A 55,435-nucleotide genomic window follows, 5' to 3' on the forward strand; every position below is an offset into this window, starting at 1 on the left:
ACCCGACCTTCCTGGGGCCACGGTGGCCCACGCTCCCTTCTTCCCGGAGGCACCTTGAAACGTTCCCTCACCCTGGCACTCCTGATAGGAACGGCGGCGTTCGGCGGCCGCCTCGCCACCACCGCGCTCGCGGGCGGGGCCGGGCCGACCCCCCCGGCAACCGCCACCCTGCGCGCGGACGGCACGGTCGTCACCACGGGCCTGCGCCTCGGCGGCCAGAACGTCACCCTTCCGGCGCAGTGCGTGGGGCTCACCAACCAGACCGCCCGGGTGGTGTGCGCGGCCAATGCCTTCCTCGCCACGCTGAGCGCCGAGCAGCGGGCCAGGGTCCTCCTGCCCGCGTCGAAAGCGAACGCGGCTCGGTGGTCTAACCTCCCCGTCGCCATCGTGCCGCGTAACGGCGTCGCGCTCGGCACCCTGAACCCCACCCAGCTCGCCGCCGCGCTCGCGGTCGTGAAGACCGTGACGGGCTCTGCGGTGGACGAGGGCTACGACGAGGTGTTGCAGCTTCGCCTCGCCGACGACGTGCTCAACATCTCGGGCAACACGAACGGCGTGGGGGGCGGAGGAGCGCCTCCTGGCCCGCCCCCGAACGGAGCGCCTGCGGGTGGGACACCTCCCGGTGGAGCGCCAGGAGGCTCGCCGCCGACCGGAGGCTTCCCGGCGGGAGGTCTCACGGGGAACGATTACGGCAGCGGCCTGTACTCCCTGGCCTTTCTGGGCACCCCCAGCACGACGGGCACGTGGCAGCTCCAGTTCGGCGGGCACCACCTCGCGGTGAACACGACCTTCAGGGCCGGACAGGTCGTGGGCGCCACGCCGAAGTTCACCGGGGTGGAACCCAGGGTCTGGACGGCGAACGGCAAGACCTACGCGCCGCTCAGGACCGAACACGACACGATGGCCGCTATGCTCGCGGGGCTCAACGGCAAGCAGCTCGCCGCCGCCCGGCTCTCCCAGACCTTCAGCGACGTGCTGCTGGGACCGGGGAAGGACGGCCAGTTCCCCGCCACGAAGGCGGGCGTGCGGGTCGGCACGCTGGGCGCCGCGCAAAGAGCCCGGGTGCTCGCCGCCATCCGGCCCTGGGTGCAGGACGCCGACGACGCCACCGCCGCCCGGCTCCTGGCCGTGTACGGGCAGGAATTGAACGATACCTACATCGCCTACTCCGGCAACCCCACGCTGACGAAGAACGCCGATTACGTCCGCATCGACGGCCCCAGCGTGTGGATCGAGTTCGCGTGCCAGAACGGCGTCGTGTACCGCTCGCAGATTCACTACCACACCATCTGGCGCGACCACACCCGCGACTACGGCGGCGAGTACAGCTTCTAGACCCCTGCCCTTCCCCTCACCGGAAAGAGGTGCCGTATGAAGAAGAGTCTGCTCGCCCTCCCCCTCAGCCTCGCCCTGCTGCTCGCCGGGTGTGGCAGCACGACGACCGGGACCGACGACAGCACGGACACGGGCACGGGCGGCGACCCGATCAGCACCGGCACGACCGCCGAGGTGGTCGCCGCCGCAAACGCCTTCCTCGCCACCCTCTCGACGAGTCAGCAGTCGAGCGTGGTGCTGACCCGCACCCAGGCCGAGGCCATCCAGTGGTCAAACCTGCCCTGTGGGTCGAACTGCCGCAACGGCATCCAGTTCAGCACCCTGAGCGCGACTCAGCTCGCCGCCGCGCAAGCGGTCGTGAAGGCCGCGATGGGCACCACCACCAATGAGGGCTACGACGAGGCCATGCAAATTCGCGCCGCCGACGACGTGTTGGGCGCAGCGGGCAGCAGTGGCGGTGGACCGGGGGGCGGCGGGTACAGTTCCGGAACCTACTTCCTCGCCTTCCTGAACACGCCTAGCACGACCGGGCAGTGGCAGCTTCAGTTCGGCGGGCATCACCTCGCCGTCAACATCACCTACAACGCCGGAGCGGTGACCGGCACCACCCCGATGTTCGAGGGCGTGGAACCCAAGTGCTGGTCGGTCACGGGGGGCACCACGACGGCCAACAACTGCACGGCGCCGGGCACGAGCGGCAGCACGACGACCTACGCGCCGCTGTACCAGGAGCAGCAGGCGATGGCCGCTATGCTCGCGGGCCTGAGCAGCACTCAGCTTGCCAGCGCCAGACTGAGCACGACCTTCAGTGACGTGCTCCTGGGCCCGGGGGAGGACGGCCAGTTCCCCGCCACCAAGCAAGGGCTCGCGGTCAGCAGCCTCAGCACGGCACAGAAAGCGCTTGTGCTCGCGGCAATGAAGCCCTGGGTGCAGGACGTGGATGACACCACCGCCGCCGCGCTCCTCCAGATCTACCAGAACGAGCTGGACAGCACCTACATCGCTTACTCGGGCAATGCGACCCTGAACAACAATGCCGATTACGTGCGGATCGACGGGCCGAGCGCGTGGATCGAGTTCGTGTGTCAGACCGGAGTGGTGTACTCTAGCCAGATTCACTACCACTCGGTCTGGCGCGACCACACCCGCGACTACGGCGCGAGCTACTCCTTCTGAAGCCTGATCCGGAGGGCGGCAAGACCGTTTGACGTGTCCGTCTTCCCGCCCCTCTCGTCTCCCCGACCCCGAGGTGCCCGCCTTGACCCTCCCCGGAACGCCCCTTTTCACCTGGCTGCTGGCCCTGCTCCTCGCCCTGCTGCCGGGGCGGGTGTCGGCGCACCCCATGCCGACCACCACCCTGCAACTCGACCTCCACCCCACGTCCGTCACGGCGGAACTCGCGCTCCCCCTGAACGAACTGCAACTGGCAACGCGCTGGAATCTGCTCGGCAATCCCTCGGCCCTGGAACAGTACGGTTCGCAACTGAGAGCCTACCTGCTGGGGCACCTCGCCGCCACCACGCCCTCCGGGCAGGCCTGGACCGTCAGCGTGGGCGAACCGACGCTGACCCAGGCCGAGCAGACGATGACCGGCCCCTACCAGGAGTTCGTGGTGCCCGTGCAACTCACGCCCCCCGCCGGGGCGAGCACCCGCACCTTCACGCTGAAGTACGACGCCATCGTGCATCAGGTGGCGACCCACAACATCCTCGTCTCTCTGCGGCGTGACTGGGAGCGCGGATTGAACAACGAGGGCGGGAACGAGAACGTGGAGGTCGGCGTCATCCGCACCGACACGCGCACCGGGCTCGTGCCGCTCCTCCCCGTGAATCAGGAACAGGGCAGCGCGTGGCGGGGCTTCGTCGGCATCTTCAAGCTCGGGGTGCGCCACATCGCCGAGGGCACCGACCACCTCCTGTTCCTGCTGACCCTGCTGCTTCCCGCCCCGCTGCTGGCCGTGATGGGGCGCCGTCCGCACTGGGAAGGCTTCGGCGACACCCGGCGCTCGCTGCTGAACATCGTCAAGATCACCACGGCCTTCACGGTCGGCCACTCCCTGACCCTGTTGCTGGGCACCCTGCGGATCGTGAACGTCCCAGACCAGCCCATCGAGGCACTGATCGCCGTCTCGATCCTGGTCTCGGCCGTCCACGCCCTGCGGCCGATCTTTCCCGGGCGGGAGTTGGTCGTGGCCGGGGGCTTCGGGCTGATTCACGGGCTGGCCTTTTCCTACACCCTGGCGGAGTTGAACCTCAGTCCGTGGCAAACGGCGCTGAGCCTGCTCGGCTTCAACCTGGGGATCGAGGCGATGCAGCTCGTGGTGATCGCGGTGACGATGCCGTGGCTGATCCTGCTGGCCCAGACGAAGCTCTACCCCCCGGTGCGCGTGACCGGGGCCTCGCTCGCCGTGCTGGCCTCGCTGGGCTGGCTGGGGCAGCGGCTGGGCGTGGAGAACCCGCTGGGCACGCTGGCGGACAACCTGGGACTCGTCGGCCCGTGGGCCCTGCTCGCGCTGGCGGCCCTGGCCGTGGTGGGGTTCGTCCTCACGCGGCCGAGGAATACGCAGACCTCCCCGTCCTGAGGAGGGAGAGCCCCGTCAGTGTCTGGATGTGGGCTCCTCCGGGCAAGGAAGGGTCGGGGCCTCGGGGGGGGGCGTCACGTCAGGCTGGGTCGAGACGGCGGCCTGCCCGGCGGCGAGGACGGCCCCACTCCTGACCTCCCTCAGCAGGCAGTCGAGGTCGGGTTTGTAATAGCGGTCGTGTTCCAGCGGCGGGGTGAGGCGCCGGATGAACCGGTACGCGCCGTCCACGCCCGCGCCCGCCCGCAGGGGCTGGAAGTCGAGGGCCTGCGAGGCGCACAGGAGTTCGATGCTCAGGACGGTGGCCGTGTTCTCGAGCACCTGCCGCAGCTTGCGCCCGGCGTGGGCGCCCATCGAGACGTGGTCCTCCTGGTTGGCGCTGGTGGGGATGGAGTCCACGCTCGCCGGGTGTGAGAGGACCTTGTTCTCGCTGACGAGCGCGGCGGCGGTGTACTGGGCGATCATCAGGCCGCTGTTCAGGCCCCCGTGCGGGGTGAGAAAGCCCGGCAGGCCGCTGAGGGCCGGGTTCAGGAGTTGCTCGCAGCGCCGCTCGGAGATGCTGGCGAGTTCCGCCACGGCCACCGTGAGCGCGTCGGCGGTCAGCGCGAGGGGCTGGCCGTGGAAGTTCCCGCCGCTGACCACCTCGCCCGTCTCCGGGAAGATCAGGGGGTTGTCGGTCACGGAGGCGAACTCGGTGGCGAGGACCCGCTCCGCGTGGGCGATCACGTCGAGGGTCGCGCCGTGGACCTGGGGAACGGCCCGCAGGCTGTAGGCGTCCTGCACCCGCCCGCAGTCCGCGTGGGAGGGCGCGATCTCGCTCCCCGCCAGGAAGGCCCGCACCTCCGAGGCGGCCTCCAGCGCGCCGGGGTGCGGGCGCAGCCTCACCACGTCGTCCCGGAAGGGCCGGTGACTTCCCCGCAGGGCCTCGACCGTCAGCGCCGCCGCGAGGTTGGCGGTGCGCGCGAGCAGCCGGGCGTCGAGGACGCTCAGGGCGAGGAGGCTGCCCATGAGCTGCGTGCCGTTGATCAGGGCGAGCCCCTCCTTGGCCTGGAGTTCGAGCGGCGCGAGGCCGAGGTCGGCGAGGACCCCGGCGGCCGGTCGCGCGGCTCCCCCGTGGTCGACGCTGCCCTGGCCGATCAGGGCCAGCGCGAGGTGGGCCAGCGGGGCGAGGTCACCGCTCGCGCCCACCGAGCCCTGGGCGGGGATGACGGGGTGCGCCCCGGCGTTCAGCAGGGCGAGCAGCAATTCCACGACCTCCTCGCGCACGCCGGAGTGCCCCAGCGCGAGCGACTGGGCGCGCAGGAGCATCATGCCGCGCACGACCTCGGTGGGCAGCGGCTCCCCCACCCCGATGGCGTGCGAGACGATCAGGTTGTGCTGGAGGTGGGCCAGTTCCTCCCGGGGAATACGGACGGTGGCGAACTTCCCGAAGCCGGTGTTCACCCCGTAGACGGCCTCGTCCCCGTCCACGATGCGCTCGATGACGGCGCGGGCCCGGCGGAGCCGCTCACGAGCACCCGGCGCCAGCGTCACCGGCTCGCCGCCGCGCACGACGCGCCCGAAGTCGGAAAGGGTCAGGTGGCGATCCAGAATCATCTTGGGACCTCAGAGGGAGATGCGCTCCCCGCCCACGAACACGTCGCGGACGGGGGAGGCGCCGAGGGTATACACGAGGTCGCGCCAGTCGGGCGAGTGCAGCGCGAGAAAGTCGGCCCGCTGTCCCGCCGCCAGGGCGCCCCGGTCGCGCAGGCCCAGCGCGGCGGCGGCGTTGACCGTGCCCGCCGTCAGCGCCTCGGCGGGCGTGAGGCCGTTCAGGCGCACGGCCAGGGCCAGGGCGAGCCCGGCGTTGAAGAGGGGCGAGCTGCCCGGGTTCAGGTCGGTGCCGACGGCCACGCAGGCTCCGGCGTCGATCAGCGCGCGGGCGGGCGCGGCGGGCAGCCCCAGGTGGAGCGTCACGCCGGGAAGCACCGTCGCCACGGTCTCCGAGGCGGCCAGCGCCACGATCTGCGCCGGGCCGCTCGCCTCCAGGTGGTCCACGCTGAGCGCCCCGAGGTCGCAGGCGAGCTCTACCCCGCCGAGCGCGTGGAACTGGTCGGCGTGCAGCTTCACGCCCAGGTCATGCCCCCGCGCGGCGCTGAGGATCGCCCGCGTCTCCCCTACCGTGAAGGCCTCCCGCTCGCAGAACACGTCCACCGCGACGGCCAGCCCCTCGCCCGCCACTTGGGGAATGAGTTCGGCACAGACCGCCTGCACGTACGCCGCGCGGCCCGTCTCGGGGGGCACGTGGATCAGCAGGGTGGGGAGCAGCGTCACGGACAGAAGCGATTGCAACTCGCGCACCGCGCGGAGCATCCGCACCTCAGCCTCGAAGTCCAGCCCGTACCCGCTCTTGACCTCGACCGTGGTCGCGCCGGAACGCGCCAGGGCCTCCAGGCGGGGCCGGGCGAGTTGAACGAGTTCCTCCATCGGGGCCGCCGCCGTCGCCCGCACCGTGGAGCGGATGCCGCCCCCGCGCGCCAGCATCTCCTCGTACGGCACCCCCGCCAGACGGGCCTCGAAGTCGGCCAGGCGGTCCCCGGCCCAGACGGCGTGCGTGTGCGGGTCCACCAGGCCGGGCACGACCGCCACGCCTCCCAGGTCCCGCGTGCTCGGCGTTCGGGGAGCGTCCCGTCGCGGCCCCACCCAGGCGACGAGCCCGCCCTGGACGAGCAGGGCGGCGTCCTCCACCACGGTCAGCTCACGCATGGCCGGGCCACGCTGGGGACCGGGGGCGGGCGTCACCAGGTGCGAGATGCCCGTGAACAACGTCTCCCAGCTCTCAGGACCGGGGCTGTCACGACGAGGCATCGAACACCTCGCACAGCGTCTCCAGGATGAGCCGCGCCGCGATCAAGGCGCTACGGCCCGAGGGATCGAGGTTCGGCGCGAGTTCCACGAGGTCGAGGCCGACCAGCGTGTGCCGCCGCACGGTCTCACGGATGACCCTCAGGGCGAGCGCGTAGGTGAAGCCGTCCGGCTCGGGGCTGCTCGTGCCCGGCAGCACGGCGGGGTCGAAGGCGTCCGCGTCCACGCTGAGGTAGACCGGACGCCCGGCGGGGAGCGCCCCCAGCACATCCCGGAAGAGGGCTTCGACCTCCTCCATCGGCACCAGCGTGTGCCCGCGTTCCCCCGCCGCCGCCACCGCCTCCGGGTCGTGTCTCAGCCCGCGCAGCCCCAGCGTGGTGATGTGAACGAGGTTGGGGAGGGCCTCCGCCGCCCGTCGGAAGGGGCTGGAGTTGCTGTAGCGCGTGTCGTTGCGCACGTCCGTGAAGTCGAGGTGCGCGTCGAGTTGGACGACGTGGAGGTCGGGCACGTCCCGAAAGGCGCACAGCAGCGGGAAGGTGACACTGTGGTCCCCACCGAGGAAGACGGGGAGGCGGCAGCGTGACCGGACCCGCCGGGCCGCCTCCATGATGCGTTCCCGCGCGAGTTCCGGCTCCAGGCTGGGGAGAACCACGTCCCCCGCGTCGGCAAAAGTTACGCCCACCAGGCGGGTCCGGCCGGACAGGTCGGTGAAGGGCGGAACGTAGCGCAGGCTGGCCTCCCGTAGCGCGCGGGGGGCGAAACGGGCCCCAGGCCGGAAACCCAGCGCGAGATCGAAGGGGATGCCCAGGACCGCCACGTCTGCACTCCACTCATCCCCCGTCTCCACGGTGGGCGCGCGGGCAAAGGAGGCGATGCCGCCGTAGGGAAGGTGGGAGGGAGTGGTCACGGAACCCTCCGGTAAATCGGGAGGACGTGGGCGGCCCCGTTTGGAGGAGTGCTCCCGCCTTGACCCCCAAACCTCCTCCCGCCCGCCTGTACCATGTCCCCATGACGGACCCCGCGTTCCAGGCCATGAGCGTGGAGGAGTACCTGCGCTCGGAGGAGACGAGTCCCTACAAGCGCGAGTACGTGGGCGGCTTCGTGTACTCGCTGCACGGGCAGGCGGGGGTGAGCCAGCCGCACTCGCTGATCAGCATGAACATTGCCGGGACGCTCTTTCCCCAGGCTCGACGGCAGGGATGCCGCCTTCACCTGGCCGACATGCGCCTGCACGTGAATTCGACCATCGTCTACCCCGACGTGATGCTCGTCTGCGGCCAGGACATCCCGCACCCGCTGTACGAGACGGCCCCCTGCCTGCTGGTGGAGGTCCTCTCGCCGAGCACCGCCGCGAACGACCGGGTGGGCAAGTACGCGATGTACACGGGGCTGCCGGGCCTGCAAACGTACCTGATCGTGGAGCAGACCCAGCGGCGCGTCTACGAGTACCAGCGGGCGGGCGACGAGTGGCGGCTGCGCGAGGTGGCGGGGGCGGGTGAGGTGGGGGTGCCCTGCCTGGACCTGAGCCTGTCCCTCGACGACGTGTACGCTGGGGTGCTGGAGCCGCAGTAACGTCATGGCCTGTCCGTGATTCCCAGGCTGGGCAGGTCGAGGCCGCGTTCACGGGCCGTGTCGAGCGCGAGGTCGTATCCGGCGTCCGCGTGGCGGACTACGCCCATGCCGGGGTCGTTGACGAGGCAACGGCTGAGCCTCTGCGCGGCCTCCGGCGTGCCGTCCGCGACCGCCACCAGCCCCGCGTGCTGCGAGAAGCCCAGGCCCACGCCGCCCCCGTGGTGGAAGCTCATCCAGGCCGCGCCCGACGCGATGCCCACCCCGAAGTTCAGGAGCGCCCAGTCGGACACCGCGTCGGAGCCGTCCTTCATCGCCTCGGTCTCGCGGTAGGGGCTGGCGACGCTGCCCGCGTCGAGGTGGTCGCGCCCGATCACGACGGGGGCCTTTAGGCGGCCGTCCGCGACCATCTCGTTGAACAGCAGCGCGGCCCGGTCGCGTTCCTTGTAGCCCAGCCAGCAGATGCGCGCGGGGAGGCCCTGGAAGGCGATCTGATCGGCGGCGTAGGTCAGCCAGGATTGCAACCGCTCGTCCCCCGGGAAGAGGTCGAGCAGTGCCCGGTCGGTCGCGCGGATGTCCCCCGGGTCACCGCTGAGGGCCACCCAGCGGAAGGGGCCACGGCCCTCGCAGAAGGAGTCGCGGATGAAGGCGGGCACGAAGCCGGGGTAGTCGAAGGCGTTCTCCACGCCCGCCTCGAAGGCCCGCTGCCGCAGGTTGTTGCCGTAGTCGAAGGCGACCGCGCCCCGTTTCTGAAGTTCGAGGATGGCGCGGACATGCCCGGCCATCGCCGCGTAGGCCCGCTCGCGGTACACCTCCGGCCGCTCGGCGCGAAGTTTGCCCGCGTCCTCGTCGGGGGCGAGAATCGGAATGTAGCCCCACATCGGGTCGTGCGCGCTCGTCTGGTCGGTCACGAGGTCGGGCGTGTAGCCGATCTCCACCAGCCGGGGGACGAGTTCGGCGGCGTTGCCGAGCAGGCCGATGGAGCGGGCGACGCCCTCCGACTTGTACCGCTCAGCCCGCGCGATGGCGTCCTCCAGGCCGTCCGCCACCTCGTCGAGATACCGGGTGTCCAGGCGCTTCTGGATGCGGGTGGGGTCCACCTCGATGGTGATGCTCACGCCGCCCGCCAGCTTCACCGCGAGGGGCTGCGCGCCGCCCATGCCGCCCAGGCCCGCCGTGACGGTGACGGTGCCCTTCAGGCTGCCGCCGAAGTGCTTTTTCCCGGCGCTGGCAAACGTCTCGTAGGTGCCCTGCACGATGCCCTGGGTGCCGATGTAGATCCAGCTTCCGGCGGTCATCTGGCCGTACATCATCAGGCCCGCCCGGTCGAGCCGGTCGAAGGTCTCCCAGTTCGCCCAGTGCGGCACGAGGTTGGAGTTGGCGATCAAGACGCGCGGCGCCCACTCGTGCGTCTTCAAGACGGCGACGGGTTTGCCCGACTGGATCAGCAGCGTCTCGTCGTTCTCCAGCCGGTCGAGGGTCTCCACGATCCGGTGAAACGCCTCCCAGTTCCGGGCCGCCTTGCCGCGCCCGCCGTACACGACCAGTTCCCCGGGGTGTTCGGCCACCTCGGGGTCGAGGTTATTCATGAGCATGCGCTTGGCGGCTTCCTGAATCCAGCCCCTGGCGGTGCGCTGGGCGCCGCGCGGGGCGCGAACGACGGGGGCCGTCTCGGAGGTCGGGGACTGAGTCATGGGCGGTTCCTTTCGGGACGGGAAGGTTCTGAACTGCGCCCATCGTCCTCCAGTGACCCGACTCCCTCAACACACTTTTCCGGATATGTCGGAAAAGAGCTAGGCTCTCCCCGTGCCCAGAACCCTCTCCACCGTGGACGGTGCCGTGCGCGTACTGGAGGCCTTCGACGCCGACCACACGGAGTGGACGCTCTCCGGGCTGGCCGCCCACCTGGGAGAGCCGACCTCCACCCTGCATGAGCAACTCACGACGCTCGCGGCGAGCGGGTTGCTCGTGCGGGTCGGGCGGGGACGCTACCGGCTGGGGTGGCGGCTGCTGAAGCTCTCCAGCGCCCTGTACGGCAGCGTGCCGTGGTACGCGCCCGCCCACGACGCGATGAACGCACTGGCGCGCGGCACGCACCTGCTGGCCTTTCTGAGCGTGCTGGAGCGGGACCGGGGGGGCGGCGCCCGCGTTCTGTGCATCGCGCGCTCGGTGCAGGGCCGCGACGGGCCCCCGGTGGCGGGCGAGACGCAGTTCGAGCTGCCGCCCCACGCCAGCGCGAGCGGCAAGCTGCTGTATGCCCTGCACGGCCTGGACCCCCCCGGGGACGCCCCCCGCTTCACGCCCTTCACCCTCGGGACCTCCTGGGAGGCGGAGGCCGAGGGAATCCGCGCGGCAGGGCTCGCCGTCACGCGGGACGAGTGGGCCCTCGGCACCGGCGGGCTGGCCGTGCCCCTGCGGGGAGCGGGGGGTGAGGTGCTGGGGGCGCTGGGCGTCAGCTTTCCCAGCACCCGGCGGCGCGACCAGGAGGGCCTGATCCGCCGCCTCCGCGACGCCGCCGACGGGGTGGCCTGGACGCTCGGGCACCGCCCCAGGGGGTGAGGCATGAAGACCCCGAAGGACTCAGTGCGGCTCCTGAACATGGCAGGACACCGGGTCCTTCACGGGAGGTGGTGCCGACGGGTTCCGCTGCTCCGGGGAGGACGGCAGGAAGCCGTGGCAAAAGCCCGACTTCACCCTGCGGACGCCTACGAGGCCTGCGGGTTGACGACCTGCTCGGCGAGTTGGGTCATCTGCTGATCCTGCTCCTTGCGTTCGGCGAGCACCTGCCCCATCTGCTCGGCGGCTTCCTGGTTGCCCAGGGCCTGCGCGTAGGAGCGCAGGGTGCCGTAGGCGGCCATGTAGTAGTGCAGGGCGATCTGCCCCGACGCGATGATCCCCGCGTCGCGCGTGTCGGCGTCGGGAGCCTCACTCATGATGCGCTGACCGGCCTCCAGGATGCCGCGCATGATGGGGTTGTCGATGCCTTCTGTGGACGCGCCCGCCTGCCCCATGGCCTGTTCCAGGCGCTGAATCTGCCCCTGCGCCCGCTGCGTCTGGTCTTGCAGGAGCTGCTGGAGCTGGGGATCCGAAGCGTTCCGCGCGATCTCCTGCGCGGCCTGGAGGCCCTGCTGCTCGGCGCTGTACACCGCCTGCAACCCCTGAACGAACAATTGCTGGAGTCCCTGCCCTTGCATCGCCATAACTCCCGCCTCTCTGCGCCCCCTCGGGGACACCCGGCGAGCTTGCCGCCGATGGTCCGGGCCGTTTGCACGCCCGCGCGCAATCTTGCTGAAGGGTAAAGCGCTGGGGACGAGGCTGTCTCGGTCCCTGCCTGAACGCTCCGCCCCGTCAACAGCCAAGGTGGCTTCACGGCTTTCCGAACGTCCGGTCACGACAAGCGAGGATGGTCAGGGGGCTGGTTGCCGCGCCACACGGCCCCGTCACGAACCCCTTCATCAGGAGGCCCACCATGACCCAGCCCCAGGAAGACGACTCTCAACTCTCCGAAACGGCCCCCGGGGAGGACCAATCTTCGACAGACGACCCGACCTCCGCCGATGCCGACGAGCAGGGGGAGGGCGGCCAGCACGGCAGACCCTCGGACGACTCCGACCCGGGGCACAGTTGAGGAAAGAGGCGCCCCGCCCGCGTGAATTCCCACTCCCGGGGAGGAGCGGAAATTGCTCGCCTCAGTCGGCGGCGACGCAGGTTTCGGCGAACGCCCGTCCGGCCTCGAGTTGGCCCAGCACGTCGAGGGCGAGGCGCCAGAGGAGTTCGGGCACCGTCTGGAAGGCGTAGGGGGCGTGGATGCGCTCCAGCCGCTGGTGGTAGTCCCGCCCCCAGGGGCCGATGTTGACGACGGGGAACTCCAGGGCGTCCTCCGGCACGGGGTCCACGTGGGCGGGGTGCGGCGTGTGGGCCGCCACGCAGTCCCGCTCGCACGGGTCCGCCGCCTGCCCCAGGAAGCTCATGTCCGAAATTCCCGCGAAGTAGCCCCGCACGCGCAGGCTCTCGCCCGTATCGCGGGAGAGCCTGGCCGTGTGTCGCTCGACGGCTTCCCAAAGCACCCCATCGGCGAGACGTTCCGACAGGTGAGAGGCCGGGTAGTGCAGCGCCCCGAAGCCCAGGATGATCGCCGGACCCTCCAGCCCCGCCAGCCCCAGCAGCGCCACTGTGATCTCGCGGCTGGCGCGCAGGGGGTCGGGGCCGGGAGGACAGGCGGCGATGACGGCCCGCGTGGCCTCCACGCCCACACGCGCCTCCGCCCGACACCGCAGCTCGCCGAAGGTCAGCACGGGGGGGATTTGACACCCCAGGGACACGGCGTTGAGGCTCCCCGCCCGGGCAGCGCGGGTCCCGAAATCACGGGCGGCCTGTTTGGCCACGTCGCGCGCCACCTCGGTGAACAGGGCGAGCACCTCGCTGGGGGTGCGGCGCAGGGTCAGGACGTTGAAGGCGCACCACACCCAGGCCGGGGTGGTCACGTCGTAGCCGCTACGGCTGTCGCGCAGTTCCAGGCAGGCGGGCGCGGCGGCCCGCTCGTCTCCCACCTCCTCGGCGAGGTCGGGCGAGGCCTCCACCCGCCGCAGGAGTTCGGCGGCGAGCAGGGAAGCGCTCACCCCGTCAAAGGGGTAGGCCGCGTGGGTGGGCCGCCCCACCACGAGCGCCGAGAGCAACACCTTGCCCACCGTCCCCAGGTACGCCGCGCGCCCCTCCTCGCCGCTCCCCACGTCGGCGGTGGCGTCGAGGTTCAGGCCCGCCACGATCTCCAGCCCCAGCTCGCGGGCGAGCCCCGGCAGGTCGTGGGCCACCGCCCGCGCCCCGCTGGAGCGGCCCTCCTCGTCCGGGGTGGCGACGAGCAGGAGGTGGCCGGGCCGCTCGCCCAGGGGCAGGCGGCTGTAGCGCTCCAGCACCGCGAGCCCGGCGGCCAGCCCGCCCTTCATGTCGAGGAGGCCCCGCCCCGGCAGGAACTCCCCACCCGCCAGGTCCGCGAGCGCGAGCCGTTCGGCGGCCCCCAGCGTCTCTCCCTCCGACAGGCTGCGGGTGATCTGCTCGGCGAGCGCCCGGGCGTCCCCCGCAAGAGGCTGCCACTCCCCGTAGTCGTCGGTGCCCACGGTGTCGTAGTGCCCGGCAAGCAAGACGGTCCGCGCGCCCTGCCCCCGCACGAGCGCGTAGAGGTTCCATGCCCCGTGCCCCGACCGCGCCGGACTCAGCCACACGTCCTCCGGGTGATCCACAAACCCCGGCCAGCTCCGCACCTCGGCCAGCAGCCGCCCCGCGAACTCCGCCTCCCCCAGTGTCCCCGTCACGCTGGGCCAGCTCGTCAGCAGGAGAGCGAGGTCGCGGGTCCGGTCAAACCAGTCGGAGTGGACGGGGGCGGATTGGGTCATGGGGGGCTCCTGAGCGAAAATGAGAGAGATTAGGAAGAGGATACGTAGGCTTCATCAAGCCTCGACCCGAGCTTAATCCCTCTGCTCAGAACTGTGTGGACGAACACTTATCTGCGGAAGAGCTGCTATGAATAAAACTGATGGCCGACGGTGGTCCCACCCTGACGCATCTGCGCGTTTTCCTCGCCGTGGTGCGGACGGGGAGCTTCAGCACCGCCGCCGTGGAGCTGGACCTCACCCAATCGGGGGTAAGCCACAACGTCAAGCAGCTTGAGCAACTTCTAGGCGTGGCGCTGCTGCACCGGGGAGCCGGGGGCGCTCGGCCCACCTCCGGGGGCCTGCGGGTGGCCGAGCTGGCGCAGCAGATGCTGGAACTCGCGGGGCAACTGCCCGCCGCCGCGCGTGCCGAGGTGCCCCTCAACGGGCTGGTGCGGATCGCCAGTTTTCCCAGCCTGGCCGGGCAACTCCTGCCGGGCGTGGTGGCCCGGATGCGCGAACTGCACCCCGGGGTCGAGGTGCAGGTGCAAGACGCGTACCTGGAGCGCGACGCGGTGGACGCGGCGGTCCTCACCCTCCAGGCGGACGTGGGGCTCACCCAGCTTCCAGCGCACCCCCGCCTGCTGCCCACCCCCATCGGCGAGGACCCCTACGACCTGCTGCTCCCCCGGGGATGGGAGGAGGCGGGTGTCTGGAACCGCCCCTACATCCACCTCGGCTCGGCCCGGGAGGACTTCGTGCTCCGGGCGCTGGGGCGGGCGGGCGTCCAACTGCGGCCCGCCCTGACCCTGACGACCGAGGGCGCGATCCTGGCGATGGTGGCGCGTGGGCTGGGCTTCTCGGTCCTGCCGCGCCTCGCGCTCGGCGAGCTGCCCCCCGGGGTCAGGCGGGCGGCCCTCCCCTTGCCTCTCGCCCGCACCCTGGGCACGGTCCACCGTCCCGGCGCCCTCACCCCCGCGACCCGGGCCGTGCTGGGGTTGCTGTGGGAGTCCCGTCTGCTCTCCCAGGGTTGATTCCCTACTTGACCGCCCCCTCCAGCCCGCGCATGAAGAACCGCTGGGCGAAGAGGAAGAGCAGCAGGATGGGCACCATCATGATCACCGCCCCCGCCGCCGTGTTGAAGATGTTGTCGTTGAAGGCCCCCTTGAGCTTGAGCATCTCGACCGCGAGCGGGAACTTGTCCTGCGCCCCGGTGAGGGCGATGGACGGCCAGAAGTAGGAGTTCCAGGTGTTCACCAGCGTGAAGATCGAGAGAGCCGCGATGCTCGGCACCGCCAGAGGCAGCATGACCCGCCGGAAGATCAGCCCCTCCCCCGCCCCGTCGATGCGCGCCGCTTCCAGCAGGCTCTGCGGAATCGCCAGGAACGCCTGCCGCATCAGGAAGATGCCGAAGGCCGTGCTCACGGTGGGCAGCACCACGCCGAGGTACGAGCCCAGGCCGAGCAGGGGACCGATCACGGGGACCTGCCGCAGGTGCGCCAGGGTGAGCATGTTCACGAGGAAGCTCGTCTCGGTGGGCAGCACCATCGTCGCCAGGATGACCCCGAAGATGAGCGCCCTGCCCCGGAACTCGTGCCGGGCGAGGGGGTAGGCGGCGAGCGCGGAGACGATCACGGTCAGGACCACGCTCAGGCCGCTGATCAGCAGGGAGTTGAGAAAGGCGCGCCCAATCGCCGGATACGTCTGCACCACGTTGAAAAAGTTTGCCAACGTGATTCGCTGCGGGAAGAGGCTCGCCGGAAAGTCGTACACGGTGCGCCCGGTCGTCACGGCGTTGCTGTCGGTCACGCTGATCACGAAGGTCCAGATCAGCGGAAAGGCCGCGAAGAGGAAGATGGCGAACAGCACGAGGTAGGTCAGGGCCTGCCGCAGGACGGGACGGCCCCGTCGCCTCGTCACGGTGCGGGTGACCGGAGGAGCTGCCGGAACGGCCCGCGTCACGCCCGCACGCTCCCTTCGCGGAAGAGGCGGAAGTTCAGCACCGACAGCACGAGCGCGATGGCGGCCACGACGAGTCCGGCGGCGCTCGCCAGCCCGTAGTTGAAGTCCAGCCCGCCGAAGGACTTCTTGTAGACGTACAGCAGCGCGGTGTAGGTGGAGTTGAGCGGCCCGCCCGTCCCGTTCGTGAAGACCAGCACCTCCTCCAGCACCCGGATCGCCGAGAGGGTGCTCAGCAGCGTGCACAGCAGGATGGTGGGCTGCATGAGGGGCACCGTGATCCGCCAGAAGCTCTGCCAGGGCGAGGCGCCGTCGAGCCGGGCGGCCTCCTCCAGCTCGCCGGGGATGTTCTGGAGCCCCGCCATGTACAGCACCATGTAGTACCCGAAGCCGCGCCAGAAGGTGACGAGCATGATCGCCCAGAAGGCCGTGTTCGGGTCGAGCAGCCAGCTCAGGTTGCTGCCTGGGCTCATCAGGTGCAGCCCCTTGAGAAGCCAGTTGAGCACCCCGTCCTTGTTGTAAATCCAGTCCCACATCACGGCGGCGAGCGAGATGGAGGTGATCACGGGGACGTAGTACGCTGCCCGGAAGAAGGCGATGCCGGGCAGTTGCCGGTTCACCAGCACGGCGACCGCCAGCGAGGCGATCTGGAGGGCCGGGACGACGAGCAGGTACTTGACGCTGTTCAGGACGCTGATGTGAAACAGCTCATCCCCGGCCAGCGTGTGGAAGTTGCCCAGGCCGATCCACTTCGGCGGCGTGCGGGTGGCGAAGTTGGCGGCGGTGTACTCGGTGAAGCCCAGGTAAGAGCCGTACAGCACCGGGTACAGGGTGAACACCACGAGGAGCAGCAGGGCGGGCAGCAGGAACAGGTACGAGACGGGTGCGCCGCGCAGGACCTTGAGCATGGGAGCCTCCTTGGGGCCAAAGGCGAGGGGCCGGGGCAGAGGCCGTGACCTCCCTCCCCGGCCCCCGCCCCCGCGTGTTCACTTCATCATGGAATTCCAGGCGGTCGCCGCGTCGTTCAGTGCCTGCTGCGCGGTCTTGCGGCCCAGGAAGGCGGCCTCGATGTTGTCGTCGAAGGCCTTGAACATGTCGGTGGGGTTTTTCAGCGGGGGGATCGCGGTCTTGAGATTCGCCCCGTTCGCGCCGATCATGCCGGTCGCGCGCTCGATGGGGTCCTTGCTCGACCGGGCCTGGGCGAAGTAGGGGTCGCGGTCGGAGCCCGCAGCCGTGGGCACCACGGGCACGATCTTGGCGAAGGCGACCTGGTTGGCGCGGTTGGTCATGAATTTGGCGAAGAGGAGCGCCTCTTTCGGGTGGGGTGCGGCCTTGGGAATCACGAGCGCCATGCCGCCGCCCGCCTGGACCTTCCCGGCCCCGAGCGGCGCCATCGTCACCTGCGACGCCGCGTAGATCGCCTTGTTGTTGTCCTTGACGCGGTTGAGTGCCTGAGGGCCGCCGATGATGGTGGCGAGCTTGCCCTGGGTGTACAGCTCCTGGCTGAGCTGGAAGGCTTCTTTCCGCAACAGGTCCTGCGGAATCACGTCGGCCTTGTACAGGTCGATGTACGACTGGAGGACTCGGGCGTGCGCCGGGGAGTTGAAGACGGCCTGATTGCCCCGAATCAAGGGCAACCCCTCGTCCACGAAGACCCCCAGGAAGGTGCCGCCCTGGGGGTCCTTGATCGCGGGCGCCCAGCCGTAGGCTCCCGTCTTCGCCTTGACCTGTTTGGCGAAGGCGATCATCTGCGCCGTGGTCTTGGGGAGAGCCGTCACGCCCGCCTTCTTCACGAGGTCGTTGTTGTAGGCCATCACGCCCGTGTTGAAGGAGGCGTACCACGGCAGACCGTACACCTTGCCGTTCACCGTGAAGTTGCTCAGCGAGTTGGGGTAATAGAGCGTCTTCAGGCTGGGCCCGACCGCCGCGCCCAGATCGGTCAGGAAACCGCTGTCCGCCGCCTTCTGGGTGGACTCGACCCAGAGGTTCACCACGTCGGGCGGGGTGCCGAGCGAGACGGCGGTGATGAATTCCTGCTCCAGCGTCCCCTGCTTGTCGATGTAGTTGACCTTGATGCCCGGGTTCTGTTTCTCGAAGGCGGCGATCACACCCTTGATGTAGTCGTCGAACTTGGGGCTGAGGTAGTACGTCCAGAAGTTGAGCTGCACCGGCTGCTGGGCCTGAGCCGGGCTGAGGGCGGCGACACCGAGCGCCAGGGTGAGCATTCGCAGGGCGTGTTTCATGGGGGCCTCCTGGGGGGAGAGGGGGAGTGGGAAAGGGCTTTTTACTCGCCGCGCCGGGGCGGCGGGATGCACCGGGCAGGCGTGGACGACCGCCTTCGTTGCGCTCCTCCGGAGGGGGTCCGGGCACCCATGACGGCACCTGCACTTGTGATTTGGTGAACACTTCGATGGTAGGCCGGGGTCCGGGGCTTGTCAACGGCAGGCCCGACTCCTTCCCCCTCGATGTCCTGCCCCCGGGGTACGCGCTGACGAATATTGGCGTGAATGGGCAGTCCAGCGAGTCGTCGGACAGACGTACCGGGCGAGTTACCCCCGTCGCTCTCAGTTCTCCACGAGGAAACGCAGGGCCGCCTGGAGCGTGCCCACGTCTTGAACATCCACCGTGCCCCACTGGCGCACGATGCGGGCCGGGTCAATCGCGCGGGCATGCATCACGAGCGCCGTGGAGTCTGCGGGTAGCCCACCCGGGCGCGCCTTGAGTTGGGGGGCCAGCGGCCCGGTGAGTTTGTTCGCCGTGGTGAGCGGCACGACGAAGGAGAGCGGGCGGGAACCGGAGGCCCGAATCGTCTTCATGTCGCTGAGCACGATGCAGGGGCGTTTCCTGCCCTGCTCACTCCCCGTCGAGGGGTCAAGGTCGACGAGGATCACGGCGCCGCGTGCGTAAGCCTGACCTCTCGTCATGCAGGCTGACCCTCGAAGGCCGCAGTCCAGGCGTCCAATTCCGCGTCGGGCGTGTCGGCTTCCAGTTCCCGCAGTTGGGCCTTCAGCTCGCCCGCTCCACCGTCGAGCAGGTGAGCCGTATCCACCTCAGGGGCCTCCGGCGCGACCTCGCTGTATTGCAGGAGATCGCCGACCGTGTACTGCTGCCCGGTCAGTGCCCTCAGCCCGTCGAGCACTGCTGACAGGGTTTCAAAGTCCACACGCTCCGTCTTACCGTTGTAAAACGCATTTACTGTCGCGTAGCGCAGGCCCCCCGCCTGCGCCAGTTCGATCTGCTTGATGCGATGACGGCCCATGATCTCGGGCAGCGCGTTCCTGATCTCCCCCATACAGACTAGTTTATACATGATATGGTACGGCACATACCCTTCGACGTACATCCTCTGTCGGGAAAGGGGCGGTTGATGGGCGCCGTACCTCTGGAGAAGCCGACTTCTGCTCCCGCCGCGTCGTCTTCAGAAGCAAAACGTCTTCGCCCGGCTTGGAGAGCCGGATGGCGCCAAGGACCAACGGTTCATCTGGCGGGGCCTCACCACGAGTGCAGCCTCCGGTAAGGTTTCCTCATGACCCAGGGCGCCCGCACCCTCATCGTCGACGTGCCCGGCCCGGACCTCACCCCGGCGCAGGGCCGGTTCCTCCGGGCGCATGACTTCGGGGGGGTGTGCCTCTTCGCGCGCAACATCCGCACGCCGGAGCAAACCGCTCGGCTGATCCGCGACCTGCGGGACGCGCTGGGCGAGGGCGCCTGGATCGCCACCGACCAGGAGGGCGGGGCGGTGCTGCGCAGGCTGGACGTGCCGCCGCCCCCCGCTCCCCTGGCGCTGGGCGTCATCGGGAGCGAGGACGCCGCGCGGGAGGCGGGGGCGGTCGCGGCGCGGGGCCTGATCGAACTGGGGATCAACTGGGACTTCGCGCCCAGCCTGGACGTCAACGTCGATCCCCGCAATCCCGTGATCGGCGAGCGGGCCTTCGGGGACGACCCGGCCCTCGTCGCGCGGCTGGGCACCGCCTGGGCGCTGGGGCTGGAGGCGCAGGGGGTGATGGCGGCCGTGAAGCACTTCCCCGGCCACGGGGACACGCACCAGGACAGCCACCTCACCCTGCCGGTGGTGGACAAGCTCCCCTCGGCGCTGGAGGCGACCGAGTGGCCCCCCTTCCGCACGGCGGTGGCGGCGGGGGTAGGCAGCGTGATGACCGCCCACATCGTCTACCCGGCACTCGACCCCCATCGGCCCGCGACCCTCTCCCCCGCCCTGCTCACCGGGCTGCTGCGGGAGCGGTGGGGCTACGGCGGGGTGGTGGTGACGGACGCGACCGACATGCGCGCCATCGCCGACCGTTTCCCGCACGGCGCGGCGGCCCCCCTCGCGCTCGCCGCCGGGGCGGACGCGGTGCTGAGTTGCGGGCACGGCGAGATGGAGACGCACGCGGAGCACGCCCAGGCGCTGGATGCCGCGCTGAGGGAGGGCTCGCTGACCGAAGCGCGGGTGGAGGAGGCACGGGCCCGGCTGGAACACGCGGCGCGGCGTTTTCCGGGAACACCCCGCCCTTACCCGGCGGAGCGGCGGTCGACGGACGAGGCCAGCGTGGAGGGGTGGGCACGGGAGGCGCTGACCCTCACCGGGGACGTGCCGCGCCTGTCCCCGGACGAACCCGTGCTCCTCTACGCCCCGCGCACCGCGCCCGTCGGCGGGCCGTACGGGGACGCCCCGAGCGGCGAGGCGCTAGCGGACGCGCTGCGCGCCCGGCTTCCCCGCCTCCAGGTGGCCCTGCACGAGGAGGAGGCGCGGGAACCCGACTGGGCGCTGCTCCGGGCTTTCCCCGACGCACCCGTCATCCTCGCCACCCTCGACCGTTGGACGCCCCCCGGCTGGCAGGCCCGACTCGCGCGGGCCCTGCCAGGCCGAACAGCCGTCCATCTGGCCCTGTGGACGGTCCACGCCTTCGAGGGCGCCGCACTGCCCACGCTCGCCACCCACGGGTTCCGGGAGGTCAACCTGAGGGCGGCGGCGGCGGCGCTGATGCGGGGCTGAGGAAGAGGGGCTCGGAGAAGCCCCGAAACGCGGGCGCCCTGACCCCGCCGAATCCCGCACCCGGTTCTCCTGCGCGTGGCCGAACAGCCGTGCTAGGGTCGGCGCGGAGTGACGAGACGGCGGCGGCGACGGTTCGCGTTCGGGTGGTTCAGCGTCTTCCTGCGGGTGACGCTGCTCGTCCTGCTCGTGCTGTGGGGGCTGATCGTCTGGCAGTGGTTGGCCCGCTCGTGTGGAACGGGGTCAGGCGCTCACCTCGCTCAGCAGTTCCTCGGCACGCTCCCCCAGCCGCTGCATCCTGGGCTCGGCCTGGGTGGGGGCGAGCTTGCCCGACTGGGCCGCGCCCCGCACCTGAAGGAAGTCGTCGCGCAGCCGCTGGACGGCCCTCACGCGCTCGGGGGTGGGGCGGCGGGCGACCGCCGTGAGGGCCTGGGCGATGAGTTCTCGCGTCCGCTCCGTGGTATCGGCTTGGGCTTCCATCGTCAAGCTCCACAGTAGGACACGGCGCGGGCCATGTCAGCCCTCCCCCCCGGGTGGGCCGGGCCCGATGCTGAGGACGCCCTCCATCCGGCGTTGAGCATTGGCCGCGCCTTTCTTGAGGAAAAGGTTGCGCCTGCGGGGTGGCGGGTAGAGTGGGAGGGCCATGACGCGCCCCCTGCGCCTGCTGCTGATCGACGACAGCCTGGTGGATCGCCAGCTCGCCGAGGAGGTCTTCGCCGAGTACGGCGGGCTGTGCACCGTCACCACCTGCGCGAGCGGGGCCGCCGCCCTCGAACACCTGGGGGAGGCGAGGACCACCCTGCCCGACGTGATCCTGCTCGACATCAACATGCCCGGCATGAACGGCTTCGAGGTGCTGGCCGCCCTCAAGGCGCACCCGCGACTCGCCCAGATTCCGGTCGTCATGCTCACGACGTCGAGCCACGAGTCGGACGTCACCCGGGCGTACACCCTGCACGCGAGTTCCTACCTCGTCAAGTCGGTGAATTTCCGGGACTTCGTGACCCAGATCGAGAGCTTTCTGGAGTTCTGGAGGACCGCCCGCCTCACCACCTGGCCGGAGATGATCGCTCGCTGAAGGCCACGCCGGGGCTCCTCGGCTACCCTGGGGTGCATGGTCCTCAAGCGCGACAGCACCGGCCCGCGTCCCGAGGCGGCGCGTTCGGCGGTACGGCGCGTCCTGGTGATCGAGGACTCCGCCCAGGACGCCCTGCTGCTCGAACTCGCCTTCGAGGAGCTGGCGCCCTCCGTGCAGGTCCACCTCGCACACGACGGAGAGGAGGCGCTGCACGCCCTCGGCACGCTGCCCGCCCCCGACTTCGTCCTGCTGGACCTGCACCTGCCGGGCCGGGACGGGCTGGAACTCCTGGGCCTGGTGCGCGACCGGGTGGGAGAGGGCGTGCGGGTGGTGTGCTGGAGCAGCCGCGCCCAGCCCCGCGAGGTCGAGGCCACCTCCGCCCTGGGAGCCGCCTACGTGGAAAAGCCGCTCGGACACGACGACCTGCTCGTTCTCGTCGAGAGCTGGCTCGGCGGCTGAGAGCGCCGGACCATCCCCTCAGAAGGGGGGCGGGCCTGTTGCTGTCGCCGCAACCGCTCGGTCAGCGCCGCCACCTCGTTCAGGATGTGATCTTGCCGGAAAAGCGGCAGGGCCAGCGACTGGCGCCGCAACTCGGCCAACTGGTCTTGCGCCCCGGCGTCGTTCAGGTCGTCCGCCAGCGTCCAAGCCCGGGCGAAGACCTCGGAGATGAGCAGGGACATGGACATGCCCTCAGGCTACGGGAGGTCCGACGCCGCCCGACGAGGAAGCGTTTACTGTCCTGTTTGTAGTTTTCGGTACTCCTCTTCGATTTGGATGAAGGTCATTTGGTCTGATTCTTCCCCGGACCGCTCCCTCGTTCGAGGTCGATCCGGGCGTGTGCTGGAACAGCGGAGGTTTTCTGCGGGCGGTTGCCGAGAGGGCGGGTGGACCCCTAGAGTGCCCGGGCGGGCGCCCTCGGGAGAGGGGCTCGTGGGGAGGAGACCAACCATGAGGACCTTGAAGCTCGGCACCAGCGGCCTCGACGTACCGGTGATCGCGGTGGGCTGCATGCGGCTCGACACCCTGGAGAAGCCGGAGGCGGAGCGGTTCCTGCGGAGCGCGCTGGACGCGGGAGCGAACTTCTTCGACCACGCGGACATCTACGGCAGGGGCAGGTGCGAGGAAATCTTCGCGGACGCGCTGGGGATGAATCCTTCGGTCCGCGAGGGGCTGATCCTGCAATCCAAGTGCGGCATCCGGCAGGACAGGGGCACGTTCGACTTCTCCAGGGAGCACATCCTGGCTTCCGTGGACGGGATTCTCAGGCGCCTGAGGACCGACTACCTCGACGTCCTGCTGCTCCACCGCCCGGACGCCCTGGTCGAGCCGGAGGAGGTCGCCGAGGCCTTCGATCAGCTCGAAAGCTCGGGCAGGGTCCGTCATTTCGGCGTCTCCAACCAGCACCCGCGCCAGATCGAACTCCTGAAACGGTACGTGCGGCAGCCCATCGTGGCGAACCAGCTTCAGCTCAGCATCACGAACGCCACCATGATCAAGAGCGGGATCAACGTGAACATGGAAAACGACGCGGCGGTGGACCGCGACGGGTACGTCCTCGACTACTGCCGCCTGCACGACATCACCGTCCAGCCGTGGTCGCCCTTTCAGTACGGCTTTTTCGAGGGCGTGTTCCTCGACAACCCGAAGTTCCCGGAACTCAACGCGCAGATCGACGAGGTGGCGGCGGCGCATGGGGTGAGCAACACGACGGTCGCCATCGCGTGGCTGCTGCGTCACCCGGCGCGAATGCAGCCCGTCACCGGCACGATGAACGTGGAGCGCCTGAGGGACTGCATCCGGGCGAGCGAGGTCACCCTCACGCGCGAGGAGTGGTACGCCATCTACCGGGCGGCGGGCAACGTCCTGCCCTGAGCGGGGGTCGGCGGGCGTGAACGGCCCGGCTTCCCCGTCCCGCGTTCACGCGGAGGCGGGCGCCGGGAAGTCCTCCTCCCAGAATTCGAGGTCCCCGCGCACGCCGCTCTCCACCCCCTGCCTGGCATGCGCGCACAGCTCGACCCGGCGAATCTTGCCGCTGATCGTCTTCGGCAGCGGGGCGAACTCCAGGCGGCGAATCCGCAGGTGGGGCGAGAGACCCTCCCGCGCGAAGGCCAGCAGCTCGCGCGCCACCTCCGCCGACGGCTCGACGCCGGGCGCGAGCACCACGTAGGCCTTGGGGACGCACAGCCGCTCGGGGTGGGGGCTGGGCACCACGCCCGCCTCCGCGACCAGCGGGTGCGTGACGAGAAAGGACTCCAGCTCGAAGGGTGAGACCCGGTAGTCCGCGCTCTTGAACACGTCGTCCGAGCGGCCCACGTAGAAGAGGTAGCCGTCCTCGTCCCGGCGCACGATGTCCCCGGTGGGGTAGGTCGCGCCGCCCAGCACCGCCGCCGTGCGCTCCGGGTCGCCGTCGTAGCCCACCATCAGGCCCAGGGGCCGCGCCTCCCCCAGGCGCAGGTTCAGCTCGCCCTCGTCCGCCTCCCGGCCGTGCTCGTCGAGCAGGACCACCTCGTAGCCGGGCAGGGGGCGGCCCATGCTGCCGGGCTTGACGGGGGCGCCCGGGGGGTTGCCGACCTGGGCGGTCGTCTCGGTCTGCCCGTACCCGTCGCGGATGGTGACCCCCCAGGCCCGCCGGACCCGCTCGATCACCTCGGGGTTGAGGGGCTCGCCCGCGCCCACCGCCTCGCGAAGCCGCACGGGGTAGGGCGCGAGGTCCTGCTGGATCAGCATCCGCCACACCGTCGGCGGGGCGCAGAGGGTGGTGATGCGCTGCCGGACGAGCTTTTCGAGGGTGGCCCCCGGGTCGAAGCGGGCGTTGTCGAGGTACACGGCCGCGCCGCTCGTGAGGGGCACGAAGAAGCTGCTCCAGGCGTGCTTGGCCCAGCCCGGCGAGGAGACGTTCCAGTGACGGTCGCCCTCCCGCAGCCCGAGGTAATACCCGGTGGAGAGGTGCCCGGCCGGGTACGAGGCGTGCGTGTGGACGACGAGCTTCGGGCGGCTGGTGGTCCCGGAGGTGAAGTACAGCAGCACCGGGTCGCTGGCCCGCGTCTCCCCGTCCGGCACGAAGTCGGCGGGCGCCCGCCAAGCCTCATTGAGGGAATGCCAGCCCGGCCCCGCGCCATCGTCCACGCTCACCCGCAGAATCCCGTCCGGCAGCCCGGCGAGCTTCTCCGCGTTCGCGCCGTCGGTGAGGGCCGCGCGGACCCGGCCGCGCTCCACCCGGTCGGCCACGTCCGCCGGGGTCAGGAGCGTGGCGGCGGGCAGGATGGGGGCGCCCAGCTTGATGCAGGCGATCAGGACCGCCCACAGCTCGGGAACGTTCCCGAGCATCACCAACACCCGGTCCCCGCGCCCCACCCCGAGATGCCGCAGGTGGTTGGCAACCTGATTGGCGCGGGCGTCGAGACTGGCGTAGGACCACTCCCCCCCGTCCCAGAAGAGGGCGGGCGCTTCCCCGAGGCGGGCGGCCAGCGGCGCGAACACGTCGAGCGCCCAGTTGAAGGTGGTGAAGCTGGGCCAGCGGAAGGCGACGTGGGCGGCCCGGGGGTCGTGCGCGTGGTCGAGCAGCACCCGCCGCGCCGCCTGGAAGGCCCGGGCGCCGGGGCTCTGTGCGCCGTGCTGCGCTGCTGAACTGGTCATCTCACCCTCCTGGGAGCGGAATACGTTCTGATACCGGCTGATTCGTGGGGACTTCCCCGCCACCTTACCCGACGGAGCTTCCGGCCGTGTGGAGGACCACCCCCCCATTTCATGAAGGCGACCCCACCGCACGGCCCGGTACGCCCGGTGGACAAGACGACGTTCTGGACGACTTCATGCCCCGCCGAAGCCAGCCGGTCAGAAACGCGGAAAAACGTAAAGATTAAGAGAAACCCTCTTGTTAAAGTGACCTTCGCATGCAGACTCCCTCCCCCCGTGTCCAGAGCGCGGACCAGATCGACCTCCGGCAGGTGTTCGGCACGCTGCGGCGTTTCGCCCCCCTGCTGCTCCTGGCTCCGGCGCTGGTCGCCGGGGGCACCTACGCCCTGACGAAGCGCCAGCCGCCGACCTACGAGGCGAGCGCGAGCGTGATCGCCGTGGACAACGACGCCCAGAACTCCCTGATCAACAACACCCTGGTGACGGCGCCGCCGCTGCCCCAGGGCGCGGTCGAGCAGGTGATGCGCAGCCGGAGCCTGCTGGGCGACGTGGTGGGGCGCCTGGAAAAGACGGACCTCAGCCCCGCGCTCGTGGGCACCATCCGCCGGGACCTGGCGAACGAACTCGCCGAGCGCGACTTCACCCGCTTCAAGGTCAAGGCCCGCCTCGACCCCCAGCAGCGCGGGGTGTACGAGTTGCGGGCGCAGGCGGAGACGCCGGAAGCCGCCCAACTGCTCGCCGACGCGGGCGTGCGGGCCCTGATCGCCTGGGACAACAGCCGGGCCAAGCAGGGGGTGATCCGCTCCCGGCAGAGCCTCCAGGAGCAGCTCCGCAGCCTGACAGCGCGAATTGCGGCGACCCCGCCGGGCGACCTGGAGCGCCAGAGCCTCGTCGCGGCGCGCGGGCAACTCCTGCAAAACCTCTCGCAGATCGCGGTGCTGGAGACGGCGGCGAGCGGCACGCTCGTGCTCGTGTCGGAGCCGGTCGCACCCCTCACGCCGGTCTCGCCCCGGCCGCTGCGCAACGCCGCCCTGGCGGGGCTGCTCGCCCTCTTCCTGAGCGCGGCGGGGGCCCTGCTGAGTGACAGCCTGCGCCGCCGGGTGGAGGGCCCCGAGGACCTGCTCCCCCTCGGGCTGCCGCTGCTCGGGCAGTTGCCGCTGCTGCGCCGCCGGAGCCTGGGGGAGGGCTTTATCCAGGCCAGCCGCAGCGGACCGCTTTACGAGAGCGTGGGCTTCTTGCGGATCAACGTCCTGTCCCTGCTCCCGGAGGGGGGCCAGCGCCGTCTGGTCGTCTCCAGCGCCTACCCCAGCGAGGGCAAGAGTTCGGTCACGGCGGCCCTGGCGGAGAGCCTGGGGGCGAGCGGGTTGAGAGTCCTCGTGATCGACGCCGACCTGCGCCGCCCCACCCAGCTCAAGGTCTGGTCCCCCGACCGCCTCGCCACCCACCCCCTGCCGGGCACCCAGCCGGGGCTGCCCCCTGCCACGACGGTCCCCGACATGTTCCTGCACCCCGAGGCCGCCTTTGTGACCCGGGTGTCGCCGAACGTGGACCTGTTGCCCGCAGGCACGCCCCAGAGCGGCGGGGGCGGGACCGGCCTGCTCAGCCAGCCCGGCTTCCGCACCCACCTCGACCGCTGGTCACAGGGGTACGATTACGTTCTGATCGACACACCGCCCATGCTCTCCCTGTCCGACACGCTGGCGGTCGCCCCGTACACCGACGGCGTGCTCCTCGTCGTGGAGGGCGGCAAGACCCGCCTCGCCGACGTGGAGCGCACCCTGCAAAACGCCCGGGTGGCGAAGGTCAGGGTGCTGGGCCTCGTCCTGAACAAGCTCGCGCGGACGGGCGGCACCTACTACAGCTACGGCTACGACGCCGACAGCACCGAGTCACCCGTGCGCTCCTCCCGCAGCCCGGTGACCCAGATGTGAGCGGGCGGGGGCGCCGTGGCCCCCGGACCCCAGACCTCGGACCAGGCGGAGCTGGACGCGCGGGAGAACCGCCCCAGCTCCGCCGCCTTTTTCCCCGGCCTCCACACGCCACACGAACGCGCGGTCTTCCAGGCTGGGGGCGCGGACGCGCTCCGGGAAGCGGGGGGCGAACAGCGCGGCCGTCGCGGCGCCCGGGGAATGCCCGACCTGAGGGGCGTGGCCGAGCCCCGGCCCCTCAACCAGAGGCTGCCCTGCCGGAGAACCGTCATGCCGCCCCTTTCACGCCATTCCAGCCGCGTTCACCGTCGCGCTGGTCCGCCCCTGGTCGGGCAGGATTGCCGAGAACGTGTACTCGCCACTCCCGAAGGTCACGAACACCTCTCCCCCGCGTGTCTCGACGCCGGACACCCCTCGCCGGATTTCAGGGGTCGGCCGTCCGGCCTCACGCGCTCGGCGGGGCCGGGCAGGTGGACGGTGGCGCGGGTGCCGACGGGAACGCGGGACCACCGGATCGCCGCCGGGCCGTACCCGGTGTCGTGACTCGTCCGCACCGAGGTCAGCCCGCAGCCGAAGGCGTAATGGTTGTACGAGACGGGCTGAACCCGGCCGTCCGGCATGATCGCCCGCCAGTTTTCCCAGATCGTCGTCGCGCCGCGCTCCACCTCGTACAGCCACGGGGGGCACTCGGTCCGGAAGAGCAGCCGGTACGCCACGTCCGGGCAGCCGCCCTCGCAGGGCACGTCGAGCAGGAAGGGCACCGGGGCGAGCCGGGCGGCCACCTCGCGGAGGCTCCGATCACCCACCGGGGGCCCTTGGGGTGCAGTCGCCTGAACGCGGGTCGCCCTCACACCGCCACCGCATTTGCCCGCCGTCCGGGAAAGTGCTTTTGCTACGGTACAGGTCGTGAGTGCCCCGCCGAAGCCCTGGAAACTCATCGCCCGCGCCCACGTCCTCCCCTCCGGGAGGGCCCGAGCATGACCGGCTCTTTCGGTGCCCGGCACATCCGCCTGAGCACGGAGCCCCGCTTCCACACCCTGATGCGGGTGCTCATGCGGGAGCTGGGCTACGAGGGCCGCGTCCTGACGTTCCGCCGGGACGGCCACACCTACACCCTGCCGCTCTCCCCGGAGGCCTACACCTTCCAGGATCACGGCAGCGGCGGCCATCATGACTGCGTCGCCTGCCGGGTGGACCGCCCCCGCCGCTTCGCGCTCTTTGTCCACACCGCTCAGGGCGTGGTCGGGCCGCTGGGCAGCACCTGCCTCTTCGAGCGCGTCCTGGGGCTGCGCTCGCGTGAGGCCCAGCGCCTCTCCCGCGTTCTGGAGCAGATCGCGCGGGAAGCGTCACACCGCGAGGCCCACGCCCCGCTGCTGCGCGAGTCTGGCTCGCACCCCCTCTACCTGCGTGCGCTGGGGTTCGAATGGACCCGGGACGCCCGATTGCTGGCACGGGCACCCCTCACCCCTCCCCAGCGGGAAGCCCTGCGTCGCCCCGCTGGCACCGCTGCCGCTGCGGCTCTACGAGGCGCTGAGGGTCGCCACGCCCCCGGACACCCTTCCCCCTCCTCCCCTTCCGCCCTCGCCCCCTGCCTCCCCGGCCCCTCCCGTCCACCTCTCCAGGGGGCTGCGCTCGCGCGCCGAGCGGACCCGGCTCAGCGGCGAGCGGGAGCGGGAGAAGAAACAGGATCAGGCCCGGCGGCCGCGCCCCGGTGTTCAGGGGCCCGAGGAGTGCGTCCGTCTCAGCCGGGGTGACCGGGCGATTCTGGCGTTCGTGCTCGGGCAGCGGGAGCGGTTGGATGACGTCACCTCCGACACCTGCCAGGACGTCCTGGAGGCGGGGAGCACCACCGACGCCCAGTGGCAGGTGGTGCTGGAGGCGCAGCGCGTGCTGCTCGGCGGGCCGGACACCGGGCAGACGGGCGGGGAGCGCCTGCTGGCGGAACTCGGGGAGGTTCTGCCTCCCGCCTGGCATGCCCAGGTCGCCCGCCTGCGTGATCCCGGGGCCCCGGGGCTGAATCCCCGCCTGAAAGCTGGCCTGGACCTCGCGCGGTCCGTTCGGGCCGGGCAGCTTCCCCCGGTGGCAGACGAGGACCTTCCCCGGCGTGCGCGGCAACTCGCCGTCCTGGAACTGGGCTGGACCGACCCCGCGCCGATGCTGGAGTGCTGGCGCGAGTACCTCGAAGGCCACCTGCTCCGCGCGCCGCTCCCCCCGGCCGCTGCCGAACTGACGGGGCTGGACGGGGAAGCCCAGGCGTACTTCGGCCAGGACGCCGCCCGCCGTGACACTCTCCTCGTCCTCACCTTCAAATGGGCGTACCGGCTGCTCGGCCAGCCGCAGATGGAACGCTGGCTGATGTCGGACCCCGAGGGCGCCCTCTCCCGCTCGGTGTTCATCACCGAACGCTACCAGCGGACGGGAGAGCTTCACCCCCGCGCGTGGGCCTGGTTGCAAACCCTCGCCGAGCGGGACGAGGAGTAGCGGCGTGGCCACCCGGGCCAGCCGGAGGAGTCGTCACAGGTTCCGGGAGCGGCAGCCCTGGGGGTCCGGGGGGAGTGGAGGCGCGCCCGCAGCCCGACGGGCTGAAGAGTCCTGTCCTCGGGGTGCGGCTCCCGCTGGTCGTGACCTCCGTCGGCGAACTGATGGTCCGGGGCGCCCAGGTCAACCGGTTCACGGTCACCGGGCCCTTCGTGGGGCTGCTGTCCAGCGAGCCGGGGCGCCTGTCCGGGAGGCTCATCCGGTTCCTCTCCGAGCGGTACATGACGCACCTGCCTGGGGCGGGCCGGGACCCACGATCATCCCTGCCGATCCACGGCGGCCGTACCTCGCCGACCTGGAGTGACGTGACCTCCACTCCAGGGGCACGGGGCGCCCAGGCCGGGAAGGCGGCCTCCCTGCTTCTGGCCGGCTCCCCTCCAGCCGGGCCCGTCACCCGAACACCCGCGCGGGAAGGTCAGACCTGGATGTCATGGGCGGGCTGCACCCCGCCCGCAAAGCGCTCGTACCGCAGGGGGGCGATATCCACGAAGGGCACCTCGAAGCAGGCTTCCTGCGCGATCACCCGGGCGGTCGCGGCCGCCTGCATCACCCCGTGGCCCGAGAAGCCGCACGCGTTGAGCCAACCCTCCACCCCCGGCATCCGGCCCACGACCGGCTGGTGGTCCGGGGTGATCTCGTAGTACCCCCACCAACTCGCGCGGCGGTCCAGGGAGGCCGTCTCCAGCCAGGGAAAGCGTTCCAGCGCGCGCTCCAGGGTCGGCTCCAGCCACGCCCAGTCCATCCCTTCCCGCCACCCCACGTCCGCCTCGTCCGCGCGGCCGAGGATCAGGCGTTCCCCCTCGGACCGCAGCCACACGCCGCTCTCCAGATCGAACACCATCGGCAATCGGTGCGGCAGGCTCAGGGGGCCCGTGGTGAACACCATGCGCCGGGCGGGCCGAACAGGCACGTCCAGCCCGGCGAGCGCGGCCACCTCTCCCGACCATGCCCCGGCGGTGTTGAGCACCTGCTCTCCCTCGACGGCTCCGGCGGGCGTCGTCACGCGCCAGCGTCCCCCCCGGCGGGAGACCGCCGTCACGGGCGTGCCCAGGGAGAAGCGGACCCCGGCCTCCCGGGCGAGGCGGACGTACTCGAAGGTCAGCTCGTGCGGGTCCACGACCCCGTCCGTCGGGCAGAAGGTGCAGCCGCCCAACCCGCCCGTCTCGAAAGGTGCGTGCCGCTGGGCCTGGGCGGGCGTGAGGACCTCCGTGGGCACCCCGTGGACGTGCTGCCGCTCCACTCCGGCGAGATGCACTCCCCACTGCCTTTCCGGCACCAGCATCAGGTACCCGGCGGGCCGGTAACCGGAGGCGGGCATGCGGGCGTACTCCCCGATGCTGTGCTTCGAGAGCAGGATGTTGGTGTCGGACGTGAACTGCGCGCGCACCCCGGCGGCACTCTTGCCGCTGGAGCCGCCCGCAGGGTGGTCGCGTTCCAGCACCCGCACCCGCAGGCCGCGCTCCGCGAGCCGCCACGCGCACGCCGCGCCGATGATCCCCGCGCCGATCACCACGACGTCCCACCCGGCCTCCGCGCTCACGGCAGGTCCGCCTCGACCCGGGGAAAGCCCTCGACGGGGAACGTGTCGACATTGGCCGAGCGTTGCTGGACGAGCACCCCGCCGTCCACCACGATGAACTGCCCGGTGATGTACGCCGCGTCGTCGGACGCGAGGAACAGCGCCGCCCCGGTCATGTCCCCCGCCACCCCGTAGCGCCCCAGCGGCACCGTCTTCTCGCGCACGCGAAGCTGCTCCCCCGTCAGGCCGTAGGTGTTGATGAACCCCGGCACCACCCCGTTCACCCGCACCCCGTACGGCGCGAGGTCGAGGGCCATCGCGCGGGTCATCGCCTCGATGCCGCCCTTGGTCGCGTCGTAGGCGACATTGCCCCGGTGGGCCCGCGTCGCGCCGCCCGACGACGTGCTGATGATCACGCCGCGACGGCGCCGCACCATCACCCGCGCCGCCCGGTGCGAGCACAGGAACACGCTTTTCAGGTTCACCCGCACGATGCGGTCCCACCAGGCCTCGTCGGCCTCCAGGAAGTGCCGGGCCGTGTCGATCAGGCCCGCGTTGTTGTACAGCACGTCCACGTCTCCGAGTTCCGCCTCCACGCGGCCGAACATGGCGTCCACCTGCGCGGCGTCCGAGACGTCGGCGGGGACCGCCAGGGCCGTGCCGCCCGCCGAGGTGATGCCCTCCGCGACCGCCCGCGCGGCCCCCTCCTCCACGTCGTTCACGGCGACCCGCGCGCCCTCCCGGACGAAACGTTCGGCGACGGCGCGGCCGATGCCTCCGCCCGCGCCCGTCACGAGCACCACTCGGCCTTCGAATCGTCTGGACACAGGGTTCGTCATGGGGTCCTCCCTGAGGGTCTGGTGGGCATGAACCGGCGGCGGGGACGTGTCACTCGCCGGGGTCGGGCAGGGTCGAGATCAGGAACCCGTGCCCGTTGAGTTTGGCATCCGGGACTGCTGCCCCCATGAACCGGCGATTGCCCCGGACGCGGGCGGAGAGGTCGCGTCGGTCCGCGAGGAAGTTCTCTCTCCACCCGTTGCGGAAGGCATCGGTCAGGCGGGCTCCGAGCAGGCCAACCGTCACCAGGAGCGTCACCACCGCAGGATAAGCCGGGAGAGGCTCGTTCGGCATAGTTCGGGTCCCGCAGCACACCACCTTGATTCTTCCGGGAACATCCGCCGGCGCCTGGCGCGGGCAACGGCGATGAGGACCGCGCCGAGTTGCGCTCGCCCATCACGTCGCCTGTGGCGAACGTCGAGTGACAGGCACGTTCGCGCCCCGTGGGGGACACAGGAAGTCGAGACAGGGCCGGGTTCCGTTTCCGCTCAGCCTGTCGCTGGGGGCCCGTCAGCCCTCGTCCGGTCCCTTCCCGGTGCCCCCGGTGTGCTTGAATGGCCCGACCTCGTGCGACCCCTGCCGCTCACCGCTCTCGCCGCCGGAATGATCGCCGTCCTCGTCAGCGCGTCGAGCAACCTCCCGCTGTTCGTGCAGATGTTCCTCGCCCTGCGCCTCACCCCCGAGCAGGCGGTGAGCAGCCTCACCAGCATGTACCTCGCCCTCGCCGTCCTGGGGGCCGCGCTGTGCCTGGTCTACCGCGCTCCGATCATCCTGGGCTGGAACACCGCCGGTCTCGCCGTCCTCATCGCGGAGGGTCCCCGCTTCACCCCGGGCGAGGCCGTGGGCGCCCTGCTGCTCGCCGCCCTGACCCTGACCCTCCTCGGCCTGACCGGCCTGTTCGACCTCATCGCCCGTCACCTCCCCCCGCCGCTGGCCGCCGCGCTGCTGGCGGGCGTGCTCCTGCCCTTCGTCCTGCGCGGCATGACGGCCATCCCCGCCGCGCCCGTCCTGCTGCTCCCGATGCTCGGGGCGTACCTGCTGGGGCGCGCCCTCGTTCCCCGCTGGGCCGTGCCGCTGGCCCTGCTCGCGGGCCTGGGCGCGGCGGCCCTCACCGGCGCGCTGCACCCCGGCTCTCCCCAGCCGGCCGGGCACCTGAGTCTCATCCGCCCCACCTTCGGCGCGCCGGCCATCCTCGCCATCACCGTGCCCAGCGTGTTGCTGGCCGTCGCGTCCCAGCATCTGCCGGGGCTCGCCATCCTGAGCGCGAGCGGATACCGGCACGTGCCGCCCCGGCCCCTGGTCGCCCTGACCGGGCTGGCCGGCCTGCTCGCCGCGCCGTTCGGGAGCGTCACGCTGAACCTGGGCGCGATCACCGCCGCCCTCTGCACCGGGCCGGACGCCCACCCCGACCCCCGGAAGCGGTACATCGCCGGTCTGAGTTGCGCCGCCGGATACCTGGGATTGGGGCTCAACGCGGGCGCCCTCCTCGGGCTGGCGAGCGTCTTCCCGGCGCCGCTGCTTCAGGGCTTGGCCGGGCTCGCGCTGCTGGGGCCACTCCTGGTGGGGCGCGAGGGGACGCTGGTCGCAGAACCCCGCTGGCGCGAGGCGGCGCTGCTGACCCTGGTGCTCACCGCCTCCGGCTTCACCTGGCTGGGGTTGAGCGCGCCGCTGTGGGGGCTGGGGCTGGGGTGGGGTCTGGCATGGCTGCGCGGCTGGCGCGAACGCCCGGCCGGGTAAGGCGGGCCCCGGCTGGTGGTCGGCGTCGATGAGGCTCTGGAACCTGTCTCGCACCTCCCAGGGGTGAGGTCGGCTTCGTGAAGCGGGTGGCCTTGCCCGGCTTCCTGAACATGCCGCCCGAGCTGCGGGTGGTGGGCGGGCGAACTCGTCACGTTACCCCGCCGGAATGGTCCAGCAGGCGGAGGCGGGGCAGGCCAGGGTGAGGGGCTGCCCCACCGTGACCGCCTCGTGGGGCGGGGCGTGCCACACGAGACGCTGGAGTCCGGCCCTGAGCGTCACGCGCCGGTGGGTTCCCGCGAACTCGGAGGCGACCACCTCTCCGCGCACAGCATTCTCCTCGTCCGCCAGCCGCAGGGCTTCCGGCCTCACGGTGAGCGTGACCCGGCCCTCGCGCCGAACCGGCACCCGGAACACGCCCAGTTCGGTGCGCACCTCCCCGCCGCGCTGCTCGCCCGGGATGAAGTTCACACCGCCGAAAAAGGCCGCGACGGTCACGGACGCCGGGCGGGTGTAGAACGCCTGCCCCTCGCCGACCTGCGCGAGAGTGCCGTCCAGCAGTAGCCCGATCCGCTGCCCGACGTTCAGGGCCTCCTCCTGGTCGTGCGTGACGAACAGCATCGTCGTGCCGGTGGCCTCCTGGAGCGCCGTGAGCCATCCGCGCAGTTCGCGCCGCAGGGGCGTGTCGAGGGCGCTGAAGGGCTCGTCCAGCAGCAGCACCCGGGGCCGTGTGACCAGAGCACGGGCGAGCGCGACCCGCTGGGCCTGTCCCCCCGAGAGCCCGTGCGGTCGCCGCGCCGCATAGCCGCTCAGGCCGACCTGTTCCAGGACCTCCTCCACCCGTGCCCGCAGCGCCCGGCCCCGTTCCCCGCGCAGCCGCAGCGAGAAGCCCACGTTCTCCCCGACGGTGAGGTGCGGGAACAGCAGCGGGTCCTGAAAGACGACGCCCAGCCCCCGGCGCTCGGCGGGCACGCCCGCCAGAGACACCCCGCCGATCTGCACCTCGCCCGCGTCCGGGTGGTCGAGCCCGGCGACGATCCGCAGCAGGGTCGTCTTGCCGCTCCCGGAGGGACCCAGCAGCGCGAAGCGTTCCCCGGCCGGCACGTCGAGGCTGACCCCCCGCAGGACCGCCCGCCCGGCGTACCCCTTGCACAGGCCCCGCACCGAGAGGCCGTTCATGCCCGCCACCCCCGCAGCCTCCCCGCAACGAGCGTGAAGATCAGCAGGGCTGGGAGGACGTACACCAGGCTGAGGGCCGCCGTGAGCGCGTAGTCCCCGCCCTGCGCGGAGGCGAAGAGCAGCAGTGGCAGGGTGGACACCTGCCCGCCGCCCACGATCAGCGTCAGCAGGTACTCGCTCCAGGAGACCAGGAACGCGAGGAGGGCCGCGACGAGAACCCCGGGCAGCAGCAGGGGCAGCGTCACGCGCGTGAACACCTGGGCACGCCGGGCGCCCAGCGTGCGGGCCACCTCCTCGAACCGCGCGTCATACACCTCGAAGGTGCCGGTGAGCAGCACGGCGGCGTAAGGCGTCGCGGGGATCAGGTGCGCCGCGACCACTCCGGCGGGGGTATCCGCCAGCCCCAGCCGGATGAACGCCACCTGCACGCCCATCACGCCCGCGAAGGCGGGAAGGACGAGCGGCGCGAGGATCACTCCGCCCAGGACCGCGCGGGTCAGCGGGCGCTCCCGGGCGAGTTGCCGCGCGGCGGGAAGTGCAATGAGGGTCGCCAGCAGCGCCGTGACGCCCGCCACCCAGGTGCTTCCCCGCAGGGCGGGCGAGACCTGCCCGGACGGCGCGAGCAGTGCCTCCCAGGCCCTAGTGCTGAACTCCTGCGGCAGGAGCGCCGGGTAGTACCAGCGCAGGCTGAAGGACCAGACCAGCAGCAGCGCCAGCGGCAAGGCGGCACCCAGTATCAGGGCGGCGGTCAGCGTCCGGCGGGCCGCCCTCACCCGCGCTCCCGGCCGCGTAGACTCAGGAACGCCCAGGCCGCCACCACCAGGCCCGCCAGCCCCGCAGTGACCACGCTGAGCGCCATCGCCTCCTGCCGGGCGGCGAGGTCCGCGTCGGTAAAGGCCCGGTACGCGAGGACGGGCAGCGTGGCCGGGGAAGTGGGTCCCAGCAGGTACGGCACCTCGAAGGATGCGAAGGCGAAGGCGAACACCAGCACGCACGCGGAGAGGAGCGCCGGGCGCACCCCCGGCAGCACCACGTGCCAGAATCGGGTCCAGCGGGAGGCGCCCAGGCTGCGCGCCACCTCCAGCAGTCGCCCGTCAAAGCGCGCCAGCGCCGCGAGGACGGCCAGGCCCACGAAGGGCACCTCCTTCCAGGCGAGTTCCAGCAGCACCCCCAGCGCGAGCGGGTCGTTCACCAGGGCCGGGAAGTCCCCGGGGTTGCGGGAGAGGCCCGGGACATGCGCCAGGCGCGACCACAGCCCGCTCTGGGAGAACAGCAGCAGCGTCACCCAGGCGGCGACCACATGCGGCACGGGCAGGTTCCACGCGAACAGGAAGCGCAGCCCGGCCCCCGCCCGCAGCCGCCACAGGGCCAGGGCGGCGAGCGTCCCCAGGGCCGCCGCAATCAGCGTGCCCGCCCCCGCCACCCAGGCGCTCATGCCGAGGGCGGACCAGAAGGAGCGCGAGCTGAACAGTTCCCGGTACGCCGCCACGCCCCAGTCGGCTTTCCCAGTCACCGGCAACCCGCCCAGGCTCTGCACCCCGGCCAGCAGCAGCCCTGCCCCGAACAGCCCCACCGTGACGAGCAGCACCGGCAGGTACGCGAGCCGCCGCGTCACTTCAGGAAGCGTTCCTTGAAGCCCGCCTGCACCTGCCGGTCGTACTCGGCGGCCACGTCCCCCACGGCGTTTTTCGCCAGGAACGTCTGATCGAGCGTGTACGGCCCCGGGCGCAGCGCCTGCCCCACCCTCGCCTCGAACGCCTTGCCGACCCGAGCCGGATTCACTGCCAGCCCGTCGCCCCACACGTCCCCGGAGAGCTTCTTCAATTGCAGCTCCAGGTCGAGCAGCAGGTTGGCGAGGACCATCGCGCCCGCCTGGTGCGCGGCGTTGTAGGGGATGCCGACGTAGTGGGAGTCGGCGATGGTGCCCCCGCCAAACAGGTACACCCGCGCGGTCTTCGGCAGTTGCCCGCTCTTCACCTCCGCCGCGATCCCGGCCTTGTTCTGCACGAAGGCGAAGTCCACCTCTCCGTTCGCCAGGAGCTGATACTGCTGCGCGATGTCGGTCGGGAAGGTCTGCCCCCGCCGCCACAGGTTGGGCTGGAGGTCTTTCAGGTAATTCCACAGCAGCGGCGACCTGGCCTGCCAGACCTGTTCGTCGAAGCCCCCGGCGAAGGGTTCACGGCCCCCGCTCAACTCGAACAGCGCCATCCGCAGGAAGCGGTTGCCGTAGAAGGCGGGCGGCGCGGGGAAGGTGAAGCGCCCTGGGTGGGCCTTCGCCCAGGCGGCGAGCTGCCTGAAATTGCGCGGCAGGTCCTCCGGCTTCACCCGGGCGCTGTCGTACACGTACTGCCACTGGGTGCTGCCCCAGGGGGACTCGGCGCCGTTCACCGGGTAGCCGAAGTCGTTGCGGACCGCCGGGTTTTGCCAGTCGACATACTTCGCGTTCGGCAGCCGCTCGGCCCAGCCCTCCAGCAGCAGGTTCGCCTGCCGGGCGGTGCGGAAGTTCTCCCCGTTGATCCAGATGAGGTCCACGCTGCCCCCCTGGTTCTTCCCAGCCTGCTTCTCGCCCAGCACCTTGTTCACGGCCTGCACGGTGTCGGTGACCGGCACCCGGCGCAGCGTGACTCCGAGCTTTTGCAGGGCGGGCGCGACGACCGTATCCACGTAGGTGTTGATGTTGTCGGACCCACCCCACATGTAGAAGTTGACGGTCTGCCCGCGCGCTTGTTTGAGCACCTGGGGCCAGTTCGCAGGGTCGGGGGCGGCGAGGGACGTGCCCACGAGGGCGAGGGTCAGGGTCAGGATTGTTTTCATGCGGTCTCTCCAGGGAGGGCGTGGCGGTGGGCCGTGATGGGGGCGTCCACGTGGGGGAAGTCCGGATCGGTGGCGACGTGGAAGCTGGCTCCAGACCCTCCCGCCTCCCGCACCGCCTGCCGCAGCAGGGCGCCGCCCCACCCGTGAGGCGCAGCCAGTTCGCCGCCGAGCAGGGCCGGAAGTGGAGGGGGTGGGGGCGACGGGGTGGGATCAGAACACAACGGTGACCTCGAACGGCCCCCAGCATGCCGCATCCCCGACGGGCCATGCGTCAAATGGGCGACAGAGTGGGCGGGCTGGGGCCAGCCCTGCGACCGTCAGGAACAGGCCGCCGAAGATCAGCCCGCCCAGGGTAGCGACATCCGTGGTAAGGACCGCCAGGGGTCACGGGCCGGACCCGGCGTCACGTCGATTCGTCCCTGACCGATGCGAACCTCGAACGCCCCGCGCTCCAGTTGGAGGGCGAGGGTAGCGTCCAGGTCCCCGGCCCGCCCAGGGTCGAACATGGTCTTCAGCACCGTGACCAACGTGGCGAGGCTGATGGGGGCGCCGGCGGGCCGGGCGAGGTGCTCGCACCGCACCGGCCTCTTCCAGATCCTTGAGGCGTTGCGACAGCACGTTGGGGCCGATGTCGGGCAGATCGGCCTGCAGGTCGCCGAAGCGCCGGGGACCCAGCAGCAACTCCCGCACGACCAGCAGCGCCCAGCGTTCCCCGACCAGATCGAGGGCATGGCAGCGGCGCAAACGTCGTCGTGGACGGGCCTGGGCGGCAGTCCATCCTCAGCGCACTCAGTCCAATATTTACAACTGGGCTGAAGGTTGCAATTTGGGATCATTACGTTGTAGGCTAAACGAGCAAGGAGAAGTACGTATAGGCGCGGCTCGTCCAGAGACCCCATTTCACCGGAGGAGGACACCATGAGACAGAGCGTCGCGTTCATCGGCCTGGACCGCTTGACTTCACAGCTGCGCCGGTGAGCCGGGTCTTTCTCGACCTCGCCGTTTCGCTCGACGGCTTCGTCGCCGGGCCAGACGGGGAGGACGGCGGCCTGCACGACTGGTACTTCGCCGAGCAAGGAGCCGCCGAGGGCATCAAGCGGGAGTTGCTCGGCCGCATGGGGGCGATGGTCCTGGGCCGAACGGCCTTCGGCACGGCACCGGACGGGTTCGACACCGAGTACCGGGTGCCCCATTTCATCCTGACCCACCGGCCACAGCCGACGGTGGAACGGGGCGGTGCCACCTTCATTTTCGTGACAGACGGCCCCGAGCGTGCCCTGGCACGGGCCCGGGAGGCGGCCGGAGCCCGCGACGTGTGCGTGGCGGGCGGTGCCCAGACGGCTCAGCAATTTCTGAACGCCGGGCTGCTGGACGAGCTGCAACTCCATGTCGCGCCGGTGCTGCTGGGCGGCGGCCTCCGACTCTTTCCTGCTGGCGGCCCGCGACTCCCCTTGGAACGCCTGCGGACGGTGGAATCCGCGCACGCCACACACCTGACCTACCAGGTGGGGAGGAACGGACGGCGCCAGCCTCGTCGTGTCTGAACTCCTCTTCTCCGCGCCCGTCCCGAAGTGAACCCACTCATCCCGTCATCCCAGGAGGAGTTATGGCTCAGATTCAGGTGTATCTCGGCTTCACGGACAACTGCAAGGAAGCGATGACGTTCTACCAGCGGTGCCCGGGCGGCACGCTGGAGGTGCAGACCGTGGGCGAGTCCCCGGTGGCCGCCGACCTGCCGCCGGAGGCACAGGAGCGGGTGCTGCACTCGGTCCTCACGCTGGGCGACCTCACGCTGATGAGCTCGGACCTGGGGACGGACGTGCGCCCGAACGGGGCCGTCTCGCTGATGCTGGGCTGTACCAGCCGCGAGGAGACCGAGACGTACTTCCAGAGGCTCTCGGAGGGCGGACAGGTGACGCACCCCCTCAGCCCCTCGTTCTGGGGCTCGACCTTCGGGCACCTGACCGACCGCTACGGCTTCCAGTGGATGCTGAACTACACGCACTGACCTCCTCACCCGGCGACTTGCAGGAGCCCTCATGGTTCATCTCCAGGCGTCTTCCAGCCCCACCGGGAGCGGTGACCTCCCCCGACTCGGCGCCCCCGCTCAGCGTGCCCTCTCCCGTGCCGGGATCACCACGCTGGCGGACCTCGCCCGGCACACCGAGGCCGAGGTGGCACGGCTCCATGGCATGGGTCCGAAGGCGCTGGGGGTCTTGCGGGCGGCACTGGCCGACCGGGGCCTGGCGTTCATCAGCCCACCACCGTGACCGTCCACCCGCCTCTCCCCTGCGACATGACGCGAGGCCCCAAGACCGCGCGCTGGACCCCACCTGCCCTCACCCCGAACTCCGCTCGCGAGAGGACGTGTTATGACCGACATGGATACCGGGCCACTGAGCCCGCCACTGGGCTCCACGCAGAACCCCGACCTCCGCACGCTGGCGCGGCTGGTGGGCACCTGGCAGGTGTCCGGGGAGGCCACCGGGCAGGTCAGGTACGAGTGGACGGAGGGCGGCTTCTTCCTGATCCAGCAGTTCGACCTGCTCCACGGCGACCGAGCCATCCGGGGAATCGAGGTCATCGGACACCTCCACCCCTTCGGCGGGGAGCCGAGCGCGGACATCCACACCCGGGTCTACTCCTTCACCGACGGTCTGACACTTGATTACGTCTATGACCTGACGGGCGACACGCTGACGATCTGGGCCGGGCACCGGGGCTCTCCCAGCTTCTACCGGGGAACGTTCGGCGAGGGCGATCAGACCGTGACGGGCGGCTGGACGTGGCCCGGCGGCGGCTACCGGACGGACATGACCCGCGTGGAGTCACCGTGACAGGGGGTGGGGGCGGCCCCACCCACGCCGGAACCCGGGCCCCTCGTCCCCGTTTTGTTTTCCCGACCTTGGAGGTCCGCCCATGAGTCCCCCCGCCGAACCCCTCGCCCCGCGCGACCGCGCCGTCATCGTCATCCTGTTGATCGCCAGTTTCGTGGTCATCCTCAACGAGACGATCATGAACGTCGCCCTGCCCCGCCTGATGGCCGACCTGGGGATCACCGCGAGCACGGCGCAGTGGCTCTCGACCGCGTTCATGCTGACGATGGCGGTCGTGATTCCCGTGACCGGCTTCCTACTCCAACGCCTGAGCACCCGTGCGGTGTTCCTGACCGCCATGACGCTGTTCAGCGCGGGCACCCTGCTCGCGGCCATCTCCCCGGATTTCGTGCCGCTGCTGCTGGCGCGGGTCGTGCAGGCGAGCGGTACGGCGATCATGTTGCCGCTGCTGATCACCACCGTGCTGACCCTGGTGCCTGAACGAATGCGCGGGGCCGTGATGGGTCAGATCAGCATCGTGATTTCGGTGGCGCCCGCCGTCGGTCCGACGATCTCCGGGCTGATCCTCCAGGCACTGTCGTGGCGCTTTATGTTCCTGTTCGTGCTGCCCATCGCGCTCGCCGCGCTGGTCTACGGGACGCGCACCCTGAGGAACGTGGGCACCCCGCAGCGTCTGGCCCTGGACGTGATCTCGGTGCCCCTGTCCGCGCTGGGCTTCGGCGGTCTGGTCTATGCCCTGAGCCGTTTTGGGGAGACGCCCGGCGGCCTGGGGAACCCCGCCGTGAGCGTGCCGCTGCTGGTGGGCGGCGTGTCGCTGGCCGCCTTCCTGTGGCGCCAGGTGGTGCTGGGACGGCGGGGGGCCCCGCTGCTCGACCTGCGGGCCTTCCGCTTCCCGATGTTCACGCTGGGCGTGGGCCTGATGGTGATCGCCATGATGGCCCTGTTCGGCGGCGCGATCCTGCTGCCGCTGTACCTCCAGAATCTGCGGGGCCTGAACACCCTGCAGACCGGCCTGCTGCTGCTGCCCGGCGGCCTGCTGATGGGCCTGCTCGCTCCCTGGGTCGGCCGGCTGTATGACCGCGTGGGACCGCGCCCGCTGGTGTTGCCCGGCACGCTCCTGATGGCGCTGGTGCTGTTCGGGCTGGGGCGAATCGACACATCCACGTCCGTCTGGACGCTGCTGGGCCTGCACCTGACCCTCAGCGTGGGGCTGGCGCTGCTGTTCACGCCGGTGTTCACCTCCGCCCTGGGGCCGCTGCCGCCGCAGCTCTACTCGCACGGCAGCGCCATCCTCAGCACCCTGCAACAGGTCGCGGGCGCGGCGGGAACGGCCCTGCTGGTCACGCTGATGGCGGGCCGCGCGGGCCGTCTGGTGCAGGAGGGAACCGCCCCGACACTGGCCCAGGTGGAGGGCCTGCATCTGGCCTTTGGTGTCTCGGCCGCCATCGCCGTGCTGGCGGTGCTGCTGGCGCTGTTCCTGAAGCGGGCCCCGCAACCACAGCACGCCCCCGAACCCGACGGGGAGGCGGTTCTGGCCCAGCCTGGAGACTGAACTCCCCACCGCACGGAAGACGATCTAAACCCGGCCCTGCCATACGGTCAGGGCCATTTCACCGCCGATGAGAGGTGGTGTGCCGAGGGGCCCGGGCCTGGGCACCCCGGACGGGAGGCGGTCGGCCAGATTGCAGCAGGTATGGCCGCTCAGAGACATGACGGTGGCGCTCCCCCGACCCCATGCGTTTACTCACGCCTGAGCCCGTGTAAGGCGGAAAGACAGAACTTATTGCCGGCAGTTGCAAACGAAAGACGTTGTGCTGTTCTCCTCACCTCCCGTACGGTCCGCCTTCCTGACCCATTTGTGACGTGTAAAAAATTTGTGAGCGGCGTGAGGCGAGACTTCATAGGATAAGTGAGGGCGCCCCTCGCTTTTCCCAAGGAGTCGCATGAAAAAGCTTTCCCTCTTCACCGCCGTCTTCATCCTCGCCACCTCCGCCGCCGCCCAGACCTCCCAGGTGAGCGGGTACGCCACCCTGATCGCCATCGGCCAGGTCCGGGGCATCCAGCCGCCCCTCACCGTCGCCCGGTTGCAGAAGGTGCAGCCGAACTCCGCCGCCGCCAGGGCCATCAGCGAGAAGCTGCGGGTTTCCCCGGCCGCCCTCGCGAGCCTGCTGAAGTACGGCAACACCCTCGCCCCCACCTCGCTCGTCACCCAGGCCGTGCTGGAGTCGGCGACGGGCAAGACCCTCTTCCAGAATGCCGTCGCCGGGCTGATTCAGCAAAACCCCACCCTCGCCGTCAACACCCAGCAGAGCCTCAGCAGCCTCCTGAGTGACCCGGCGGCCCTCGCGGCGGCCAACCAGGCGGCGGCGGCTGCCGGGCAGCCCGTCACCCCGCGCGGCGGTGGGAACTGACCCTCACGGTCACCGGACAGCCAGCAAGCAGCGGGGAGGGGACGCAGCCGACGCGTCCCCTCCCCCGTTGAGGTCCGGCGTTACTTCGCCAGTGCGCGCTCCAGCACGGCCCGCACTTCACCGCCCGGCGCGACCCTCTGCGCGCCCAGGGCGCGGCCCTGCGCCAATCCCTGCGCGGTGAGCATGGCCTGCGCCCGGGCCGCCTGGGTGCCCAGCTTGGACTCGGTGCTCACCTGCACGAACGCGAAGACGGCCGTCTGCGCGTTGCCCGCCGCATCGACCCAGCTCCCCTGGCCCTTGATCGTCGCGTGATCCTGTTCCTTCTCCACCCGGCCGTCCACGTCGGCCATTTCGAAGCGGGTCGTCTTGGTGCCCTTGGGCACCATGCCGATGACAAGCTGCACGCTCCCCGAGATGCTCGCCGAACCGATCAGGCCGTTCCCCTGCTCGTCGTACTGCTTGCAGTCCAACTGCACACACCAGGACATGAAGCCGCCGCCCGCGTTCTTCAGGTCGTTGTCCGAGTACTTGGTGGTGATGCTCGCCAAGCCGTACCGCTGGCTGCCGTCGGCGAGTTTCGCCACGAACACCCAGTCACCCCGGTAGGGAACGCGGGCGTCGCTCGACTGCGTCACGCTGGCACTGGGGTTGTAGGGGTAGGACGTGTCGGGCGTGACGGTTCCGCCCCCACCGCCACAGGCCGTCAAACCCAGCAGCAGGGTTCCCAGCAGAAGAACTCTTTTCATCTCTTTTCCTCCTCAAGCAAAACGTGGGCCTGATAAGCAAAGCGGGGCGCCCTCACATCCGTCTCGAGCCGAGACAGAGCGTGAGTGGACGGAGTTAGGTTCTGAAACGTCGTCCGTCTTGGAGGCCAGAGGGCGTGCGCTACCTCATAAATATCATCGTCGAGACTCAGCCTTTTCTCCGTCAAAAATTTCTCTCTGCCTTTTGACTCCGCTCTTTACAATGACGGCACGCTGACCGCCTCTCTCGATCATGCGTCTTCATTTATGACCAGAACCTTACGCTTTCCCTGGTATCTCTGCGTACCTCTGCTGCTACCGCTCGCCTTTCCCATCCGGGGGGCCGTCACCGACCTGCGGGCCTGGCAGCTCTCCCGCCAGGCGGAGACGCGTCAGAACCTCGCGCTGTTCGACGAGGCGCTGGCGTTGCGGCGGCAGGCAGTCCTCGCCCGGCCCGGGGACGCGAGGGCGCAACTGGCGCTGGCCGAGCGGGCGCGGGGCCTGTGGTACTTCCGCGACACAGAGACGCTGCGGCGGGAGGCCGACGTCGCCTTCGGACGAGCCACCGAGTTGAGTCCCCACTGGCCGGTGCCCCACTACGAGCACGCCCGCATGTACGCCTTCAAGGCCCAGCACGCCCGCGCCCTGAGCCTGCTGGCCCCGGCCCTCGACCTCGACCCGAACAATGCCGGGTACTGGCTGGAGCGGGCGCGGCTCCTGGGGGCGCTCGGCCGGGCCACGGAGGCGCGGGCGGCCTACGGGCGGTGCCTCGGGCTGAAGTGGAGCCGCGAGTGCGAGCGGGGGGCGCGATGACGACGGCGAGCCGCGTCCTCTCCCCCACCGCCCGCCCGGCGCGGCTTCTGGAGCGCGCCGCGCTCGGCACGGCCCTGGTCACGCTCCTGTGGGGTCCCCTGGCCCAGGGCAGCACCTTCGGGTGGGGCTTTTCCGGGCTCACGCTGCTCGGCGGCCTGACGTGCCTCCTGACCCTGCTCGCCGTCGCCGCGCGAGGGCGAGTTCAGGTGGCCCAGCCCCTCTGGGTGGTGTCCGCCCTGGCGCTGCTGGCCTGGATCTGGGCCAGCGTCACCTGGGCGCCGTACACCCTGGAGGCGCAGCGGTGGGCGGGCGTGTGGACCGCCGTCCTGGGCGCGAGCCTGAGCCTGCACCTGCTGTGCCGGACGCGGGCGCGGCAGACGGCCGCCGTCGCCACGCTGCTGCTCGGCGGCGGCGCGGCCGTGGTCGTGGCCGTCTTGCAGGCACGCGGCTTCACGCTGCCGGGCTACGAGGCCCTCCCCGGCACCCCCCGGGAGTACCTCACCGGGCCGTACTTCCACCCCAGCCACTTCAGCGGCTACCTCATCCCGGTCGCGGCGCTCACCTCGACGGCGCTGCTGTGTTCGCGCCCGTCGTGGTCCACCCCCGCGCTCCTCCTGTTGCAGGTCGGGGTGCAGGTGATGAACCTGAGGACGGACGGCAGCAGCATCCCCGCCGTCATCCTCGCCGGGGTGCTGCCCATCGTGGTCTGGGCCTGGACGAAGCGCGCGTGGCTCGGCGCCGCGCTCACGGTCCTGGCGCTGGGGGGGGTGGGGGCGGCGCTGTTCGTCACGACCACCCCCACGGGCACGGCCCTCTTCAACGCCCACAAGGCCGAACTCGGCATCCACAGCCAGGACATGGAGGGCTTTCTGGCGGTCCGGCGCTCCATCCACCACTTCGGCGGGCAGATGTGGGCGGAGCACCCGGCGACGGGTGTCGGCGTCGGCCAGTTCGTCACCGAGTTTCAGAAGTACCGCCTCCCCGCCTCCGACACGCCGGGCAGTGTGGACCAGGCCTTCGTCAACTACGCCCACAGCGACTACCTCCAGATGCTCTCGGAACTGGGCACGCCCGGTCTCGCCCTCTTCCTGCTCTTCCTGCTCACCAGCGTCCTGCGCAAGCCGCGCGGTCTGGCGCCCCTGGCGTGGATCAGCGCCCTCGCCACCCTGCTGCTCACCGGCCTGTACGACAGCCACCTCACCGCGATTCCGGGGACGATGCTCGTCGCCTTCGCCCTCGCGGGCCTGCCGTCCGTGCCGGTGGAAGAGGAGACTCCAGGGGGCGGCTGAGCCGTGCCCTCCACCCGCCCGCCCCGAGCCTTTCTCGGGGTCTTTCGTGTTTCCCATTCGCTTGAGCGGGCCCCCTCCGCCTCCTGCCGTGACGATGGGCGGTCCGCCGGACAACTCCCGAACCCGTCGCCGGACCGGCGCAAGCTCCCCCAAAAGCCGCCTCACCCCGGGCATGCCGATGGGCAGTCCGGGGTGAGGCGCAGGGTCAATGTGGAAGTTGGCGGGGATGAGCGGGAACGAGAGGGTGAGGCGATCTTCCCTCCCCCTCAGTACGCCCCGGAACCCAGCAGCACGACCCGCACGGTGCGCATCAGGATCACGAGGTCGAGCCACACGCTCCAGTTGCGCACGTAGTAGGCGTCCCAGCGCTCCATCCCCGCCGTCCCGCTGTCGGAGCGGCCCGACACTTGCCACAGGCCGGTCATTCCGGGGCGGGCCGCCCAGCGCAGGTCGCGCACAAGCTGAGGCAGCTTCTGCTCGTGGTAGGCGGGCAGCGGCCGTGGGCCCACCAGGCTCATCTCGCCGCGCAGCACGTTCACGAGTTGCGGCAACTCGTCGAGGCTGGTCTTGCGCAGCAGGGCGCCGATGCGGGTGATGCGCGGGTCGCGCCGCAGCTTGAAGTGCGCCTCCCACTCCTCGCGCAGGGCGGGGTCCTCGGCCAGCTTGCGTTGCAGGACTTCCTCGGCGTTCGGGAGCATGGTGCGGAACTTCCAGGTGCGGAAGGGCCGCTCGCCCTCGCCCACGCGCTCCTGCAAGAAGAGCGGGCTGGCCCGGTCCTCCAGCCAGATCAGGAGGCCCAGCAGCAGGCACACGGGCACCCAGACCACGCTCGTCAGGCCCACCGCGAGCACGTCGAGGGCCCGCTTGGTCGCGCGCGCGAGCGGGTCGCTCAGGTTGCGCGACAGTTCCAGGCCCAGCACGCCGCCCAGGTCCCGCGTCTGGGCCCACAGCGACTGCACCCCGAAGAGGTCCGGCACGATCACCACCCGCCGGTACGAGCGCAGCAACTGCTCCAGCAGGGTGATGAGTTCCGAGCGCGACAATCCGGGCAGCGCGACAATCGCCAGGGGGGCCGAGGGCGTCACGTCCCGCCGACCGCCCCACACCGGCACCCCCAGAATCTCCCGCTCCTGCGAGAAGGCGCCGTCGTCGAACACCCCGACTGGCAGGTAGCCGAAGCTCGGGTTGGTCTTGAGGGTCTCGACGAGCATACGGCTGGTCGTCGCGTCGCCGTAGACGACGGCGGGCAGCCCCCAGGCTTTGAAATGCAGCAACAGGTGTTTCGTCAGGGACCGGGCCAGCGGGATGAGCACCGCCGCCGCCAGGAAGCCCAGCAGATGCGCGGGCAGTTCGGCCCACGAGCCTCCCTCCACGAGGTCCACCGCCAGGCCGCGCGCCGTGAACAGCAGGGCCAGGAGGGTCACGGTCAGCCGCAGCTCCTCGGGTGTGCCCAGGCCCCAACTGGGCAGCAGGCGCCGCGAAAGCGCCCCGAGCGGCCACAGGAGCAGCATGAACATGTCCCAGTGCGGGTGGGGTGGCAGATGCAGCACGCCCACGCGCAGCCACGTCACGAACCACAGGGCGAGCATGAGTGCCCCCAGGTCGCCCAGCAGCATTAAGAAACCGTTGAGAAGGCGGCAGCGCAGGTAAGGGAAGTAGGACAGCTCTCGCTTGGATGTTCTCTGGAAAGATGCGGCAATACTCATAACAGCACCTTTCTTCGCTCAGCCAATCTCACGTTATAAGCACAGGAGCGCAGCACTGGACTTACCCAAAGCTCTCTATGGGTTCGTACCCATCAGGCATAAACGGAGTGAAGGATCGTACTCGTGATCGCTGCAACCCGATGTTGCAAAGATACTTAGGGTTCAAGACGATATAACGCTGCCAAAGCCGTTTTGGTTCTTGCACAAGACGAAACAACCATTCAAGCCCGCGATCTTGCATCCAACGTGGTGCTTGCGGGAGCGTTCCGGCATGAAAGTCAAATGCAGCACCCACGGCTAGCACTGGAATGCTCAACGCTTCGCGGTACTCGTACGCCCATACCTCTTGGCGCGGGCAACCCAACCCCACAAATACTACGCCAGCCCCCGATTCATGGATACGTTGCACGATCTGCGCCTTCTCTTCCGCATTGATGCGGCGGAACTTCGATGGCTCCATACCAGCGATACGCAAACCGGGATACTTCCTTTGAAGGTTGTGTGCAAATTTCTGCAACACGTCGGTCTTGCTACCATAGAGGTAGACCGAAATACCCTCGTGGGCACATGCCTCCGCCGAGCGAAGCGTCAGTTCTGGACCATACACGCGGTCAGGAAGCTTTACGTCATGCAACCATCCCAAAGCCCAACGAACGGGTTGTCCATCGGGCACCACCAAGTCCAGTCCGTTGAGACGCCGTTGATGAATTGGGTCCAGCACACCCGTCATCACCCCGTGTACGGCGAGGGCACTTACTGCAAGGGGCAAGCGTAGCTTCGCGTTGCGCACTATACGTGCGACAGCAGTTTCATAGTCCACACCGTGAACATTGATGCCCAGCACGGAGTGTTTACCGAAGTCAAGCATGCGCTGCCCACCGCTCCAGGTTGTACTCGTACATCTCGCGCAGAATGCGCGGTACATCGTATGTAATGCTCCACTCCGGGTAATGCTGCTCAAACTTCGCCAAATCGCTGATGTACCAGATATGGTCACCGCTACGGTTGTCGTCGGTGTAGGTATACTTCAAATCGCGGCCCGTGATCTCTTGGGACATTTGAATGGCCTCTAACATAGAACAATTGCTTTCGCGTCCACCACCAATATTGTACACCTCTGCTATGCGTGGGTTCTGGGAAAAGTGGTAGAACGCTTGAATCAAATCGTGCGAATGAATGTTGTCCCTCACTTGCTTGCCCCTGTAACCGAACACCGTGTAAGGCGTACCAGTCATAGTACATTTCATTAAGTAAGCCAGGAAGCCGTGAAGCTGCGTGCCAGAATGGTTGGGCCCAGTCAGGCAGCCGCCACGAAAGATGCCCGTGTGCATGCCAAAGTACCGCCCGTACTCTTGCACCAGCACGTCTGCCGCCACCTTGGAAGCGCCGAACAGCGAGTGCTTGCTCTGGTCGATAGTCATGTCCTCGGCGATGCCCGACCAGTAGCGGTGACTCGGGTCGATTTCCCAACGCGTTTCCAGTTCTAGCAGCGGCAGGAAGTTGGGCGTATCGCCGTACACCTTATTGGTGGATGTGAAAATGAACGTTGCATCCGGTGCATAGCGACGAGTCGCCTCCAACATGTTGAGCGTTCCGTTCGCATTCACGCTGAAATCTAAGAAGGGATCGCGTGCAGCCCAATCATGCGACGGCTGAGCCGCCGTATGAATGATCAGAGTGATATCCGAGCCGTACGCCTTGTATATCTTCTCGATTGCCTCAAAATCACGGATGTCCACGTTATAATGCCTATAACTAGGTATTTCCAATTCCAAGCGGCGGCGGTTCCATTCTGTGGAAGCTTCGTCACCAAAGAAGAATTTGCGCATGTCATTGTCGAGCCCAACAACGTTCATCCCGATGGATGCAAAAAAGCGGACGGCTTCAGAACCGATAAGGCCAGCGGAACCAGTGATGATGACAGTACTCATATACTCCTCCTCTGTGTCGTTACTTGAACGACGGATTGTGATGTTTCTTGAAGGCTGATGTCGTAGGTCTTGTGGCAAAGTGATGCTGGGGCACTATTTTCTACGCTCCTTGTTGCGCTCAATGGCCAGTTGGTAGATGTCCATCAGCATTTGGTAATTCCGTTCGGCGGTGTACTTGGCTTCGTACTCTCGTCGTGCTTCGTAACGCATGGCGGCAAGAGATTCTGGATGATTGCACAGCCACTCTACCTGCTGCACCAGTGCTGCGGCATCACCAGGGGGGTACAGTAGGCCAGTACGTCCATGCTCTACTAATTCGGTAATACCGCCTGTAGATGTCGCAATCACAGGTGTTCCTTTGGCAAAAGCTTCCACCACAACACGTCCGAACGGTTCGTACCACTCAGACGGCACGACGACGACGCTCGCTTGGCCCATCAGGTCATACACTTCTTGAGGGGATTTGCGTCCTAACCACTCAATGGATGACTGCTTGGTTGCTTCTTGAACTGCTGGCTCTAAAGGACCATCACCAACGATCCGAAGCGGCAAATGTCGACCAACTGTTGCCCAAGCACGAAGAAGCGTTGCCACTCCCTTTTCCTCAGACAGCCGTCCTACAAACAATGCGTATTGCCCAGACCCCTGTCCCATGCCAGGGTCCGGCGTCACGAAGTTTGGTTTTACAACGATTTGTTCAGGGTTGAAGCCTGCCTGCACGTACTTCTGCTTCACAAACTCCGAAACAGCGATATAGATGTCCACCTGCTGCTGGTAAGTACCAAGCAAACGGTGCGAGCTTAGCATTGTTCCAACAACAGCGGAGCCGGCACGGCTACCCCGGTAACAAGCTTTTTGAATACCTGCCCACGGCACGGCACGTCCAACACAAGATTCACAAATCTGACCCTGCCGAAACAGCAAGGCATTGGCACAAATAAGGCGGTAGTTTCGAAGCGATTGAATCACAGTCGCCCCCTTTCGTTGTGCGGCATAGTAAGCCGCAGGCGAAATTAAGGGGAAAGTGTTTTGGAAGTGGGCAATATTTACTTTGTTGCGTTCAATCAGCCGAGCTATTGTGCGAGCCGAAGAGCTGTTCCAAACTGTAAACATTGCTGCTTGTGCCGACCCGATCCGCTCAATCACCTCATTGTGCACAGTGTGACGGATAACTTGGTGACCATTTGACTCTATTACGCCTGCCTCAGCACCAAAGCTTTGGTCCTCACCGCCCGGCTGCTGGTAAAAATTATGTGCCATCAGTATATTCACTTAGTAACTCCATACCCTAATGGGCGAGCACCAAGCAACCCGGTAATCATTCCTGCACCACGAGCCAAAGAAAAGAGCGCGTGTGTTGTGTAACGTGTACCAAGAGCAGCGTCTATAATGGTTGCAGCAGGAAGTAGTGCACTGCTTATGGTAATACGGGAGGTAGCATTTGCTAAGCGGCGTGGCATAGCGGGAAAAATAGGAAGAAGGTCACGTTCAACGCGCGCGATTATACTGCCGCTGCGAAATGCGCGCCGTAGTAACCAGCGTAAGGTTAGACGATCATTATTCATGTGTTCATGAATCACAGCTTCGTCCGCCCAAATCATCTTCAATCCTGCTAGGTAACAGCGAGTAGAGAAATCCGTATCCTCCCCACCTGTGCGAGAATAACGTTCATCGAAAAGGCCAACTTTTTGAAATACTTCGCGCCGCAATAACACATTGCCCGCTCCGAAAGCCTTAATGACTGTTCCTGTCGTATGTCGTTTCCTTGAGAAGAACGGTGCAATTGCCTGTACGGCTTGATCTTCCTGTGGAATGATGGCGATTACGGGACCAGCAACAGCATCCGCATTGAAGATGCGTTGTGTCTCCAGCAGAACATGCAACCACTGAGATTCAGGCACTTCGTCATCATCAATAAAAGCAATATATTCAACGTCTGCATCGATTTCCTGAATTGCTCGGTTGCGAGCTTGTGCTAAACCTGGCTGTGGCTCGTGGACATAGCGTAAGGGAAGGTGCTTTGAGTACTCCACGCACACGTCTTTAGCGCTCGCACTCGGGTCATTATCAACAACAAGAAATGTTACTCGCGCAGAAGCAGGCGCATTCAATTCTAGAAGTCCTTTAAGTAGTTTGACTAACATACTTGGACGGCGGAACGTGCATACACAAACGGCAACATATCTCATGCGGCAACTCTCGCTAAACGGAGGTGTGATGGGACTTGTCTCGAAACGAGCTTAGTTAGGCTCAAAACAAATAGAACGTGCAATATAGAATTACCAAGTACTATAGAGGATTCTGTGAGGTTATATAGTGCAAAGATAAAGGTGTACAGAAGTGGCCATAATACGTCGTTGTAACCCTCGCGCCAACTACGCAGACCCTCCGTTAAAGGTAAGCTCACACAGATTACAAATAACAGAACGCCAATGTATCCAAGGGCAAGCCATATATCAAGAAAGCCATTATGAGCATGAGGTACGGTCCAGCCAACCAAGCTCCATACTTCCGGTGCCCAGCCATCCTTCGCAGTCCAAAAGGCAGCATATCCATAGCCAATCCAGGGTTGTCGAAGAGCGTATTCTACAACTGCCGTCCAGAGCGGGAATCGACCTGTTAATGTTACATCACGACCGAACGCATCCAATAACAATTCATAGTTTTCGCTTAACCAAATTAAGGCGCCACCCCCACAAGAGATTAGCAGCACAAGTGTGAGGGAAAGCAACTGAAGGCGCTGCCGTAATAAGCGTAAAATGATCCACCAGAAGATTGTGGCTCCCAGTACAAATAAACCGGTTGCTGATGATGCCATACCTAACAATCCGAGGCTCAGCAACACCGCAAGCCACCAGTGCCGGGAGTTTTGAAGAGAGAGCAGGGCAAAAGTTATGGTTGAAATGACCGAGATACGTCCCAACATATTCTTATGCCAATAGATACCTCGCCACGCACTTCCCCTTCCATCAGGTGTGTGAGTTCCGAGTTCAGGTATAAATATAACGAATATTACACTAAGGATGGCGCCGAGTAGCAATGTTCGGCCTAACAAAATCAAAAAAGCAGACATACTAAAACGATCAGCAAGGTAGAGGCCGAAAATCGTTGTGCCAAGCAAAGCAAAGACACGTCTTATGGAAAGACTAGGGTCAATAGACCATGCACAAGATAGTAAGACCCAAACGAAGAGAGGCCAAAACCAACGTCCAGCATATAAAATTTTTGATATAGCGCTGCGTCTTAGTATTAGTAGTAGCGCAGTGATTACGTAAATACCCATTGAAATACCTTGTTGAAGGCTATCCCCACCGCCAGGTCCATCTGCTCCAGCGCTGTTGCGTAGGAGTGTTATGATTCCTCCCGACAAAAAGAGTAGAGACAGCATCACAAAAAGGTATTCACACGATTGCGCTAGCTTGCGCATCCGCTTCCTCCTTTGCAATAACGAGAACTGTGCTCCAAAGTGCAACCACTAGCACACCATCAGATGCTAGTGATGCCCAGGCAGCGCCAAGCCAACCGAAGCCGGGAAGCAGCCACAGGTTCAAGCAAATGTTCAAAGCCGCAACTCCTAATTGAATGCGACTTCGTGCACTTTGAAGACCCGCTCCGGTAAGGGTGTCGGCGGCAAAGTAATGCAATGCTTTAAGCAAGATCAGTGGGGCGAGCCACTGCAAGGTAGTTCCTGTTTCACGGAAGCTCTCCCCGAACACCAGTGACATCAACGGCGCAACCAGCCATAACCCCGCAGCAGTCAGTAAGCCATAGGCGGCAGTCCAGGGCACAAGCTTGACCGCCCATTGCAAACTGCCCCGGACGCCAATCTGCCCGCTCTTGAAAAAGCGGGCGTACGCGGCGAACAGCAGCGCACGAACAGGGGAGAAAGCAGCATCTACGATGCGGTACGCAGCGGCGTAAATCCCGGCGGCTTCCAGGCCAACGAAGCGCGAAAGCATGGTTTTGTCGATGTCGTTGTAGACCGACTGGGAACCCAAGCTGAGGGCGAAGTGAAAGCCTTCGCGCAGCTCTGAGCGCAGGGGCCTTGGGTCCAGCTTGCCCCACCCGAGTTCCCGGCGTACCCAGAACAGGGCGACGAGCGCGGTAATGACGGTGGTCAGCAAGTACAGGGTAGACCACGTAAGGGCGCTGGCGGTAATGGGGGCGACGAACAACAGCGCGGCAGCCACCAAGCGAATCACACTGAGGAGGGCTTGAATTTGCGCGGTGCGCGAAAGCTTCTCGACGGCCTGAAACGCTTGGCTGCTCACGTCCGCGAAGCGGGCAAATATCAAATCCGCCACCGCGACGGCCAGCACGAGCAGCAGCGGCAAGGTGGCGGGCAGAAACAGGCGGTACACGCCCAGCACGAGCAGCGTGAGCAGCGAGCCGGAAATCGACATCATGGCAAGGGCAGCGCCCCAGTACGTGCTGAACGCTTCACGTCGACGGGCGACGTGCTTAATCAGCAGGTTGCCGCTGCCCCAACTGGCGAACGGGGCGAGAATGGCAACCAGGGCGGTGACGGCAACAAACGCCCCGTACTCGCTGGCGCCCAGGCTGCGGGCGATGAGCAGAAAGTACAGGGCTTGCAGAACGGTACGGGCACTGAAACCGCCCATCATCCAGATCGTGTTCTTGATGAGGGGATGTTGGAAGTTCATGCGCTTAACGGGTTAACGAGGGCTGAAAGTAGGCGATGGTGGCGGTGATACCCGTGCTCAAGTCGGTTTGAGGCTGCCATTCCAACAATTCCCGTGCAATGGTAATGTCCGGCTTTCTTTGCTTGGGGTCGTCTTGCGGCATGGGCTCGAACACGATGTTCAGCGTGGGGTTAATACGGTCACGGATGATCTGGGCGAATTGCAGAATGCTGTACTCGTCAGGGTTGCCCAGATTCACCGGCTGGTGGTACGTCACCTGCATCAGACGCACGATGCCTTCCACGAGGTCGTCCACGAATTGAAAGCTGCGCGTTTGGCTGCCGTCGCCGTACACCGTGAGCGGTTTGCCCTCCAGCGCTTGATTAATGAAGTTCGTCACCACGCGCCCGTCGTCGGCGCGCATCCTCGGACCGTACGTGTTGAAAATGCGGATGATGCGGGTGTCGAGGCCCTTGTGGTGGTGGTACGCCATCGTGATGGCCTCCGCGTAGCGTTTGGCCTCGTCGTAGCAGGAGCGCGGGCCGTTGGGGTTCACATTTCCCCAGTACGTCTCAGGCTGCGGGTGGACGTGCGGGTCGCCGTACACCTCGCTGGTGCTGGCGAGCATGAACTTCGCGCCGTGCCGGTGGGCGAGGTCCAGCGCGTGCTGGGTGCCCTGCGCGCCCACCATCAGGGTTTCGATGGGGTGCTGCTGGTAGTGGGGCGGGCTGGCGGGCGAGGCGAAGTGCAGCACCCAGTCGAGCCCCGGTCCCCCGTAGGGAAGGCCGTGGCTCACGTCCGCCTGGATGAAGCGGAAGCCGGGGTGCGCCAGGAACAGTTCGGTGTTGCGCCTCTGCCCGCTGATGTAATTGTCGACGCCGACGAGTGTGTGCCCCTCCGCCAGGAAACGCTCGACGAGGTGGCTGCCGATAAAGCCCGCGCTACCCGTGATCAGGAGATTCAAACCAGCACCGCTTCCTTCTGAACCTGGACAGACTCACGGCCGATCTGCTCGACCTGGGCGGGCAGGGTCTCCCGCAGCATGTTGCGGGCGTCCACGACGAGGGGCTGCCGCATGGTGCCCACGAGGTCGCGCCAGTTGAGCAGGGCGTACTCCTCCCACTCGGTGGCGATGATGGCCGCGTCCGCACGGCG

56 protein-coding genes and 1 pseudogene (1 of these 57 only partly in view) are annotated in these 55,435 nt (G+C 68.4%); 23 read left to right on the plus strand and 34 right to left on the minus strand.

Annotated features, from left to right (window positions below; genetic code table 11):
- Positions 1-54: 54 nt before the first annotated feature.
- From DAETH_RS20385 to DAETH_RS20395, 3 genes are all read left to right on the plus strand, one after another.
- The gene (locus DAETH_RS20385) at positions 55-1,335 is read left to right on the plus strand and encodes a DUF3500 domain-containing protein (RefSeq protein ID WP_264778454.1); all 1,281 of its coding nucleotides are present in this window, start codon (positions 55-57) and stop codon (positions 1,333-1,335) included.
- A gap of 36 nt (positions 1,336-1,371) precedes the next feature.
- Entirely contained in the window at positions 1,372-2,511 is a 1,140-nt protein-coding gene (locus DAETH_RS20390; protein ID WP_264778455.1) for a DUF3500 domain-containing protein, read from the plus strand.
- An 82-nt stretch (positions 2,512-2,593) separates the two neighbouring features.
- On the plus strand, positions 2,594-3,916 hold the full coding sequence (locus DAETH_RS20395; RefSeq protein WP_264778456.1) for a HupE/UreJ family protein: 1,323 nt from the start codon (positions 2,594-2,596) through the stop codon (positions 3,914-3,916).
- A 15-nt stretch (positions 3,917-3,931) separates the two neighbouring features.
- On the opposite strand, the gene hutH is transcribed toward DAETH_RS20395, so the two are convergent.
- The 3 genes from hutH to DAETH_RS20410 are packed head-to-tail and all read right to left on the minus strand — an operon-like array spanning position 3,932 to position 7,664.
- Complete coding sequence (gene hutH, locus DAETH_RS20400) at positions 3,932-5,509, minus strand: histidine ammonia-lyase (protein WP_264778457.1); 1,578 nt, start codon at positions 5,507-5,509, stop codon at positions 3,932-3,934.
- Between the two features lie 9 nt (positions 5,510-5,518).
- Entirely contained in the window at positions 5,519-6,760 is a 1,242-nt protein-coding gene (hutI, locus tag DAETH_RS20405) for an imidazolonepropionase (RefSeq protein WP_264778458.1), read from the minus strand.
- Positions 6,747-7,664 carry an arginase family protein gene (locus DAETH_RS20410; RefSeq protein ID WP_264778459.1) on the minus strand — a complete coding sequence of 306 codons (918 nt, stop codon included), beginning with the start codon at positions 7,662-7,664 and terminating at the stop codon, positions 6,747-6,749. Before DAETH_RS20410 ends, hutI begins: the two co-directional genes overlap by 14 nt.
- Before the next feature lie 101 nt (positions 7,665-7,765).
- Here DAETH_RS20410 and DAETH_RS20415 point away from each other — a divergent pair, with 101 nt between their 5' ends.
- Positions 7,766-8,329 (plus strand): Uma2 family endonuclease, encoded by a 564-nt coding sequence (locus DAETH_RS20415; RefSeq protein ID WP_264778460.1) that lies wholly within the window; start codon positions 7,766-7,768, stop codon positions 8,327-8,329.
- Between the two features lie 2 nt (positions 8,330-8,331).
- Here the strand turns inward: DAETH_RS20415 and hutU are convergent, their stop codons facing one another.
- Complete coding sequence (gene hutU / locus DAETH_RS20420; RefSeq protein WP_264778461.1) at positions 8,332-10,020, minus strand: urocanate hydratase; 1,689 nt, start codon at positions 10,018-10,020, stop codon at positions 8,332-8,334.
- Between the two features lie 112 nt (positions 10,021-10,132).
- Between hutU and DAETH_RS20425 the strand changes: the two genes are divergently transcribed.
- The gene (locus DAETH_RS20425) at positions 10,133-10,885 is read left to right on the plus strand and encodes an IclR family transcriptional regulator (RefSeq protein ID WP_264778462.1); all 753 of its coding nucleotides are present in this window, start codon (positions 10,133-10,135) and stop codon (positions 10,883-10,885) included.
- Between the two features lie 146 nt (positions 10,886-11,031).
- Here DAETH_RS20425 and DAETH_RS20430 read toward each other — a convergent pair whose 3' ends face one another.
- Positions 11,032-11,526 carry a DUF892 family protein gene (locus tag DAETH_RS20430; RefSeq protein WP_264778463.1) on the minus strand — a complete coding sequence of 165 codons (495 nt, stop codon included), beginning with the start codon at positions 11,524-11,526 and terminating at the stop codon, positions 11,032-11,034.
- A gap of 269 nt (positions 11,527-11,795) precedes the next feature.
- On the opposite strand from DAETH_RS20430, the gene DAETH_RS20435 reads away from it, so the two are divergent.
- Positions 11,796-11,954 (plus strand): hypothetical protein, encoded by a 159-nt coding sequence (locus tag DAETH_RS20435; RefSeq protein WP_264778464.1) that lies wholly within the window; start codon positions 11,796-11,798, stop codon positions 11,952-11,954.
- A 61-nt stretch (positions 11,955-12,015) separates the two neighbouring features.
- On the opposite strand, the gene DAETH_RS20440 is transcribed toward DAETH_RS20435, so the two are convergent.
- Complete coding sequence (locus tag DAETH_RS20440; RefSeq protein ID WP_264778465.1) at positions 12,016-13,716, minus strand: M20/M25/M40 family metallo-hydrolase; 1,701 nt, start codon at positions 13,714-13,716, stop codon at positions 12,016-12,018.
- 140 nt (positions 13,717-13,856) lie between these two features.
- On the opposite strand from DAETH_RS20440, the gene DAETH_RS20450 reads away from it, so the two are divergent.
- Positions 13,857-14,726, plus strand: a complete 870-nt coding sequence (locus DAETH_RS20450) for a LysR family transcriptional regulator (RefSeq protein WP_319993763.1) — start codon at positions 13,857-13,859, stop codon at positions 14,724-14,726.
- Positions 14,727-14,730: 4 nt separating this feature from the next.
- On the opposite strand, the gene DAETH_RS20455 is transcribed toward DAETH_RS20450, so the two are convergent.
- The 5 genes from DAETH_RS20455 to DAETH_RS20475 form a co-directional block, all read right to left on the minus strand.
- Entirely contained in the window at positions 14,731-15,654 is a 924-nt protein-coding gene (locus tag DAETH_RS20455) for a carbohydrate ABC transporter permease (protein WP_264778466.1), read from the minus strand.
- The gene (locus DAETH_RS20460; protein ID WP_264778467.1) at positions 15,651-16,559 is read right to left on the minus strand and encodes a carbohydrate ABC transporter permease; all 909 of its coding nucleotides are present in this window, start codon (positions 16,557-16,559) and stop codon (positions 15,651-15,653) included. Before DAETH_RS20460 ends, DAETH_RS20455 begins: the two co-directional genes overlap by 4 nt.
- Positions 16,560-16,637: 78 nt before the next feature.
- The gene (locus DAETH_RS20465) at positions 16,638-17,894 is read right to left on the minus strand and encodes an ABC transporter substrate-binding protein (RefSeq protein ID WP_264778468.1); all 1,257 of its coding nucleotides are present in this window, start codon (positions 17,892-17,894) and stop codon (positions 16,638-16,640) included.
- Positions 17,895-18,215: 321 nt separating this feature from the next.
- Positions 18,216-18,575 (minus strand): type II toxin-antitoxin system PemK/MazF family toxin, encoded by a 360-nt coding sequence (locus DAETH_RS20470; protein WP_264778469.1) that lies wholly within the window; start codon positions 18,573-18,575, stop codon positions 18,216-18,218.
- Entirely contained in the window at positions 18,572-18,943 is a 372-nt protein-coding gene (locus tag DAETH_RS20475) for a helix-turn-helix domain-containing protein (protein ID WP_264778470.1), read from the minus strand. Before DAETH_RS20475 ends, DAETH_RS20470 begins: the two co-directional genes overlap by 4 nt.
- Before the next feature lie 234 nt (positions 18,944-19,177).
- Between DAETH_RS20475 and DAETH_RS20480 the strand changes: the two genes are divergently transcribed.
- Positions 19,178-20,647 carry a glycoside hydrolase family 3 N-terminal domain-containing protein gene (locus tag DAETH_RS20480; RefSeq protein ID WP_264778471.1) on the plus strand — a complete coding sequence of 490 codons (1,470 nt, stop codon included), beginning with the start codon at positions 19,178-19,180 and terminating at the stop codon, positions 20,645-20,647.
- A 240-nt stretch (positions 20,648-20,887) separates the two neighbouring features.
- On the opposite strand, the gene DAETH_RS20485 is transcribed toward DAETH_RS20480, so the two are convergent.
- The gene (locus tag DAETH_RS20485; RefSeq protein ID WP_264778472.1) at positions 20,888-21,124 is read right to left on the minus strand and encodes a hypothetical protein; all 237 of its coding nucleotides are present in this window, start codon (positions 21,122-21,124) and stop codon (positions 20,888-20,890) included.
- Positions 21,125-21,287: 163 nt separating this feature from the next.
- Between DAETH_RS20485 and DAETH_RS20490 the strand changes: the two genes are divergently transcribed.
- On the plus strand, positions 21,288-21,722 hold the full coding sequence (locus DAETH_RS20490) for a response regulator (protein ID WP_264778473.1): 435 nt from the start codon (positions 21,288-21,290) through the stop codon (positions 21,720-21,722).
- A 36-nt stretch (positions 21,723-21,758) separates the two neighbouring features.
- Positions 21,759-22,181 (plus strand): response regulator, encoded by a 423-nt coding sequence (locus tag DAETH_RS20495; protein WP_264778474.1) that lies wholly within the window; start codon positions 21,759-21,761, stop codon positions 22,179-22,181.
- Here DAETH_RS20495 and DAETH_RS20500 read toward each other — a convergent pair.
- Positions 22,115-22,408 carry a hypothetical protein gene (locus DAETH_RS20500; RefSeq protein ID WP_264778475.1) on the minus strand — a complete coding sequence of 98 codons (294 nt, stop codon included), beginning with the start codon at positions 22,406-22,408 and terminating at the stop codon, positions 22,115-22,117. The two genes, DAETH_RS20495 and DAETH_RS20500, sit on opposite strands and share 67 nt — an antisense overlap.
- Before the next feature lie 262 nt (positions 22,409-22,670).
- Here DAETH_RS20500 and DAETH_RS20505 point away from each other — a divergent pair, with 262 nt between their 5' ends.
- Positions 22,671-23,594: an aldo/keto reductase gene (locus DAETH_RS20505; protein WP_264778476.1), complete on the plus strand. Its 924-nt coding sequence runs from the start codon at positions 22,671-22,673 to the stop codon at positions 23,592-23,594.
- Positions 23,595-23,639: 45 nt separating this feature from the next.
- Here DAETH_RS20505 and DAETH_RS20510 read toward each other — a convergent pair whose 3' ends face one another.
- The gene (locus tag DAETH_RS20510; RefSeq protein ID WP_264778477.1) at positions 23,640-25,358 is read right to left on the minus strand and encodes an AMP-binding protein; all 1,719 of its coding nucleotides are present in this window, start codon (positions 25,356-25,358) and stop codon (positions 23,640-23,642) included.
- A gap of 257 nt (positions 25,359-25,615) precedes the next feature.
- Between DAETH_RS20510 and DAETH_RS20515 the strand changes: the two genes are divergently transcribed.
- Positions 25,616-27,289 (plus strand): tyrosine-protein kinase domain-containing protein, encoded by a 1,674-nt coding sequence (locus DAETH_RS20515; RefSeq protein WP_264778478.1) that lies wholly within the window; start codon positions 25,616-25,618, stop codon positions 27,287-27,289.
- Positions 27,290-27,657: 368 nt separating this feature from the next.
- Here DAETH_RS20515 and DAETH_RS20520 read toward each other — a convergent pair whose 3' ends face one another.
- The gene (locus DAETH_RS20520; RefSeq protein ID WP_264778479.1) at positions 27,658-28,068 is read right to left on the minus strand and encodes an alpha-L-rhamnosidase-related protein; all 411 of its coding nucleotides are present in this window, start codon (positions 28,066-28,068) and stop codon (positions 27,658-27,660) included.
- 195 nt (positions 28,069-28,263) lie between these two features.
- On the opposite strand from DAETH_RS20520, the gene DAETH_RS20525 reads away from it, so the two are divergent.
- On the plus strand, positions 28,264-29,040 hold the full coding sequence (locus tag DAETH_RS20525; protein WP_264778480.1) for a hypothetical protein: 777 nt from the start codon (positions 28,264-28,266) through the stop codon (positions 29,038-29,040).
- Positions 29,041-29,059: 19 nt separating this feature from the next.
- On the plus strand, positions 29,060-29,767 hold the full coding sequence (locus tag DAETH_RS20530; RefSeq protein ID WP_264778481.1) for a hypothetical protein: 708 nt from the start codon (positions 29,060-29,062) through the stop codon (positions 29,765-29,767).
- Between the two features lie 472 nt (positions 29,768-30,239).
- Here the strand turns inward: DAETH_RS20530 and DAETH_RS20535 are convergent, their stop codons facing one another.
- From DAETH_RS20535 to DAETH_RS20545, 3 genes are read right to left on the minus strand one after another with little or no spacing between them, the layout of a single operon-like run.
- Positions 30,240-31,364 carry an NAD(P)/FAD-dependent oxidoreductase gene (locus DAETH_RS20535; RefSeq protein ID WP_264778482.1) on the minus strand — a complete coding sequence of 375 codons (1,125 nt, stop codon included), beginning with the start codon at positions 31,362-31,364 and terminating at the stop codon, positions 30,240-30,242.
- A complete protein-coding gene (locus tag DAETH_RS20540) occupies positions 31,361-32,182 on the minus strand; it encodes an SDR family NAD(P)-dependent oxidoreductase (RefSeq protein ID WP_264778483.1) in 822 nt (273 codons plus the stop codon). The genes DAETH_RS20535 and DAETH_RS20540 overlap by 4 nt, the downstream gene beginning before the upstream one ends.
- Positions 32,183-32,231: 49 nt before the next feature.
- Positions 32,232-32,438 carry a hypothetical protein gene (locus DAETH_RS20545; RefSeq protein ID WP_264778484.1) on the minus strand — a complete coding sequence of 69 codons (207 nt, stop codon included), beginning with the start codon at positions 32,436-32,438 and terminating at the stop codon, positions 32,232-32,234.
- Positions 32,439-32,726: 288 nt separating this feature from the next.
- Between DAETH_RS20545 and DAETH_RS20550 the strand changes: the two genes are divergently transcribed.
- Positions 32,727-33,917, plus strand: a complete 1,191-nt coding sequence (locus DAETH_RS20550; protein WP_264778485.1) for a benzoate/H(+) symporter BenE family transporter — start codon at positions 32,727-32,729, stop codon at positions 33,915-33,917.
- Between the two features lie 153 nt (positions 33,918-34,070).
- On the opposite strand, the gene DAETH_RS20555 is transcribed toward DAETH_RS20550, so the two are convergent.
- The 6 genes and pseudogenes from DAETH_RS20555 to DAETH_RS20580 all read right to left on the minus strand — a co-directional run.
- Positions 34,071-35,093 (minus strand): ABC transporter ATP-binding protein, encoded by a 1,023-nt coding sequence (locus DAETH_RS20555; protein WP_264778486.1) that lies wholly within the window; start codon positions 35,091-35,093, stop codon positions 34,071-34,073.
- On the minus strand, positions 35,090-35,866 hold the full coding sequence (locus DAETH_RS20560) for an ABC transporter permease (RefSeq protein WP_264778487.1): 777 nt from the start codon (positions 35,864-35,866) through the stop codon (positions 35,090-35,092). The genes DAETH_RS20555 and DAETH_RS20560 overlap by 4 nt, the downstream gene beginning before the upstream one ends.
- Positions 35,863-36,708, minus strand: coding sequence for an ABC transporter permease (locus tag DAETH_RS20565; RefSeq protein ID WP_264778488.1), 846 nt, complete (start codon positions 36,706-36,708; stop codon positions 35,863-35,865). Before DAETH_RS20565 ends, DAETH_RS20560 begins: the two co-directional genes overlap by 4 nt.
- Positions 36,705-37,907, minus strand: coding sequence for an ABC transporter substrate-binding protein (locus tag DAETH_RS20570; protein WP_264778489.1), 1,203 nt, complete (start codon positions 37,905-37,907; stop codon positions 36,705-36,707). The genes DAETH_RS20565 and DAETH_RS20570 overlap by 4 nt, the downstream gene beginning before the upstream one ends.
- A gap of 338 nt (positions 37,908-38,245) precedes the next feature.
- Positions 38,246-38,488, minus strand: coding sequence for a hypothetical protein (locus tag DAETH_RS20575; protein WP_264778581.1), 243 nt, complete (start codon positions 38,486-38,488; stop codon positions 38,246-38,248).
- Positions 38,483-38,680, minus strand: a pseudogene (locus tag DAETH_RS20580) (winged helix-turn-helix transcriptional regulator); the annotation flags it as partial. The pseudogene DAETH_RS20580 and the gene DAETH_RS20575, both read right to left, overlap by 6 nt.
- A gap of 201 nt (positions 38,681-38,881) precedes the next feature.
- Between DAETH_RS20580 and DAETH_RS20585 the strand changes: the two are divergent.
- From DAETH_RS20585 to DAETH_RS20610, 6 genes are all read left to right on the plus strand, one after another.
- On the plus strand, positions 38,882-39,451 hold the full coding sequence (locus DAETH_RS20585; protein WP_264778490.1) for a dihydrofolate reductase family protein: 570 nt from the start codon (positions 38,882-38,884) through the stop codon (positions 39,449-39,451).
- A 62-nt stretch (positions 39,452-39,513) separates the two neighbouring features.
- Entirely contained in the window at positions 39,514-39,915 is a 402-nt protein-coding gene (locus DAETH_RS20590) for a VOC family protein (protein WP_264778491.1), read from the plus strand.
- 31 nt (positions 39,916-39,946) lie between these two features.
- Positions 39,947-40,177: a helix-hairpin-helix domain-containing protein gene (locus DAETH_RS20595; RefSeq protein ID WP_264778492.1), complete on the plus strand. Its 231-nt coding sequence runs from the start codon at positions 39,947-39,949 to the stop codon at positions 40,175-40,177.
- A gap of 102 nt (positions 40,178-40,279) precedes the next feature.
- Positions 40,280-40,744 (plus strand): hypothetical protein, encoded by a 465-nt coding sequence (locus tag DAETH_RS20600; RefSeq protein ID WP_264778493.1) that lies wholly within the window; start codon positions 40,280-40,282, stop codon positions 40,742-40,744.
- Between the two features lie 82 nt (positions 40,745-40,826).
- Positions 40,827-42,296: an MDR family MFS transporter gene (locus tag DAETH_RS20605; protein WP_264778494.1), complete on the plus strand. Its 1,470-nt coding sequence runs from the start codon at positions 40,827-40,829 to the stop codon at positions 42,294-42,296.
- Positions 42,297-42,687: 391 nt separating this feature from the next.
- The gene (locus DAETH_RS20610; protein ID WP_264778495.1) at positions 42,688-43,155 is read left to right on the plus strand and encodes a hypothetical protein; all 468 of its coding nucleotides are present in this window, start codon (positions 42,688-42,690) and stop codon (positions 43,153-43,155) included.
- Positions 43,156-43,235: 80 nt separating this feature from the next.
- On the opposite strand, the gene DAETH_RS20615 is transcribed toward DAETH_RS20610, so the two are convergent.
- A complete protein-coding gene (locus DAETH_RS20615) occupies positions 43,236-43,901 on the minus strand; it encodes a hypothetical protein (RefSeq protein ID WP_264778496.1) in 666 nt (221 codons plus the stop codon).
- 264 nt (positions 43,902-44,165) lie between these two features.
- Here DAETH_RS20615 and DAETH_RS20620 point away from each other — a divergent pair, with 264 nt between their 5' ends.
- On the plus strand, positions 44,166-44,711 hold the full coding sequence (locus DAETH_RS20620; RefSeq protein ID WP_264778497.1) for a tetratricopeptide repeat protein: 546 nt from the start codon (positions 44,166-44,168) through the stop codon (positions 44,709-44,711).
- Positions 44,708-46,000, plus strand: coding sequence for an O-antigen ligase family protein (locus DAETH_RS20625; RefSeq protein WP_264778498.1), 1,293 nt, complete (start codon positions 44,708-44,710; stop codon positions 45,998-46,000). The genes DAETH_RS20620 and DAETH_RS20625 overlap by 4 nt, the downstream gene beginning before the upstream one ends.
- A gap of 266 nt (positions 46,001-46,266) precedes the next feature.
- Here the strand turns inward: DAETH_RS20625 and DAETH_RS20630 are convergent, their stop codons facing one another.
- The 9 genes from DAETH_RS20630 to DAETH_RS20670 all read right to left on the minus strand — a co-directional run.
- Positions 46,267-47,616, minus strand: coding sequence for an exopolysaccharide biosynthesis polyprenyl glycosylphosphotransferase (locus tag DAETH_RS20630; RefSeq protein WP_264778499.1), 1,350 nt, complete (start codon positions 47,614-47,616; stop codon positions 46,267-46,269).
- A gap of 151 nt (positions 47,617-47,767) precedes the next feature.
- Positions 47,768-48,574, minus strand: coding sequence for a WecB/TagA/CpsF family glycosyltransferase (locus tag DAETH_RS20635; protein WP_264778500.1), 807 nt, complete (start codon positions 48,572-48,574; stop codon positions 47,768-47,770).
- Entirely contained in the window at positions 48,567-49,637 is a 1,071-nt protein-coding gene (locus tag DAETH_RS20640) for an NAD-dependent epimerase/dehydratase family protein (RefSeq protein ID WP_264778501.1), read from the minus strand. Before DAETH_RS20640 ends, DAETH_RS20635 begins: the two co-directional genes overlap by 8 nt.
- 93 nt (positions 49,638-49,730) lie before the next feature.
- Positions 49,731-50,909, minus strand: coding sequence for a glycosyltransferase (locus DAETH_RS20645; RefSeq protein WP_264778502.1), 1,179 nt, complete (start codon positions 50,907-50,909; stop codon positions 49,731-49,733).
- Positions 50,906-51,826, minus strand: a complete 921-nt coding sequence (locus DAETH_RS20650; protein ID WP_264778503.1) for a glycosyltransferase family 2 protein — start codon at positions 51,824-51,826, stop codon at positions 50,906-50,908. The genes DAETH_RS20645 and DAETH_RS20650 overlap by 4 nt, the downstream gene beginning before the upstream one ends.
- On the minus strand, positions 51,823-53,064 hold the full coding sequence (locus DAETH_RS20655) for an O-antigen ligase family protein (protein ID WP_264778504.1): 1,242 nt from the start codon (positions 53,062-53,064) through the stop codon (positions 51,823-51,825). Before DAETH_RS20655 ends, DAETH_RS20650 begins: the two co-directional genes overlap by 4 nt.
- The gene (locus DAETH_RS20660) at positions 53,039-54,301 is read right to left on the minus strand and encodes a flippase (protein ID WP_264778505.1); all 1,263 of its coding nucleotides are present in this window, start codon (positions 54,299-54,301) and stop codon (positions 53,039-53,041) included. Before DAETH_RS20660 ends, DAETH_RS20655 begins: the two co-directional genes overlap by 26 nt.
- A gap of 4 nt (positions 54,302-54,305) precedes the next feature.
- Positions 54,306-55,244, minus strand: coding sequence for a UDP-glucuronic acid decarboxylase family protein (locus DAETH_RS20665; RefSeq protein WP_264778506.1), 939 nt, complete (start codon positions 55,242-55,244; stop codon positions 54,306-54,308).
- Positions 55,241-55,435, minus strand: partial view of a UDP-glucose dehydrogenase family protein gene (locus DAETH_RS20670; RefSeq protein WP_264778507.1) — the 3' portion only. 1,194 nt of this gene lie beyond the right edge of the window; only the last 195 of its 1,389 coding nucleotides appear in the window; the start codon falls outside the window, past its right edge; its stop codon occupies positions 55,241-55,243. The genes DAETH_RS20665 and DAETH_RS20670 overlap by 4 nt, the downstream gene beginning before the upstream one ends.

This window comes from Deinococcus aetherius (assembly GCF_025997855.1).
In the GTDB taxonomy this organism is placed as follows: domain Bacteria; phylum Deinococcota; class Deinococci; order Deinococcales; family Deinococcaceae; genus Deinococcus; species Deinococcus aetherius.

Coding starts and splice junctions, on each gene's coding strand:
- DAETH_RS20525 (WP_264778480.1), top strand. CDS start 28,264: ATGACCGGCTCTTTCGGTGCCCGGCACATCCGCCTGAGCACGGAGCCC.
- DAETH_RS20460 (WP_264778467.1), bottom strand. CDS start 16,559: ATGCTCAAGGTCCTGCGCGGCGCACCCGTCTCGTACCTGTTCCTGCTG.
- DAETH_RS20605 (WP_264778494.1), top strand. CDS start 40,827: ATGAGTCCCCCCGCCGAACCCCTCGCCCCGCGCGACCGCGCCGTCATC.
- DAETH_RS20415 (WP_264778460.1), top strand. CDS start 7,766: ATGACGGACCCCGCGTTCCAGGCCATGAGCGTGGAGGAGTACCTGCGC.
- DAETH_RS20600 (WP_264778493.1), top strand. CDS start 40,280: ATGACCGACATGGATACCGGGCCACTGAGCCCGCCACTGGGCTCCACG.
- DAETH_RS20505 (WP_264778476.1), top strand. CDS start 22,671: ATGAGGACCTTGAAGCTCGGCACCAGCGGCCTCGACGTACCGGTGATC.
- DAETH_RS20640 (WP_264778501.1), bottom strand. CDS start 49,637: ATGAGTACTGTCATCATCACTGGTTCCGCTGGCCTTATCGGTTCTGAA.
- DAETH_RS20540 (WP_264778483.1), bottom strand. CDS start 32,182: ATGACGAACCCTGTGTCCAGACGATTCGAAGGCCGAGTGGTGCTCGTG.
- DAETH_RS20440 (WP_264778465.1), bottom strand. CDS start 13,716: ATGACCCAATCCGCCCCCGTCCACTCCGACTGGTTTGACCGGACCCGC.
- DAETH_RS20635 (WP_264778500.1), bottom strand. CDS start 48,574: ATGCTTGACTTCGGTAAACACTCCGTGCTGGGCATCAATGTTCACGGT.
- DAETH_RS20475 (WP_264778470.1), bottom strand. CDS start 18,943: ATGGGGGAGATCAGGAACGCGCTGCCCGAGATCATGGGCCGTCATCGC.
- DAETH_RS20470 (WP_264778469.1), bottom strand. CDS start 18,575: ATGACGAGAGGTCAGGCTTACGCACGCGGCGCCGTGATCCTCGTCGAC.
- DAETH_RS20595 (WP_264778492.1), top strand. CDS start 39,947: ATGGTTCATCTCCAGGCGTCTTCCAGCCCCACCGGGAGCGGTGACCTC.
- hutU (WP_264778461.1), bottom strand. CDS start 10,020: ATGACTCAGTCCCCGACCTCCGAGACGGCCCCCGTCGTTCGCGCCCCG.
- DAETH_RS20625 (WP_264778498.1), top strand. CDS start 44,708: ATGACGACGGCGAGCCGCGTCCTCTCCCCCACCGCCCGCCCGGCGCGG.
- DAETH_RS20610 (WP_264778495.1), top strand. CDS start 42,688: ATGAAAAAGCTTTCCCTCTTCACCGCCGTCTTCATCCTCGCCACCTCC.
- hutH (WP_264778457.1), bottom strand. CDS start 5,509: ATGATTCTGGATCGCCACCTGACCCTTTCCGACTTCGGGCGCGTCGTG.
- DAETH_RS20655 (WP_264778504.1), bottom strand. CDS start 53,064: ATGCGCAAGCTAGCGCAATCGTGTGAATACCTTTTTGTGATGCTGTCT.
- DAETH_RS20570 (WP_264778489.1), bottom strand. CDS start 37,907: ATGAAAACAATCCTGACCCTGACCCTCGCCCTCGTGGGCACGTCCCTC.
- DAETH_RS20485 (WP_264778472.1), bottom strand. CDS start 21,124: ATGGAAGCCCAAGCCGATACCACGGAGCGGACGCGAGAACTCATCGCC.
- DAETH_RS20660 (WP_264778505.1), bottom strand. CDS start 54,301: ATGAACTTCCAACATCCCCTCATCAAGAACACGATCTGGATGATGGGC.
- DAETH_RS20430 (WP_264778463.1), bottom strand. CDS start 11,526: ATGGCGATGCAAGGGCAGGGACTCCAGCAATTGTTCGTTCAGGGGTTG.
- DAETH_RS20490 (WP_264778473.1), top strand. CDS start 21,288: ATGACGCGCCCCCTGCGCCTGCTGCTGATCGACGACAGCCTGGTGGAT.
- DAETH_RS20480 (WP_264778471.1), top strand. CDS start 19,178: ATGACCCAGGGCGCCCGCACCCTCATCGTCGACGTGCCCGGCCCGGAC.
- DAETH_RS20555 (WP_264778486.1), bottom strand. CDS start 35,093: ATGAACGGCCTCTCGGTGCGGGGCCTGTGCAAGGGGTACGCCGGGCGG.
- DAETH_RS20615 (WP_264778496.1), bottom strand. CDS start 43,901: ATGAAAAGAGTTCTTCTGCTGGGAACCCTGCTGCTGGGTTTGACGGCC.
- DAETH_RS20435 (WP_264778464.1), top strand. CDS start 11,796: ATGACCCAGCCCCAGGAAGACGACTCTCAACTCTCCGAAACGGCCCCC.
- hutI (WP_264778458.1), bottom strand. CDS start 6,760: ATGCCTCGTCGTGACAGCCCCGGTCCTGAGAGCTGGGAGACGTTGTTC.
- DAETH_RS20630 (WP_264778499.1), bottom strand. CDS start 47,616: ATGCTGCTGGGCGACCTGGGGGCACTCATGCTCGCCCTGTGGTTCGTG.
- DAETH_RS20465 (WP_264778468.1), bottom strand. CDS start 17,894: ATGAAACACGCCCTGCGAATGCTCACCCTGGCGCTCGGTGTCGCCGCC.
- DAETH_RS20390 (WP_264778455.1), top strand. CDS start 1,372: ATGAAGAAGAGTCTGCTCGCCCTCCCCCTCAGCCTCGCCCTGCTGCTC.
- DAETH_RS20510 (WP_264778477.1), bottom strand. CDS start 25,358: ATGACCAGTTCAGCAGCGCAGCACGGCGCACAGAGCCCCGGCGCCCGG.
- DAETH_RS20620 (WP_264778497.1), top strand. CDS start 44,166: ATGACCAGAACCTTACGCTTTCCCTGGTATCTCTGCGTACCTCTGCTG.
- DAETH_RS20450 (WP_319993763.1), top strand. CDS start 13,857: ATGGCCGACGGTGGTCCCACCCTGACGCATCTGCGCGTTTTCCTCGCC.
- DAETH_RS20650 (WP_264778503.1), bottom strand. CDS start 51,826: ATGAGATATGTTGCCGTTTGTGTATGCACGTTCCGCCGTCCAAGTATG.
- DAETH_RS20500 (WP_264778475.1), bottom strand. CDS start 22,408: ATGTCCATGTCCCTGCTCATCTCCGAGGTCTTCGCCCGGGCTTGGACG.
- DAETH_RS20495 (WP_264778474.1), top strand. CDS start 21,759: ATGGTCCTCAAGCGCGACAGCACCGGCCCGCGTCCCGAGGCGGCGCGT.
- DAETH_RS20515 (WP_264778478.1), top strand. CDS start 25,616: ATGCAGACTCCCTCCCCCCGTGTCCAGAGCGCGGACCAGATCGACCTC.
- DAETH_RS20590 (WP_264778491.1), top strand. CDS start 39,514: ATGGCTCAGATTCAGGTGTATCTCGGCTTCACGGACAACTGCAAGGAA.